This window comes from Pseudonocardia humida (assembly GCF_023898865.1).
Lineage (GTDB): Bacteria > Actinomycetota > Actinomycetes > Mycobacteriales > Pseudonocardiaceae > Pseudonocardia > Pseudonocardia humida.
The window spans coordinates 113,665-168,798 of sequence record NZ_JAGSOV010000037.1 but is presented as its reverse complement, the minus strand read 5'-3'; the positions used below and the strand labels follow the sequence as shown (position 1 = coordinate 168,798).

At 74.6% G+C, this 55,134-nt stretch carries 56 protein-coding genes (2 of these 56 cut by a window edge); 29 read left to right on the top strand and 27 right to left on the bottom strand.

Annotated elements, in window-relative coordinates; translation table 11 throughout:
- Nucleotides 1-1,136, bottom strand: the 5' portion of a protein-coding gene (locus KDL28_RS17810) for a DUF6545 domain-containing protein (RefSeq protein ID WP_252440014.1). Its footprint begins 73 nt before the window's first position; only the first 1,136 of its 1,209 coding nucleotides appear in the window; the start codon lies at nucleotides 1,134-1,136; the stop codon falls past the left edge of the window.
- Nucleotides 1,137-1,193: 57 nt separating this feature from the next.
- Nucleotides 1,194-1,571: a hypothetical protein gene (locus KDL28_RS17805; protein ID WP_252440012.1), complete on the bottom strand. Its 378-nt coding sequence runs from the start codon at nucleotides 1,569-1,571 to the stop codon at nucleotides 1,194-1,196.
- 806 nt (nucleotides 1,572-2,377) lie between these two features.
- On the opposite strand from KDL28_RS17805, the gene KDL28_RS17800 reads away from it, so the two are divergent.
- From KDL28_RS17800 to KDL28_RS17785, 4 genes are all read left to right on the top strand, one after another.
- Nucleotides 2,378-3,181, top strand: coding sequence for a hypothetical protein (locus KDL28_RS17800; RefSeq protein WP_252440010.1), 804 nt, complete (start codon nucleotides 2,378-2,380; stop codon nucleotides 3,179-3,181).
- A 185-nt stretch (nucleotides 3,182-3,366) separates the two neighbouring features.
- On the top strand, nucleotides 3,367-3,984 hold the full coding sequence (locus KDL28_RS17795) for a hypothetical protein (protein ID WP_252440008.1): 618 nt from the start codon (nucleotides 3,367-3,369) through the stop codon (nucleotides 3,982-3,984).
- Between the two features lie 70 nt (nucleotides 3,985-4,054).
- Nucleotides 4,055-5,305, top strand: a complete 1,251-nt coding sequence (locus tag KDL28_RS17790) for a histidine decarboxylase (protein WP_252440006.1) — start codon at nucleotides 4,055-4,057, stop codon at nucleotides 5,303-5,305.
- A 12-nt stretch (nucleotides 5,306-5,317) separates the two neighbouring features.
- Nucleotides 5,318-7,960: a hypothetical protein gene (locus KDL28_RS17785; RefSeq protein WP_252440004.1), complete on the top strand. Its 2,643-nt coding sequence runs from the start codon at nucleotides 5,318-5,320 to the stop codon at nucleotides 7,958-7,960.
- Between the two features lie 175 nt (nucleotides 7,961-8,135).
- Here the strand turns inward: KDL28_RS17785 and paaI are convergent, their stop codons facing one another.
- Nucleotides 8,136-8,522 carry a hydroxyphenylacetyl-CoA thioesterase PaaI gene (gene paaI, locus KDL28_RS17780; protein ID WP_252440121.1) on the bottom strand — a complete coding sequence of 129 codons (387 nt, stop codon included), beginning with the start codon at nucleotides 8,520-8,522 and terminating at the stop codon, nucleotides 8,136-8,138.
- A 168-nt stretch (nucleotides 8,523-8,690) separates the two neighbouring features.
- Between paaI and KDL28_RS17775 the strand changes: the two genes are divergently transcribed.
- A complete protein-coding gene (locus KDL28_RS17775) occupies nucleotides 8,691-9,311 on the top strand; it encodes an NYN domain-containing protein (protein ID WP_252440002.1) in 621 nt (206 codons plus the stop codon).
- Nucleotides 9,308-10,633, top strand: coding sequence for an amidohydrolase family protein (locus KDL28_RS17770; protein ID WP_252440000.1), 1,326 nt, complete (start codon nucleotides 9,308-9,310; stop codon nucleotides 10,631-10,633). Before KDL28_RS17775 ends, KDL28_RS17770 begins: the two co-directional genes overlap by 4 nt.
- Before the next feature lie 79 nt (nucleotides 10,634-10,712).
- Here the strand turns inward: KDL28_RS17770 and KDL28_RS17765 are convergent, their stop codons facing one another.
- The 3 genes from KDL28_RS17765 to KDL28_RS17755 form a co-directional block, all read right to left on the bottom strand.
- A complete protein-coding gene (locus tag KDL28_RS17765) occupies nucleotides 10,713-11,054 on the bottom strand; it encodes a hypothetical protein (protein ID WP_252439998.1) in 342 nt (113 codons plus the stop codon).
- Nucleotides 11,055-11,195: 141 nt separating this feature from the next.
- Nucleotides 11,196-13,355, bottom strand: a complete 2,160-nt coding sequence (locus KDL28_RS17760; protein ID WP_252439996.1) for a hypothetical protein — start codon at nucleotides 13,353-13,355, stop codon at nucleotides 11,196-11,198.
- 86 nt (nucleotides 13,356-13,441) lie between these two features.
- Nucleotides 13,442-14,308 (bottom strand): aldo/keto reductase, encoded by an 867-nt coding sequence (locus tag KDL28_RS17755; RefSeq protein ID WP_308216018.1) that lies wholly within the window; start codon nucleotides 14,306-14,308, stop codon nucleotides 13,442-13,444.
- Between the two features lie 159 nt (nucleotides 14,309-14,467).
- Between KDL28_RS17755 and KDL28_RS17750 the strand changes: the two genes are divergently transcribed.
- The 3 genes from KDL28_RS17750 (at nucleotide 14,468) to pcaD (ending at nucleotide 16,897) form a co-directional block, all read left to right on the top strand.
- Nucleotides 14,468-15,277, top strand: a complete 810-nt coding sequence (locus tag KDL28_RS17750; RefSeq protein ID WP_252439994.1) for a CoA transferase subunit A — start codon at nucleotides 14,468-14,470, stop codon at nucleotides 15,275-15,277.
- On the top strand, nucleotides 15,274-16,059 hold the full coding sequence (locus KDL28_RS17745; protein ID WP_252439992.1) for a CoA-transferase subunit beta: 786 nt from the start codon (nucleotides 15,274-15,276) through the stop codon (nucleotides 16,057-16,059). The genes KDL28_RS17750 and KDL28_RS17745 overlap by 4 nt, the downstream gene beginning before the upstream one ends.
- A gap of 70 nt (nucleotides 16,060-16,129) precedes the next feature.
- On the top strand, nucleotides 16,130-16,897 hold the full coding sequence (pcaD, locus tag KDL28_RS17740; RefSeq protein ID WP_252439990.1) for a 3-oxoadipate enol-lactonase: 768 nt from the start codon (nucleotides 16,130-16,132) through the stop codon (nucleotides 16,895-16,897).
- A 202-nt stretch (nucleotides 16,898-17,099) separates the two neighbouring features.
- Here pcaD and KDL28_RS17735 read toward each other — a convergent pair whose 3' ends face one another.
- The 9 genes from KDL28_RS17735 to KDL28_RS17695 form a co-directional block, all read right to left on the bottom strand.
- Nucleotides 17,100-18,374 carry an RNA polymerase sigma factor gene (locus tag KDL28_RS17735; protein WP_252439988.1) on the bottom strand — a complete coding sequence of 425 codons (1,275 nt, stop codon included), beginning with the start codon at nucleotides 18,372-18,374 and terminating at the stop codon, nucleotides 17,100-17,102.
- Nucleotides 18,371-18,727 (bottom strand): YciI family protein, encoded by a 357-nt coding sequence (locus KDL28_RS17730; RefSeq protein WP_256502000.1) that lies wholly within the window; start codon nucleotides 18,725-18,727, stop codon nucleotides 18,371-18,373. Before KDL28_RS17730 ends, KDL28_RS17735 begins: the two co-directional genes overlap by 4 nt.
- Before the next feature lie 129 nt (nucleotides 18,728-18,856).
- Nucleotides 18,857-19,585: a DoxX family protein gene (locus tag KDL28_RS17725; RefSeq protein ID WP_252439984.1), complete on the bottom strand. Its 729-nt coding sequence runs from the start codon at nucleotides 19,583-19,585 to the stop codon at nucleotides 18,857-18,859.
- 183 nt (nucleotides 19,586-19,768) lie between these two features.
- Nucleotides 19,769-20,965: a cytochrome P450 gene (locus KDL28_RS17720; RefSeq protein WP_252439982.1), complete on the bottom strand. Its 1,197-nt coding sequence runs from the start codon at nucleotides 20,963-20,965 to the stop codon at nucleotides 19,769-19,771.
- A gap of 138 nt (nucleotides 20,966-21,103) precedes the next feature.
- Nucleotides 21,104-21,895, bottom strand: coding sequence for an ABC transporter permease (locus KDL28_RS17715; protein ID WP_252439980.1), 792 nt, complete (start codon nucleotides 21,893-21,895; stop codon nucleotides 21,104-21,106).
- A complete protein-coding gene (locus KDL28_RS17710) occupies nucleotides 21,892-22,848 on the bottom strand; it encodes an ATP-binding cassette domain-containing protein (RefSeq protein WP_252439978.1) in 957 nt (318 codons plus the stop codon). Before KDL28_RS17710 ends, KDL28_RS17715 begins: the two co-directional genes overlap by 4 nt.
- Nucleotides 22,849-22,875: 27 nt before the next feature.
- Nucleotides 22,876-23,721, bottom strand: a complete 846-nt coding sequence (locus KDL28_RS17705) for a DUF4097 family beta strand repeat-containing protein (protein WP_252439976.1) — start codon at nucleotides 23,719-23,721, stop codon at nucleotides 22,876-22,878.
- 78 nt (nucleotides 23,722-23,799) lie between these two features.
- On the bottom strand, nucleotides 23,800-24,318 hold the full coding sequence (locus tag KDL28_RS17700; protein WP_252439974.1) for a hypothetical protein: 519 nt from the start codon (nucleotides 24,316-24,318) through the stop codon (nucleotides 23,800-23,802).
- Between the two features lie 80 nt (nucleotides 24,319-24,398).
- Nucleotides 24,399-25,601 carry an MFS transporter gene (locus KDL28_RS17695; protein ID WP_252439972.1) on the bottom strand — a complete coding sequence of 401 codons (1,203 nt, stop codon included), beginning with the start codon at nucleotides 25,599-25,601 and terminating at the stop codon, nucleotides 24,399-24,401.
- A 109-nt stretch (nucleotides 25,602-25,710) separates the two neighbouring features.
- Between KDL28_RS17695 and KDL28_RS17690 the strand changes: the two genes are divergently transcribed.
- A complete protein-coding gene (locus KDL28_RS17690; protein WP_252440117.1) occupies nucleotides 25,711-26,340 on the top strand; it encodes a CGNR zinc finger domain-containing protein in 630 nt (209 codons plus the stop codon).
- Between the two features lie 44 nt (nucleotides 26,341-26,384).
- Here KDL28_RS17690 and KDL28_RS17685 read toward each other — a convergent pair whose 3' ends face one another.
- Complete coding sequence (locus KDL28_RS17685; protein ID WP_252439970.1) at nucleotides 26,385-26,651, bottom strand: helix-turn-helix transcriptional regulator; 267 nt, start codon at nucleotides 26,649-26,651, stop codon at nucleotides 26,385-26,387.
- An 81-nt stretch (nucleotides 26,652-26,732) separates the two neighbouring features.
- On the opposite strand from KDL28_RS17685, the gene map reads away from it, so the two are divergent.
- A complete protein-coding gene (gene map / locus KDL28_RS17680) occupies nucleotides 26,733-27,527 on the top strand; it encodes a type I methionyl aminopeptidase (RefSeq protein WP_252440116.1) in 795 nt (264 codons plus the stop codon).
- 28 nt (nucleotides 27,528-27,555) lie between these two features.
- Here map and KDL28_RS17675 read toward each other — a convergent pair whose 3' ends face one another.
- From KDL28_RS17675 to KDL28_RS17660, 4 genes are all read right to left on the bottom strand, one after another.
- Nucleotides 27,556-27,789, bottom strand: a complete 234-nt coding sequence (locus tag KDL28_RS17675; protein ID WP_252439968.1) for a helix-turn-helix transcriptional regulator — start codon at nucleotides 27,787-27,789, stop codon at nucleotides 27,556-27,558.
- Nucleotides 27,790-27,795: 6 nt separating this feature from the next.
- Nucleotides 27,796-28,245, bottom strand: a complete 450-nt coding sequence (locus KDL28_RS17670; RefSeq protein WP_252439966.1) for a hypothetical protein — start codon at nucleotides 28,243-28,245, stop codon at nucleotides 27,796-27,798.
- Nucleotides 28,246-28,327: 82 nt separating this feature from the next.
- Nucleotides 28,328-29,335 (bottom strand): NAD(P)-dependent alcohol dehydrogenase, encoded by a 1,008-nt coding sequence (locus tag KDL28_RS17665; RefSeq protein ID WP_252439964.1) that lies wholly within the window; start codon nucleotides 29,333-29,335, stop codon nucleotides 28,328-28,330.
- Nucleotides 29,336-29,607: 272 nt separating this feature from the next.
- Entirely contained in the window at nucleotides 29,608-30,060 is a 453-nt protein-coding gene (locus KDL28_RS17660; protein WP_252439962.1) for a MarR family winged helix-turn-helix transcriptional regulator, read from the bottom strand.
- Between KDL28_RS17660 and KDL28_RS17655 the strand changes: the two genes are divergently transcribed.
- Nucleotides 30,059-31,237 carry an LLM class flavin-dependent oxidoreductase gene (locus KDL28_RS17655; protein ID WP_252439960.1) on the top strand — a complete coding sequence of 393 codons (1,179 nt, stop codon included), beginning with the start codon at nucleotides 30,059-30,061 and terminating at the stop codon, nucleotides 31,235-31,237. The two genes, KDL28_RS17660 and KDL28_RS17655, sit on opposite strands and share 2 nt — an antisense overlap.
- Nucleotides 31,234-31,863 carry an NAD(P)H-dependent oxidoreductase gene (locus KDL28_RS17650; RefSeq protein ID WP_252439958.1) on the top strand — a complete coding sequence of 210 codons (630 nt, stop codon included), beginning with the start codon at nucleotides 31,234-31,236 and terminating at the stop codon, nucleotides 31,861-31,863. Before KDL28_RS17655 ends, KDL28_RS17650 begins: the two co-directional genes overlap by 4 nt.
- Here the strand turns inward: KDL28_RS17650 and KDL28_RS17645 are convergent.
- The gene (locus KDL28_RS17645; RefSeq protein WP_252439956.1) at nucleotides 31,799-32,479 is read right to left on the bottom strand and encodes a dihydrofolate reductase family protein; all 681 of its coding nucleotides are present in this window, start codon (nucleotides 32,477-32,479) and stop codon (nucleotides 31,799-31,801) included. The two genes, KDL28_RS17650 and KDL28_RS17645, sit on opposite strands and share 65 nt — an antisense overlap.
- Before the next feature lie 163 nt (nucleotides 32,480-32,642).
- Here KDL28_RS17645 and KDL28_RS17640 point away from each other — a divergent pair, with 163 nt between their 5' ends.
- On the top strand, nucleotides 32,643-33,233 hold the full coding sequence (locus tag KDL28_RS17640; protein WP_252439954.1) for a TetR/AcrR family transcriptional regulator: 591 nt from the start codon (nucleotides 32,643-32,645) through the stop codon (nucleotides 33,231-33,233).
- A 140-nt stretch (nucleotides 33,234-33,373) separates the two neighbouring features.
- On the top strand, nucleotides 33,374-33,940 hold the full coding sequence (locus KDL28_RS17635) for a dihydrofolate reductase family protein (protein WP_252439952.1): 567 nt from the start codon (nucleotides 33,374-33,376) through the stop codon (nucleotides 33,938-33,940).
- A gap of 100 nt (nucleotides 33,941-34,040) precedes the next feature.
- On the opposite strand, the gene KDL28_RS17630 is transcribed toward KDL28_RS17635, so the two are convergent.
- A complete protein-coding gene (locus tag KDL28_RS17630) occupies nucleotides 34,041-35,045 on the bottom strand; it encodes an RNA polymerase subunit sigma-70 (protein ID WP_252439950.1) in 1,005 nt (334 codons plus the stop codon).
- Here KDL28_RS17630 and KDL28_RS17625 point away from each other — a divergent pair.
- From KDL28_RS17625 to KDL28_RS17610, 4 genes are read left to right on the top strand one after another with little or no spacing between them, the layout of a single operon-like run.
- A complete protein-coding gene (locus KDL28_RS17625) occupies nucleotides 35,044-36,312 on the top strand; it encodes a sensor histidine kinase (RefSeq protein WP_252439948.1) in 1,269 nt (422 codons plus the stop codon). The two genes, KDL28_RS17630 and KDL28_RS17625, sit on opposite strands and share 2 nt — an antisense overlap.
- Nucleotides 36,305-36,991 carry a response regulator gene (locus tag KDL28_RS17620; protein WP_252439946.1) on the top strand — a complete coding sequence of 229 codons (687 nt, stop codon included), beginning with the start codon at nucleotides 36,305-36,307 and terminating at the stop codon, nucleotides 36,989-36,991. The genes KDL28_RS17625 and KDL28_RS17620 overlap by 8 nt, the downstream gene beginning before the upstream one ends.
- Before the next feature lie 60 nt (nucleotides 36,992-37,051).
- A complete protein-coding gene (locus KDL28_RS17615) occupies nucleotides 37,052-37,834 on the top strand; it encodes a CPBP family intramembrane glutamic endopeptidase (RefSeq protein WP_252439944.1) in 783 nt (260 codons plus the stop codon).
- Nucleotides 37,831-38,172 carry a TetR-like C-terminal domain-containing protein gene (locus KDL28_RS17610; RefSeq protein WP_252439942.1) on the top strand — a complete coding sequence of 114 codons (342 nt, stop codon included), beginning with the start codon at nucleotides 37,831-37,833 and terminating at the stop codon, nucleotides 38,170-38,172. Before KDL28_RS17615 ends, KDL28_RS17610 begins: the two co-directional genes overlap by 4 nt.
- A 76-nt stretch (nucleotides 38,173-38,248) precedes the next feature.
- Here the strand turns inward: KDL28_RS17610 and KDL28_RS17605 are convergent, their stop codons facing one another.
- Nucleotides 38,249-38,914: an NmrA family NAD(P)-binding protein gene (locus tag KDL28_RS17605; protein ID WP_252439940.1), complete on the bottom strand. Its 666-nt coding sequence runs from the start codon at nucleotides 38,912-38,914 to the stop codon at nucleotides 38,249-38,251.
- Nucleotides 38,915-38,940: 26 nt separating this feature from the next.
- Nucleotides 38,941-39,654 (bottom strand): TetR/AcrR family transcriptional regulator, encoded by a 714-nt coding sequence (locus KDL28_RS17600; protein WP_252439938.1) that lies wholly within the window; start codon nucleotides 39,652-39,654, stop codon nucleotides 38,941-38,943.
- A 206-nt stretch (nucleotides 39,655-39,860) separates the two neighbouring features.
- Between KDL28_RS17600 and KDL28_RS17595 the strand changes: the two genes are divergently transcribed.
- Nucleotides 39,861-40,403: a hypothetical protein gene (locus KDL28_RS17595; RefSeq protein ID WP_252439936.1), complete on the top strand. Its 543-nt coding sequence runs from the start codon at nucleotides 39,861-39,863 to the stop codon at nucleotides 40,401-40,403.
- Between the two features lie 10 nt (nucleotides 40,404-40,413).
- On the opposite strand, the gene KDL28_RS17590 is transcribed toward KDL28_RS17595, so the two are convergent.
- Nucleotides 40,414-41,859, bottom strand: a complete 1,446-nt coding sequence (locus tag KDL28_RS17590; RefSeq protein WP_252439934.1) for an ankyrin repeat domain-containing protein — start codon at nucleotides 41,857-41,859, stop codon at nucleotides 40,414-40,416.
- 314 nt (nucleotides 41,860-42,173) lie between these two features.
- The gene (locus KDL28_RS17585) at nucleotides 42,174-43,301 is read right to left on the bottom strand and encodes a GNAT family N-acetyltransferase (RefSeq protein ID WP_252439932.1); all 1,128 of its coding nucleotides are present in this window, start codon (nucleotides 43,299-43,301) and stop codon (nucleotides 42,174-42,176) included.
- Nucleotides 43,302-44,327: 1,026 nt separating this feature from the next.
- On the opposite strand from KDL28_RS17585, the gene mftA reads away from it, so the two are divergent.
- The 6 genes from mftA to mftE all read left to right on the top strand — a co-directional run bounded on the left by mftA (nucleotide 44,328) and on the right by mftE (nucleotide 51,041).
- Entirely contained in the window at nucleotides 44,328-44,429 is a 102-nt protein-coding gene (gene mftA, locus KDL28_RS17580; protein WP_214403288.1) for a mycofactocin precursor MftA, read from the top strand.
- A 16-nt stretch (nucleotides 44,430-44,445) separates the two neighbouring features.
- On the top strand, nucleotides 44,446-44,775 hold the full coding sequence (mftB, locus tag KDL28_RS17575; protein ID WP_252439930.1) for a mycofactocin biosynthesis chaperone MftB: 330 nt from the start codon (nucleotides 44,446-44,448) through the stop codon (nucleotides 44,773-44,775).
- Entirely contained in the window at nucleotides 44,772-46,019 is a 1,248-nt protein-coding gene (gene mftC / locus KDL28_RS17570; RefSeq protein ID WP_252439928.1) for a mycofactocin radical SAM maturase, read from the top strand. Before mftB ends, mftC begins: the two co-directional genes overlap by 4 nt.
- Before the next feature lie 10 nt (nucleotides 46,020-46,029).
- The gene (locus tag KDL28_RS17565) at nucleotides 46,030-48,081 is read left to right on the top strand and encodes a mycofactocin system FadH/OYE family oxidoreductase 1 (RefSeq protein WP_252439926.1); all 2,052 of its coding nucleotides are present in this window, start codon (nucleotides 46,030-46,032) and stop codon (nucleotides 48,079-48,081) included.
- Nucleotides 48,078-50,126, top strand: a complete 2,049-nt coding sequence (locus KDL28_RS17560) for a mycofactocin system FadH/OYE family oxidoreductase 2 (protein ID WP_252439924.1) — start codon at nucleotides 48,078-48,080, stop codon at nucleotides 50,124-50,126. Before KDL28_RS17565 ends, KDL28_RS17560 begins: the two co-directional genes overlap by 4 nt.
- Nucleotides 50,127-50,342: 216 nt before the next feature.
- Complete coding sequence (gene mftE / locus KDL28_RS17555; RefSeq protein ID WP_252439922.1) at nucleotides 50,343-51,041, top strand: mycofactocin biosynthesis peptidyl-dipeptidase MftE; 699 nt, start codon at nucleotides 50,343-50,345, stop codon at nucleotides 51,039-51,041.
- Between the two features lie 16 nt (nucleotides 51,042-51,057).
- On the opposite strand, the gene KDL28_RS17550 is transcribed toward mftE, so the two are convergent.
- On the bottom strand, nucleotides 51,058-52,236 hold the full coding sequence (locus tag KDL28_RS17550) for an alkaline phosphatase family protein (protein ID WP_252439920.1): 1,179 nt from the start codon (nucleotides 52,234-52,236) through the stop codon (nucleotides 51,058-51,060).
- A 182-nt stretch (nucleotides 52,237-52,418) separates the two neighbouring features.
- Here KDL28_RS17550 and mftF point away from each other — a divergent pair, with 182 nt between their 5' ends.
- The 3 genes from mftF to KDL28_RS17535 form a co-directional block, all read left to right on the top strand.
- Nucleotides 52,419-53,915 (top strand): mycofactocin biosynthesis glycosyltransferase MftF, encoded by a 1,497-nt coding sequence (mftF, locus tag KDL28_RS17545; RefSeq protein WP_252439918.1) that lies wholly within the window; start codon nucleotides 52,419-52,421, stop codon nucleotides 53,913-53,915.
- A gap of 302 nt (nucleotides 53,916-54,217) precedes the next feature.
- A complete protein-coding gene (locus KDL28_RS17540) occupies nucleotides 54,218-54,736 on the top strand; it encodes a (2Fe-2S)-binding protein (protein ID WP_252439917.1) in 519 nt (172 codons plus the stop codon).
- A gap of 3 nt (nucleotides 54,737-54,739) precedes the next feature.
- Nucleotides 54,740-55,134, top strand: the start of a protein-coding gene (locus KDL28_RS17535; protein ID WP_252439915.1) for a xanthine dehydrogenase family protein molybdopterin-binding subunit. The gene runs 2,098 nt beyond the window's last position; only the first 395 of its 2,493 coding nucleotides appear in the window; it begins with the start codon at nucleotides 54,740-54,742; the stop codon falls past the right edge of the window.

Genomic DNA, 55,134 nt, shown 5'->3' with positions numbered 1-55,134 from the left:
CGCCAGGCGCGCGCCACCGCGACCAGGAAATCGGCTTCCTCGGACAGCGATCCCGGCGGCTCGGGTACGCGTTCCGGGAAGTGCGCCGCACCCGGGCCCGGCGGGCGGGCGCCGCGGGCCCTCGCCTCGATCGCGTAGCGCAGCCAGCAGGCCTCGGCCAGCACGGCCACCGCCTGCTCGCCGAGGGAGCCGCGCCGCGAGCGCGCGAAGCCGTCCGCGCACTCCATCGCGAACCCGCCCTCGACCACCCCGAACAGGGTCCAGGACGCGTCGCGGATGGCGATGACCCTGCGGTAGAGCTGCCCGGCCGGCTTGCGCACCGCCCACCGGTGCTCGACCGTCGTCACCCCCCACTCCGGCACCGCCGCCCCCAGCTCGCGGGCGAGCCCGTCGAGCCGGCGCAGCGCGAGGTGGGCCCCGACCCAGCCGCGGATCGCCTGCACCACCGCCAGCACGCGCCCGGCGAGCACACCCGCCGCGATGACGGCCAGGCCCGTCGGCGCCAGCGGGGCGCCCGCCGCGCCGAGCCGCTCGACGCCGGGCAGCCCGACCGCGGCCACCACCAGCTGGGCCGCCATGGTGGCCCCGGCGAAGGCCACCAGGACCAGGCCGGCGAACGTGCAGGCCACGGCGACCCGCCCGCGCAGGCGGTCGAGGCCGGGCCCGAAGGCGCGCAGCACCGGCAGCAGCACCGCCGCCGCGGCGACCGGACCGGCCGCGGTGACCGCCCACAGCCCGAGGACCGCGGGGTCGTGGACGTGCTCGGGGAACTGGGCGTGCGTCGGGGGAGCGCCGGGCAGCCCGGACACCGCGAACAGGGCGCACTGCAGGACGCCGATCGGCACGCCGATCACGGCCGCGGACACCCGCGGCCGCAGTGGTGTCGGCGAGACCTGCCGGGCCATGCCGAACGCGGCCGCGGCGGCCAGTGTCACGTAGAGGCACTGCGCGAGCGTGGCGGGGCCGGCCAACCCGGCCGGGCCGAGCAGGTCCTCCACCTCGTCCAGCTCCAGCAGCAGCACCACGGCGCAGCTGCAGAGCGCGGTGGCCAGTGCGCGCTGCGACGGCGAGCCCCAGACCAGGCGGGGCAGCCCGGCGGCGAGCAGCAGCGCGGCGGCGACGACCGTCGGCCACATCACCGCTCGGCCCGCCGGGGTTCCGGTCCGTCCGACGTCATCAGGTGTCCCGGCCGGTCAGGCGTAGGCGTCGGCGAGGCGGGCCGCCCCGCGGCTGAGCGCGGAGTGCGCGGCCCAGGTGCGCGGGGCCGTCTCGTGCCAGCTGCCGAGCAGGATGGCCGCGGCCGCGTCGGCCTCGTCCTCGCAGTGCTCGGAGTAGCCGGCCTCGGCGATGCCGAGCCAGGCCCGGCGCCGGTCGGTGGGGGGGCCCGCCACCGCCAGCGGCGCGACGGAGCCGTGCCCGAGCAGGAGGTGCGCCAACTCGTGGACGGCGTTGTGCGTGCGGTGCAGGCGGCTGCGGGACTGGGCGTAGTAGACGTGGTCCCGGTCGGCCATGGTCAGGCAGTAGCCGCAGACGGTGGCCGCACCGGACCGCACCGAAATGGGGGTGAGCACGATTTCACGCCCACCACGCAATTGCACCAGTTCGCCCAGAAACCTCTCGAGATCAAAGGGTGACCGGGCCCGCACACCCAGGCCGGCCAGTGTCTGAGCGCTCCGGTCGAGGAGATCGGGCCAGGAGGGGGGCGTCGGGCGGGCGCGCTGCGCCAGTATCCGCCGAGTACTCCGGGCGAATGCGCCCGGTCCGCCCCGTGTGATCATCTTGCCCTCCGGAAACGTTGATCACGCCGTTGTTCCCGCGGCCACCCCCGCCCACGCAATGATAAGGGACAACTATCCATGCGCCAGTCCCGAATAACTCGGCATTCGGTCTAGTAGATCAACATACTGTGCGCCTGCATTCGCAGATGCAGGCAACGACGATCATGGCGGGAGAATCCGCCGGTGGGTGCCCGGAGCAGCCACCCATGCGCGGTCGTGGGCCCGAGCGGCGGACCCGCCGTCCCCTGGCCGGAGCCGCCATTGTCCCATGCACTTGCACCGTGACTCTGCATTTCAGTTCATGGCCCTCCGGCTGCCATGGTCCATCGGTTGACGACCTGGTGAACGAGCGTTGACGCGCTCGAGTCCGCACACTGTGCATGCTACCTGCGGCTACCTCGTTGAACTGCGGGGATGCAGAGCGGCACGGCGACAGTACGCACTGCTAACCGACACATACCGCCCCCACCTCCTCACGTACGGTTGACACACTCGGTTCATCTCAGTTTATGATCCTCCTGCCAACTTCGCTGAGGATTGGCACACGGTCCGTCGCGCTCCGCGCGGCGACCCCGCCCTGTCGGAACGGAGCGCACGCGATGATCGACCCCGCCCCGCTCGCCCACGAGCCGTCCGACAGCGAACTCGCCCGCCGCGTCGCCCTGCTGGAGCTGCCGCCCGAGCACCCGCAGCGCATCTGGGAACCGTTCACCCGCTACCTCGACCGCCCCACCTCGCTCACCACCGCGCTGCTGCAGCGCTGGCTCGGCGGCCGGCCGGTCACCGTCACCGACCTGCTCACCCGCCGCCACGGCGACCGGCAGTACCGCGTCGTGTCGCTGGTCACCACGTTCGACGGCGAGCAGGTGCCCCTCTGCCACGCGACGGCGGTGGTCGACCTGCGGTTGCTGCCCGGATGGGCCCGCGACGTGCTGACCCGCACCGAACAACCCCTCCCCCGCACGCTGCACCGCGCCGGCGCGATCCGCGACCGCACCACGTCCACCGTCCTGGACCCCGACCCGGACGCCCCCGGCGACGCGGGCCTGCGCACGCGCGGGGCGTTCCGGCTGCCCGCCGCGGGCGGGCGGTCCGTCGCCACCGTCGAGGAGTGGTTCACCGGGTACGTCCTGGAGCTGGCGGCCCCGGTCCGCACCCTGGACCGCCCGCGCGACCAGCGGGCGGCCGACCTGGACACCGCGCTGGTCCGGCTGCTGCACCAGCGCCGCGTGCTGACGGCGACCGACCCGCGCCGGCCGGTCGACGCCGAACCGGACACCGAGCAGCGGCTGCCCCGCCAACTGGTGCACCTCTTCCGGCGCGGTCGCGGGGAGTCGCGCACGGCACCGCTGGTCGAACCCCCGCGGACGAGCACCCAGAACGCCGACCGGCAAGGAGCGTGACGTGCTGACCCCGAGCAGCCGGCGCAGACCCCACGCTCCCGCGCCCCGCCACCCCCGACCCCGTCCGTCCGCCCGGCGCCGCCGCCCCTAGCGCGCCCCTCCCCGGACGGGCCGAACGGTCCGCCGTCCCCCCCCGCACCCGCCGGTGCCCCTGCCCCACGCCCGACTCGGTGGATGGAGCCGACGTGATCACGCTGCCCAGCCTTGACCTCCCCCGACCCAACCCCTGCGTCCTGCGCCACCTCGCCCGCACCCCGCTGCGCGACCCGCAGACCGCCTGCGGCCGCCCCTTGTACGTGCAGCGCCTCGGTACCGTCGTGCTCCCGCACCAGCGGGTCGCCGCCACCCTCGACGAGAGCGCGGGATGGGTCTGCACGGTCACCGGGGGCACGTTGGACGTCCGCACGCCGGTGGGGGCGTTCGTCATCGGCGACGTCGAGATCGCGGCCGCGCTGGAGGTCCGCGACGTGTGCCACCCGCTGGCCGACCTCTCGCCCACCGAGTTCTGCCAGGCCTGGCTGGTCCGCGTCTGGGACCGCTTCCCCGGCGGGCGCAGGCTGCAGGCCGCGCAGGCGCTGCTGGAGTTCGTCGAGCTCGACTCGCTGACCGTGGCCACCGCCCCGGCGTGGCAGCCCGACCTGGCCCGGCGCGCCGGGCTGGCGCACGCCCGCGGCGTCGCCCGGCACTGCGCGGAGCTGAGCACCGCCGGGCTGCTCAGCCCCCGCTTCGTGGTCCCGGCGACCAGACCCGACGACGAGCAACGCCGGTACCGGCTCCAGCTGCCGCCGGCGGTGGCGGCATGAGCGAGCTCGCGAGCGAATCGATGGCACAGCGTCCCGGCGAAGCGTCGGCCGAGCCCTGCGAGGCAGTGCGATGAGTCGAGATCGCGCCGAGCAGCTCAAGCCGACCTTGAAGGCGGTGGCGGCGCGGATGCTGCCGCCGGTCACCCCGATCGGGTTCCCGGCCGCCACCGACATCGACTTCTCGCTCATCGCGCCGCTGTCGCCGGGCACGCTGAACAACATCGGCGATCCGACGGTGCCCGGGCTGGAGCACCGCAACGTCAAGGACCTCGAGCGCGAGGTCGTCGGGATCCTCGCCGAGTGGTTCCAGGCCCCCCGCCAGGACCGCTGGGGCTGCGTGACCACCGGCGGCACCGAGGGCAACCTCTACGGGCTCTACCTGGCCCGCACCGCGCTGCCCAACGGGGTCGTCTACTTCGCCGAGACGGCGCACTACAGCGTGGCCAAGGCCGCGCACCTGCTGGGCCTGCCCGCGGTTCGGGTGCCCACCCGCAACGGCGGCGAGCTGGACTACCAGGAGCTGGCCGAGCGGGTGAACACCCACCGCCACCGCCCGGCCATCGTGGTGGCCACGGTGGGCACCACGATGACCGAGGCCGTCGACAACGTGGCCGCGATCAAGGTCTCGCTCGACCGGGTCGGCATCCCCGACGACCGCCGCTACGTCCACGTCGACGCCGCGCTGACCGGCATCCCGCTGGTCCTGCTGCACGGCACCCACCCCAGCGTCAACCTCAGCGAGGTCGGCCACGTCGACAGCCTGACCATCAGCGGGCACAAGTTCCTGGCCACGCCGGAGCCGTGCGGCGTGCTGATCACCCGGCGCCGCCACCGCGACCGGGTGGCCCGCAACGTCAGCTACATCGGCGGGGTCGACGCGACCATCGCCGGCTCCCGCTCGGGGCACACGGTGCTGCAGCTGTGGTGGGCGCTGCGCTCCCTGGACCGGCCCGACCACCAGCGCCGCGCCGAGCGGGCGCGGGCGGTGGCCGCGCACACCGTGCGCAGGCTGACCGAGGCCGGCTGGGCGGCGTGGCGGCACAAGCACGCCTTCACCGTGGTCATGAAGGCGCCGAGCCCGGCCATGATCCAGCGCTGGGCGCTGGCCACCCACGGCGAGTGGAGCCACATCGTCTGCGTCCCGGGGGTGACCACCGAGGTCATCGACCGGTTCGTCGACGAGCTGGTGGCCGAGCAGCGCAACGAGTACCAGCCCGCCGCCCCGGCGCGCGCCGCGCGCCGGCGCTGGTGGCAGCGCCAGCGCGTCGAGCACGTCGGCTGGCCGGCCGCGCCGCACACCGGTCTCCCACCGGTCGGCTGAACGGGGACGACGATGATCAGCGAGCAGTTCATCTGGCTCGGCGTGGCGGTCAACTTCCTGGCCGGCATCGGCTACGTCATGGCCACCGTGCGCGGGCAGGCCCGGCCGAACCGGGTGTCCTGGGGGCTGTGGGCCGTCACCGCATGGCTGGCCTTCTTCGGGCAGCTCTCCGAGGGCGTCGGGATGCCGGCGCTGCTCACCCTGACCGTGGCCCTGATCCCGAGCCTGATCTTCCTGGCCTCCTTCGTCGGCGGCGCCTACTGGGAGTTCAGCAGGCTCGACATCACCTGCGGGGTGTTCTCGCTGGTCACCCTGGTGGCCTGGCAGCTCACCGCGTCCGGGCTGGTGGCGATCGTGCTGAGCATCGCCGTCGACGCGCTGGCCGGCGTCCCCACCATCGTCAAGGCCTACCGGGAGCCGGAGTCGGAGTCGCACGGCGCCTACACCGCGGGCATGTTCAGCGCGGCCTGCACGCTGCTCACGCTCACCGAGTTCACCATCGCCACCGCGGCCTTCGCGATCTACTTCTTCACCCTGTGCGCCACGGTCAGCTTCCTGCTGCTGGTGACGCCGAGGCTGCGCACCCGGGCGCTGAGCAACTCGCTGCGCTTCCCCACGACCTACCCGCTGCCCCGCCAGGCCACCGACGAGCGGCTGCGCGACCCGTTCGGACCGCCGGTGTACCGGCGCTCCGACCGGTTCGTCTCCGCGGCGCACCGGCCCGACCTGGAGGGAGTGCGCACCTACCGCGGCATCCCGCACATCGACCTCGAGGTGCGGGTGCGGATCGGGCAGCTCGCGCACGGCGTGGACGCCCGCGTCCCGGTCGTCGTGCCGACGGGGGCGGTCGACCTGGGACGGACCGTGTCCCACTACTCCAGCCCGGGAACCGTCGAGGGCACGGTGCTGTCCTCCGGCCCGGGGCCGGAGCCCCGGGTCTCGGTGCCGGCCCAGCGCACCGGCGGGCACCCGTCGGTGGCGGTGCCGGCCGAGCCGGTCGCGGCGATGTCGAGGCCCACCGGCGCCGGCACCGGCTCCCGCGCTTCGGCCCGCCCGCCCACCCCGCACCCGGCCGGCCCGCGGACCCCGGTCGGCGGCCCGACCCCGCAGGCCACCGGCCGCCCGGGCGCCGACGCCGCCCCGGCCGACCCGACCAGCCCGCGGGTCACCGTGCCCGGCGCCCGCCCGGCGCCGGCCACGGAGCGGATCCGGCCCGGCTCGGTGCCCGCCGGGCCCACCGACCGAGTGGTGCCGCCGACCCCGCCCACCGACCGGATCGTCCCGCCGGCCCCGCCCACCGACCGGGTCGTGCCGCCACCCGCCGACCGCCTGCTCCCACCGGGCCACCCGGCCGCCAGGCCGTCGCCGGAGCCCGGCCGTCCCGCCCCGCACTTCGGCAGGCCCGGCCCGACCCCGGGCCTGCCGCCCGCCGCGGCCGCCCGCCGCGAACGGGCCCGCTACGACCACGGCTTGTTCGACCCCCGCTACGAGCACGGCCACCGGCCGTCCCCGCCGCCGTTCGACCCGCCCGCACCGCCGACCCGGCGCCGTGGCTCCGTCCGCCGAGCGCTGCCCGTCGCCGCGGGCACCGTCGCCGCGCTCGGCGCGCTGGCCGTGGCGGGCGTGCTGCTGGTCGACGTGCGCCCGATGCCCTCACCGGGCGGGCAGGCCGCCGCGGTCGGCGTCCCGCCGAGCCGGCCGGAGGTCGTCCAGGTCCCGGCCGCCCCGGTGGGACCGATCGCCACGAGCATCGCGGTGCCGACCGTGCGCGCGGTGGTCCCGGTCGGCGCCACACCGGGGGACGTCGCCGTCGCCCCCGACGGCCGGACCGCGCTGATCGCGCACCGCGCCGCCGGGTTCGTCTCGGTGCTCGACACCAGCCTCGACAAGGTCACCGCGACGATCGCGGTGCCGGCCGGGCCGCCGCGGTTCGTGGCGTTCTCGCCCGACAGCAGCCGCGCCTACATCACGGTCTTCGACGACGCGCGCACCGTCAGCCTGGTCGCGGTGCTCGACACCACCACCGACACCCTGCTGACCACGATCCCGGTCGGGCAGCGGCCGTTCGCCGCCGCCGTGACGCCCGACGGCAGCCGGCTGTGGGTGCCCAGCCACGACGACGCCCGCATCGACGTCGTCGACACCGCCACCAACGCGGTCACGACGTCGATCCCGGTGCCCGCCAGCCCGCACGGGGTGGCGTTCTCCGCCGACGGCAGCCGGGCCTACGTGGCGAGCCACGAGTCGAACGTGGTCAGCGTGCTCGACACGGCGAGCGCGACACCGGTGGCCACGATCCCGGTCGGCACCAGCCCGCAGAGCGCCGCGGTGGGCGACGGGCAGACCGCGGTGGCCAACTACGACGCCGGCAGCGTGACGATCATCGACGCGGCGGGCGCCGCCGTGGCCGAGGTCCCCGTGGGGCGCACCCCGCAGGACGTCGGCTACGCGCCGGACGGGCGCTACCTCTACACCGCCAACGTCGAGGACGACACCGTGTCGGTCGTCGACACCGCGGCGCGCGCCGTCACCGCGACGATCCCGGTCTGCGCCGGGCCGACCAGCGTCGCGCCCCACCCGACCGGGCGCGTCGCCTACGTGACCTGCGTCGACAGCGGCGAAGTCCTGATCATGGACACCACCGCCGACCAGTGACCGCGCCGCCACCCGGGCGGCGCGGCGTGAGACAGGAAGGGACGGGGAGAGATGAGCACGACGAGGAGAGCCGCCACGGCGGCGGGGTGCACCGGCAACGGCCGCCCGGCCCAGCCGCGACCGAGCCGGCCGACCGGCCGCTGACCGCGAGCGCCACCGCCCCCGGCCGAGCACCTCAGGCCGGGGGCGGCGGCAGTCCGGGCACCTGGCGGGTCCGGCCGCGGAACTCGGCCACCGGAGCCTCCCCCATCCGCACGGTGACGTCGTAGAGCCCGGACCGGCCGACCAGCGCCCGCTCGACCGCCTCGGCCACCAGCTCGGCGCCGTGCGGCACCGGGCGCAGGAACGCGATGTCCGCGCCCGCGGCCACCGCGGACACGCCGTGGCTGTTCGACGCGTAGGCCAGCGCCGCGTCGGCCAGCAGGAACAGGTAGCCGCCGTGGCAGATGCCGTGCCCGTTGACGTGCCGGTCCCGCACCGTCATCGCCACCCGGGCGCGCCCCGGGCCGACATCCAGCAGCCGCACCCCGGCGCCCTCTGCGGCCCGGTCGGCCCGCTCCATCGCCGCCGCCGCACCGCGCGCGACCTCCGCCGCGTCCGCCGCCCCGTCGACCGCGCCACCACCCGCATCGTCCACGACCGGACCCTAAGCCGATCTCCTCCGATCGCCCCCTCGCCCACCCGGATAGGGTCGGCGGATGCTGCCCGCCTGCGTCCCGGACCGGCCGTCGTGATCGCCCCGACCGGCCCGGCGCCGCGCACGCTGCTGGTGTGGGACGCCCCGAACATGGACATGAGCCTCGGGTCGCTGCTGGGCGCCCGGCCGACGTCGGCGTTCCGGCCCCGGTTCGACGCCGTGGGCCGCTGGCTGCTCGACGTGGCCGGCCCGGAGTCGGTCGCCGAGGCCACGGTGTTCACCAACGTCGTGCCGGGCAGCACCGAGGTCGTGCGGCCGTGGGTCGAGGCGCTGCGCAACGTCGGTTTCGCGGTCTTCGCCAAGCCGAAGGTCACCGAGGACTCCGACGTCGACGACGACATGCTGGCGCACATCCGGCTGCGCGCCGCCGAGGGCCACCTCGAGCACGTCGTGGTCGCCTCCGGCGACGGCCGCGCGTTCCGCGAGCCGCTGGAGGAGCTGCACCGCTCGGGCATCCCGATCACCGTGATCGGGTTCCGCGAGCACGCCAGCTTCGCGCTGAACTCGGAGGTCATCGAGTTCGTCGACCTGGAGGACATCGAGGGCGTCTTCCGCGAGCCGCTGCCGCGCATCACGCTCGACTCGCTGCCCGACACCGGCGCCTGGCTGCCGCCGTTCCGCTCGCTGCGCTCGCTGCTCGAGTCCCGCCGGTGACCGGCGGCGGCGCGGTCCGGCTGCTCGCCCCGGTCCTGCTCCCCTGCGACCCGGGCTGCTCGGTCGTGCGGGACGCGGTCGTGGACATCACCGCCGAGGGCCGGATCTCGTTCGCCGGCCCGCGGGCCAGCGCCCCGGCCTCCGACGCCGCCGTGCGCGCGCTACCCGGCGCGCTGCTGCCCGGGCTGGTCAACACCCACGCGCACACCCCCATGGCGGTGCTGCGCGGGCTCGGCGGCGACCTGCCGCTGCTGCGCTGGCTGCACGAGGTCATGTGGCCCGCCGAGGGCCGGTTGACCGGCGAGCACGTGCGCGCGGGGATGGCCGCGGGCTGCGTGGAGATGCTGCGCAACGGCTGCACCACCAGCGTCGAGATGTACTTCTTCACCCGCGAGGTGGTCGACGCCGTCACGGCGGTCGGGTCGCGGGTGCTGCTGACCCCCGGGGTGATCGCGGCCCCGGGCTGGGACCGGTTGGGCAGCTGGGAGGCCATGCGCGACGCCATCTCGCGCCGGATCGACCGCGACGGCCTGCGCTCGGGCCCGGGCGAGCGCATCGAGCTGGGCTACGGCCCGCACTCGGCGTACACGCTGCCCCCGAAGGCGCTGGCCTCGGTGGCCGAGCACGCCCGCGAGCGGGGCGCCCTGCTGCACATCCACGTCGCCGAGACGACGGAGGAGGACGCGGAGCAGCGCGCCGCCCACGGCTCGGTGCCGGCGATGCTCGACGACCTCGGCGTGCTGGGCGGGCGGGTGCTGGCCGCGCACGGCGTGCACCTGTCCGACGACGACATCGCGCTGCTGGCCGCGAAGGGCGCCGCGGTCGCGCACTGCCCCGGCTCCAACGCCAAGCTGGCCGCCGGGGTGGCCAGGGTGACCGCGCTGCGCCGGGCCGGCGTGCGGGTCGGCCTGGGCACCGACGGCCCGGCGTCCGGCGACGACCTCGACGTGTGGGCCGAGAGCCGCCTCGCCGGCCTGCTGGCCCGGGTGACCAGCGGCGACGCCGCCGCACTGACCGCGGCCGAGCTGCTGCTGATGGCCACCAGGGAGGGCGCGGCGGCGATCGGGCGCGACGACATCGGCGCGCTGGAGACCGGCCGCTGGGCCGACGTCGTGCACATCGGGCTGGACGAGTCGACCTTCGTCGACCCCGACGACGACGCCCAGCTGGTGTCGAACCTGGTGTGGGCGGGCGGCTCGAAGCTGGTCCGGGACGTGTGGGTGGCCGGGGAGCAGGTCCTCGCCGATGGCGAGCCCACCCGGGTCGACCGGGCCGCGACCACCGCCGCCCTGCGCGCCGCCACCGCCGCCATCCGACCCTGAACCCCCGCCCACCCCCGTCGAGAACGAAGCTGTTGTCGTTTGGACCGGTCCAAAATGACGACGAGTTCGTTCTCGACGGTCAGTGGGGGAGCCAGGCGGGGGCGCGGCGCAGGGCGTGCCTGCCGTGGGCCGGGCGCTCCGGGAGCGGCTCGACGCGCGCGTGGGCGCCGGGGCGGCGCCGGGCCGGCACGACCACCGGCAGCGGCGCGGTCAGCGGGTCGCGGCGGAAGCGCTCGACCGGGTCGGGCGGCGCCGGGCGCCGCCCGTTCCGCCGCGCCAGCGCGGCGAAGATCGGGGTGAGCAGCGCGTCCTCGTCGAGCGCGTGCCTGCCGGATCCCCCGTCCTCCGGCGCTCCCCCTTCGAGCACGCGCAACTGCGTGCGGCGGGAACGGCGGTACGGGTCGCTGGTCGGTCGGGGCATGTGCGGGCACCTCCACTGGTCCGGGGAACGACGCGCCACTGACACCCACAACGGGGACACCCGGGCGGGGAAACGGCCCGGCGGCCCCCGAACACGCTCCCCGCGGCCCTTTCACCCCTCGGAGTGGATCGCGCTGCCCGGTCAGGTCCTCTTCAGCACCCGGGCGGCACCCGCCGCAGCCGTCGTGGCCAGGATCCAACCCGAAGCGACGAGCGCCGTGCTGATCCACTGCGAGGGGCCGTCGAGGCGCCAGTACCCGTCCTGGCCGAGGTTGACGATCGGCAGCAGGGTGTCCGCGGCGAAGATCCACGCGTTGAACACCGGGTGCTGGCCGTCGTCGACCGGTGTCGGCGGGTTGAACGCGAACCAGGTGCCGCCCAGGGCCGCGAACAGCACCAACCAGCCCACTGCCAGCCACGGGCGGTACCCGAAGCCCACCGTCCAGCGCTGCAGCCAGCCCCACACCCGCTCGACCGGGGCCGCCTCCGCGTAGCGCCTGCGCTGGCGCTCCATCAGCACCGCCTGGGCCAGCTCCTCGTTGCCCGAGCGCTGGTACGCGGCGGCCAGCTGGTCGTACGGGCCGGGCGTGTAGTCCGGCATGACCTCCCGGATCCAGGCCAACCTCGTCCGGACGTCCACCGCTCGGGTGTCGTACAGCGCGCCGTAGTCGAAACCGTCGATGTCGACGCCACCGTCGGCCGCCCAGAGGGCCGCCGAGTCGGCGAACGTGGTCACCGACGCGCGGGCGAGCCGCACCGGGCCGACCGGAGGCGCGGCCGGGCGCACGATCAGCTCCGCCGCCGTCAGCGCGTAGGCGTTGAGCGAGTACACCGCCCGGCCCACCTCCGGCGGGCCGCCGAGCGTCGCGTCGGTGAACTGGACCGCCTTGCCCACGTCCGCGCGCCGGATCCGGACGCCGCCGTCGGCGCTGAACCCGCCCGCGCAGACCAGGTCCTTGCCGATCGTGGCGGCCCGCGCGTCCAGCGACGGGCGCAGCGACCCGTCCGGGCGCCGCCGCGGCCCGGTCAGCCGGGCCCCGGTGCAGTCGAGCGTGGCGCCGATCTCGGCGTTCTGCAGCCGGACCGTGCCGTCGCAGACCATCCGGCGCAGGTAGAACTCGCCGCCGATGTGCAACCGGTCGGCCAGCAGCGCGTACCCGCCCGGCGCGCTGAGGGTGATCCCCGACAGGCTCGCGCTGCCCCGCACCGTGGCGTCCACCAGGCGCAGCTGGCCGCCGCAGACCAGCGCGCCGCGGCCGCTGTCGCGGGCCTCCAGGTCGCCGCCGACGTCGATGCCGTCGCCGAGCAGCGCGATGCCGCGGGCGCCGGCCCCGTGCGGGCCGAGCAGCCGGGCCCCCGACAGCCGGAGGTAGCCGCCGACCACGGCGTTGGGCAGCCGGACCGTGCCGTCGGTGGACAGCCCGTCGTCGAGCTCGAGGTTGCCCTCCACGCGGACCCGGTCGGCCACCAGGCACGCCCCGGCGTCGACGATCCCCCCGGGCACCACCGGCATCCGGGTCTCGTCGGGCACCGGTTCGGGGTCGGGAGGGCCGGGGGTGGGCACGCGCTCGACGCGCGCGCCGGAGAGCACCACGTCGCCGCCGACCCGGGCGCCGGTCAGCAGGATCCGCCCGGTGGCCCGGAACTCCAGGTCGGGTCCCCCGCCGTGGCGCCCGGCCAGGAAGCTGCCGTCGATGCTCACCCCGGTCATGTCGAGCGCGTCGCCGGTGGGGCTGACCAGGTCGGCACCGGCCAGGTCGACGTTGCCGGTGATCCGGGCGCCGGGCAGGCGGAGCTCGCCGTCGCTGCGCAGGCGGCGCGCGTAGAAGGTGCCGCCGACGACGATCCGGTCGGCGAGCAGCGCCCGCCCGTCGCTGCCGCGCAGCCGCCCCGCCGACAGCCGCAGCGAGCCGCCGATCTGCGCGTCGGACAGGGTGACCGGGCCGGTGGCGGTGAACCCGTCGGCGAGGAGCAGGTCGGCGGCCACGCGCAGGTTGCCCGCGCGCAGCCCCGGCAACCGGCAGCCGGTCAGCGCGAGCCCGGCGAACTCGGCCATCCGCAGGTCGGGGGCATGGGCGAAAGCGCACTCGCGCAGCTCGACCGGGACCCCGACCCGGGCACCGGTGAGCCGCAGGACCCCGGAGAGCCGGGCGCGGCGCAACCGCAGGGCGGGCGCCCCGGGCGGCGGTTCGGCGGTCAGCACCGCGGCCAGCACACCGGCCGGCACGGTGCCCCCGGCCATGTCGAGCTCCCGACCGGTGGCCAGCGCGTCGCGCAGGTCCGCCTCCGGATCCCCCACCACCGCGGCGCCCTCCCGACGATCGACATCCCCCGTGCGTGTCTACCACGGGGTCGGTCGGTCACCGCCCGTACGCGCGGGTGGCCCGATCAGGCGGCGGCGTCCAGCTTCTCGACCATCTCCAGGTCGAGGGCGAGCTCGGCGGCGCGCACGTTCTCCTCCAGGTGCGCGGCGTCGGCGGTCCCGGGGATCGGCAGCATCACCGACGAGCGCTGCAGCAGCCAGGCCAGCGCCACCTGCGACGGCGTGGCCCCGGTGCGCGCCACGATGTCGGCCACCGGCCCGCCCGGCTCGGCCAGCCTGCCCGCGGCGACCGGCGCCCACGGCAGGAACGCGATGCCCTGCTCGGTGCAGTAGCGCAGCACGTCGTCGGAGGTGCGGTCGGTCAGGTTGTAGCGGTTCTGCACCGAGACCACGTCGACGAGCGTGGACGCCCGCTCGATCTCGGAGACCCCGACCTCGGACAGCCCGACCGCGGCGACCTTGCCCTCGGCCACCAGGTCGGCGAGCAGCCCGAACTGCTCGTCGGCCGGCACGGTCGGATCGACGCGGTGCAGCTGGAACAGGTCGATGCGCTCGACGCCGAGCCGGCGCAGGCTGAGCTCGCACTGCTGGCGCAGGTACTCGGGGCGCCCGCACGGGTGCCACTGGTTCGGCCCCGTCCGCAGCAGCCCGGCCTTCGTCGCCACGGTGAGCCCGTCGTAGGGGTGCAGGGCCTCGCGGAGCAGGTCCTCCGCCACCTCGGGGCCGTAGGAGTCGGCCGTGTCGAACAGGTCGACGCCGAGCTCGGCCGCGCGGCGCAGCACGCCGACCGCGGCCCGCGGGTCCGCGGGCGGGCCCCAGATGCCGGGCCCGGTCAGCCGCATGGTGCCGAACCCCAGCCGGTTCACCTGCGCGGCGCCGAGCCGGAACCGGCCGGCCGCGTCCGCGGGACGTTCGTTCGCACGGTTGGACACGACGCCAGCGTGGCACCGGCGGCGACGGGGCGGCGTCCTATCGTGACCTGGGCCTCCTGTGACATGCCCCGACCCCGCGGGGCAACCCGGTCGGGGCGTGCGCGGCGGCGCCGTGGCGCGCCGATTGCCGGTCCCCGCCGGGGGCACTAGCGTTCTTCCGTGGCCAAGATCGCGTCGTTGGCGGAGGCGGTGTCCGAGCTGGTGCGCGACGGCGACACCGTCGCCCTGGAAGGCTTCACCCACCTCATCCCGTTCGCCGCCGGGCACGAGATCATCCGCCAGGGCCGGCGCGGGCTGACCCTCGTCCGGATGACCCCCGACCTCATCTACGACCAGATGATCGGCGCGGGCTGCGCGAGCAGGCTGGTGTTCTCCTGGGGCGGCAACCCGGGGGTCGGCTCGCTGCACCGCATGCGCGACGCGCTGGCCAGCGGCTGGCCCGCCCCGCTGGAGATCGAGGAGCACAGCCACGCCGGCATGGCCAACCGCTACGTCGCGGGCGCCTCCGGGCTGCCGTTCGCCGTGCTGCGCGGCTACGCCGGCACCGACCTGCCGCTGCACACCGACACCATCTCCTCGGTCGAGTGCCCGTTCACCGGGGAGCGGCTGGCCGCGGTGAAGGCGCTCAACCCCGACGTCGGGGTCATCCACGCCCAGCGCGCCGACCGCGCGGGCAACGTGCAGATCTGGGGCATCGTCGGGGTGCAGAAGGAGGCGGTGCTGGCCTCGACCCGGTCGCTGGCGACCGTCGAGGAGGTCGTCGACGAGCTGGAGCCGGTGCCCGGTGCCGTGGTGCTGCCGCATTGGGTGGTCGACGTGGTCGCCGAGGTCCCCCGGGGCGCCGCGCCGTCCTACGCCGACGGCTTCTACGACCGGGACAACGCCGCCTACCGGGCCTGGGACCGGATCAGTCGCGACCGCGACGAGTTCGGCCGCTGGCTCACGTCGCTGCGGGAGGACGCCGCATGACCAGGACCGAACCCGCCGCCGGCAGCACCACCTGGACCGCCGACGAGATGATGAGCATCGCCGCGGCCCGCTCGCTGCGCGACCGCCAGGCCTGCTTCGTCGGCATCGGCCTGCCGTCCACCGCGGCCAACCTGGCCCGCCGGCTGCACGCGCCGAACCTGGTGCTCATCTACGAGTCGGGCACCCTGGACACCCGCCCCGACGAGCTGCCGCTGTCCATCGGCGACGGCGTGCTGGCCGCGTCGGCGTTGTCGGTGGTCAGCGTGCCCGAGATCTTCAACTACTGGCTGCAGCCCGGCCGGATCGACGTCGGCTTCCTGTCCGGGGCCCAGCTCGACCGGTTCGGCAACATCAACACCACGGTGATCGGCGAGTACGACGAGCCCTCCGTGCGCCTGCCCGGGTCGGGCGGGGCCCCGGAGATCGCCGCGTCCTGCCGCGAGGTGATCGTGGTGATGCGGCACAAGGCAAGGGCCTTCGTCGAGCGCGTCGACTTCGTGACCTCGGTCGGCCACGGCAGCGGCCCGACCGAACGCTCGGTCCTGGGCCTGCGCGGCGCCGGACCGGTGCGCGTGATCACCGACCTGGGCGTGCTGGAGCCCGACCCGGAGACCGCCGAGCTCGTGCTCACCGCGACCCACCACGGCATCGAGGTGGAGCGGGTGCGCGCGGAGACCGGATGGGAGCTGGAGGTCTCCGCCGACCTCATGATCACTGCCCCGCCCACCGAGACCGAGCTGCGCACCCTGCGCTCGATGCGCACCGTGGGTGACCCGCGATGAGCGAGCTCGCGAGCGAATCATCGACACAGCGCCTCCGCTCGTCGTCAGCCGAGCTCTGCGAGGCTGTGCGATGAACCCTGTCCGGCTGCACCACGTCGACGAAGGTCCCCGCGACGCCCCGGCGATCGTGCTGTCCGGCTCGCTGGGCTCGACGCTGCAGATGTGGCGCCCGCAGGTCGCCGCGCTGACCGAGCGGTTCCGCGTGGTCCGCGTCGACCACCGCGGCCACGGCGGCTCCCCCGTCCCCGCGGGCCCGTACACGATCGGCGAGCTCGCGGGCGACGTGCTGGCCCTGCTCGACGAGCTCGGCCTCGACCGCGTGGCGTGGTGCGGCCTCTCGATGGGCGGCATGATCGGCATGTACCTGGGCTCCGAGGCCCCGCACCGGCTCAGCAGCCTCACCCTGTGCTGCACCAGCTCGTACTTCCCGGACAAGACGGTCTGGCGCGACCGGATCGCCGCCGTGCGCGACGCCGGCACCGCCCCGATCGCGGCGGGCGTCGCCTCCCGCTGGTTCACCCCGGAGTGGGCCGAGCGGAACCCCGACGCCGTGGCCGAGGCGACCGACATGATCGCCGGCACGCCCGACGACGGCTATCTGGCCTGTTGCCAGGCCATCGAGGCCTGGGACCACCGCGACCGGCTGCCCTCGATCACCCTGCCGACCCTCGTCATCGCCGGCGACGCCGACCCGTCGACCCCGGTCGACCCGCACGCCCGCACCATCGCCGACGCCATCCCCGGCGCCCGGCTGGAGGTCCTGCACGCCGCCCACCTGGCGACCATCGAACGCGCCGCCGAAGCCACCCCCCTCATCGCCGCCCACGCCGCCCTCTGACCCCTCCTCCCCAGCGCCCCACCCGCCCTCACCCCGCCGACGCCGGCGCCCCGCCCGCTCCCGAATGTCAGGAAGGCCACCATCAGGACACCTGGCGTCCTGATGGTGGCTTTCCTGACACGGGGGCGGGGCAGGGCGGGGCAGGGCGGGGCGGGGCGGGGACGAGTGGTGAAGGGGTGGGTAGCCGGGGGGGGCGTCGGCGTCAGGCGGGGAGGCGGTCGGCCTTGGCGGTGAGGTAGCGCTGCTCGGGCAGGCTCGTGGTGCGGCGGGCGGCCCGGCGGTACGCCTCGCGCGCCGCGGTCGCGTCGCCGGCCAGCTCCAGCAGGTGCCCGCGCACGGCGTCCAGGCGGTGGTTGCCGGCCATCCGGCGGTCGCCGTCGAGCCCGGCGAGCAGGTCGAGTCCCGCGGCGGGGCCGGCGACCATGGCCAGCGCGACCGCCCGGTTCAGGGTGACCACGGGGTTGGGTGCCACCCGCTCCAGCACCCGGTAGAGCTGGTCGATCTGGGCCCAGTCGGTGTCCGCGGCGGTGCGGGCCTCCGCGTGCACGGCGGCGATCGCGGCCTGCAGCTGGTAGGGACCCAGCGGCGCGGACGCCATCGCCGTGGTGACCAGCTGCGTGCCCTCGGCGATGGCCGCCGCGTCCCACCGGTCGCGGTCCTGTTCGGCCAGCGGGACCAGGGCGCCGCCGGGGCCGGTGCGGGCGCCCCGTCGGGCGTCGGTGAGCAGCATCAGCGCGAGCAGCCCGGCCACCTCGCCTGCCAGCTCGTCGTCCGCCGGGAGCAGCCGGTGCACGGTGCGGGTGAGCCGGATGGCCTCGGCGGTCAGCTCCGCGCGATGCAGGTCGGCGCCCGAGGTCGCGGTGTAGCCCTCGTTGAAGATCAGGTAGAGCACGTGCAGCACGGCGTCGATCCGGTCGCCGAAGCCGGTCCCGGCCGGGGCGCCCAGGTCGCGTCCGGTGACCGCGATCCGCTGCTTGGCCCGGCTGATCCGCTGGGCCATCGTCGACCCCGGCACCAGGAACGCGCCGGCGATCTCGGCGGTGGTCAGGCCGCCGACGGCGCGCAGCGTCAGCGCGATCTGCGACGGCGCCGACAGCTCCGGGTGGCAGCACAGCACCAGCATCAGCAGGGTGTCGTCGGCGTCGGGGGGCGGGTCGTCGGGTGCGGGAGCCGGGACCGCGGGGTTCAGCGCGGCGCTCATGGCGGCGTCGGTGTCCTCGCGCCTGCGGCGGGCGCTCTCGCTGCGCACCTCGTCGGTGAGCCTGCGGGCGGCCACCGTGATCAGCCAGCCGCGCGGGTTGGCCGGGACGCCCTCGTCCGGCCACTGCACGACGGCGGCCAGCAGCGCCTCCTGCACCGCGTCCTCGCAGAGGTCGAACTGCCGGTACCGGCGCACGAGGACGCCCAGCACCTGGGGTGCGAGCTCGCGCAGCAGCTGCTCGACGCGCCGGTCGGCGCCGGTACCGGCGGTGCTCACATCTCCGCCCCGGCGTCGGGGGTCATCACCGGCCGGACCTCCATGGCCCACCGCTTGGCGTCGGGCCAGCGGGCGGCGATCTCCACGGCCCGCTCGACGCTCTCGCAGTCGACGGTGAGGTAGCCGGCCAGCTCCTCCTTGGCCTCGGCGAACGGGCCGTCGGTGACGGCCGGCACGCCCTCCCGCACCCGCACGGTCCGGGCCTGCTCCCCGGGGGCGAGCGCCTCCCCGCCGACCAGCTCGCCGGACTCGGTGAGCTCGGCCATGATCGCGTCGACGTCGGCGAAGATCTGCGCCCGTTCGGACTCGGGCATCGCCTCGATGGCGGCCGGGTTGTTGTAGATCAGCAGCATGAACTTCACGGGTGGCTCCTTCGGTCAGCGGCCCCGCGTCGGGTGCCGGCACGGACCGGTCGGAGCGGCCACCCGGTTCTCGACGTCCGGCGCCGCGGGACGGGCAGCAGCTCAGGGCCGGGTGGCCGATCAGCCGGTCGTGTCGTCCGACCGGTCCAGCTGGCGCGGGTCGGACCGGCGCGGCGCGTCGGCGCGGGACTGCAGCGGGGTGATCGGGCGGGGGATCCGCCGGGGCCGGCCGGTCTGCTCGGGCAGCGCCGAGGTGGGCGGGAGCTCGCCGAACATCGGGGCGTCGGGCTGCACCGCGAAGTTGGCCCCGGTGACGACCGGGAAGGCCGAGGTGACCGGCTCGGCGTCGGCGGTGTCGAGCTTCTCGTGGCGACCCCCGGCCGAGGCGGTCACCGGCTCGGCGCCCGGCGGCGCGATCGCCGGGCCGCGCCGCAGCCGGACCACGATCAGCCGGTCGACGCTGAACCGCCCGGCCCCGCAGGCCGCCAGCACCAGCTCGGCGGCGGCGATCACGCCGACCAGCTCCCACCCGCCGTCGGCGGCGAAGATGCCGTTGGAGACGTGCACGAACGCCGCCGCCCCGATCATCACCACCAGGTGCAGCCCGACCACCAGCGGTGTCAGCGCCCCGAGCACCAGCAGCACGCCGCCGACGAACTCGACGAACGCCACGAACGACGACGAGGCGATCGCGGCCGGGATGCCGAGCGCCTCGAACTGGTCGCGGGTCTCGGCGACCCCGTAGATCACGACCTTCTGCCAGCCGTGCGCGAACAGCACCACGCCCAGGACGACCCGCGCGACGAGCAGCGCGACATCGCGGACGGCTTCGGGCAGGGCGCCGTTCATCGAGCAGGCCTCCGTGGGTCACTCTCGGCAGTCGCGTGTGCGCGGACGCCCGATAGTTGACCGGGCGGTCCCGACAATCAAGCGACGACCGCCGAGAGCCGGCCGACCGGTCGCCCCGAGCGGCGAGCAGTGGTCATCGCGCGGCGAACCGACCGCCGGGCGGCCGGCGCCACCGGGTCGCGGTCAGGCGTCCCAGGTCACCGGGAGGTTCTTCACCCCGTGGATGTCCGCGCTCTCCGGTCGCAGGCCGACCTCCTCGGCCGGGACGGCCAGGCGCAGCGTGGGGAAGCGGGTGATCAGGGCGGGGAACGCGACCCGCATCTCGACGCGGGCCAGCTGCTGGCCCAGGCACAGGTGGATGCCGTGGCCGAAGGCCAGGTGCCCGCCGGGTTCGCGGTGCAGGTCGAGCGCGTGGGGGTCGGTGAAGCGCTCGGGGTCGCGGTTGGCGGTGTTCAGCGACAGGATCAGCCGGTCGCCCGCCTTGATGGTGCGCCCGCCCAGCTCGACGTCCTCCAGCGCCGCCCGGAAGAACGTCTTGGCCACGCTCAGGTACCGCAGCAGCTCCTCCACGGCGCGGTCGGTGAGGCCGGGGTCGGCGCGCCACGCGGCCAGCTGCGCCGGGTTGCGCAGCAGCGCGAAGGTGCCCAGCGCCAGCATGTTCGCGGTGGTGTCGAGCCCGGCCGCCAGCAGGATCAGGCTCATCCCGCGCAGCTCCTCGTCGGTGAGGTCGCTGTCGGTGAGCTCGCTGAGCACGTCGTCGGTGGGGTCGGCGCGCTTGGCGACCACCAGCTGCGCGAGGTACTGCTGGACCGCGGCGTAGGCCGCCATCAGGTCCTCGTCGCTCGTCTCGCCGTTCATGAACTTGTCGATGTTCTCCTGGAAGGAGCCGCGGTCCCGGTAGGGCACCCCCAGCAGCTCGCAGATCATGATGGTGGGGATGGGCTTGGCGAACGCGGTCACCAGGTCCGCAGGCGGCCCGGCCTGCTCCATGGCGTCCAGGTGCTCGGTGGTGACCTGCTCGACGCGCTCGGTCAGCAGCCGCATCCGCCGCGCGGTGAACTTGCCGGCCAGCGGCTTGCGGTAGCGGCTGTGCAGCGGCTCGTCCATGAGCAGGAACTCGCCGGGCGGCGCCGTCGGCATCTCGATGCCGCTGTAGTCGATGGTCGGGTGGAGCATGAGCTCCTTGCGCGAGCTGAACCGCGGGTCCGCCAGGATCGCCCGCATCAGGTCGTACCCGGTGACCAGCCAGCCGGGCTCGCCCGCGGGGAAGGTGTAGGGGCTGATCGGGCTGTGCTCGCGGGCCTCGACCAGCTCGGCGGGCGGGTCGAACGGGCGACCGGCCTGGCGCGCGGTCGGCATGGTCGTGACGGGGTGGGCCATGGTCGTTCCTCTCATCGGTGCGGGCGGACGACCGTCTTCGCGGCCCCGCCCAAGATCTTTATACGCATGTGTGTACGTAGTTGATAGGCCCGGTCGGCCCCCTCGGTCTCCGCTCGATGGGGGCGGGTGGACCGCTGCTCAGCGCGTGGACTCGCGGTTGAACAGCGTCTTCGACCAGAGGTATGCACCGCCCGCGATGACGGCGCACCAACCGAGGCTGATGACCAGGCTGCTGCCCAGCGGGGTGCCCATCAGCAAGCCGCGGATGGTCTCGATGAGCGGGGTGAACGGCTGGTACTCGGCGAACCAGCGCAGCACGGTGGGCATCGAGTCGGTCGGGACGAAACCGCTGCTCAGGAACGGGAGCAGGACCAGCGGCAGGCCGACGTTGCTCGACGATTCGATGGTCTTGCTGGCCAGGCCGAACGCGACCGACAGCCAGATGAAGGCGAAGGCCATCAGCACCAGGACGCCGGTGAGGGCGAGCCAGCCGCCGAGGTCGGCCGACGGCCGGAAGCCGATGAGCAGCGCGACGCCGATGACCGCCGCGATGGCGAGCACCGTCTGGACCAGACTGCCGACGACGTGCCCGGTCAGGACCGAGACGCGGGCGATGGCCATCGTGCGGAACCGGTCGACGATGCCCTCGGTCATGTCCGTGGCGACCGCGATGGTGGTGCCCTGGATCGCCGAGGTGATCGTCATCAGGATGATCGCCGGGGTGACGTAGTTGACGTACTCCGCCCGGCCGCCGGAGGCGCCACCGAGCCCGGCGCCCAGCGTGCCGCCGAAGACGTAGACGAACAGCAGCAGGAAGACGACCGGCATGCCGATGAGCAGCACCGTCAGCGACGGGTAGCGCACCAGCCGCATGAGGTTGCGGCGCACCATCGTGGCCGAGTCGGCCAGTGCGTAGGAGGCGGTACTCATCGCGGGGTCACCTTCTCGTTGTCGGGCCTGCCGGTGAGGGCGAGGAAGACGTCGTCGAGGTCGGGGGTGTGCATGCTCAGCGAGTCGACCTCGACGGCGTTCTCGTCGAGCCGGTCGAGCAGCGCCTTCAGCGACCGGACGTCGCCGTCGTGCGGCACCCGCAGGGCGAGTGCGTCGCCGTCGCGGGACGCCTGGCCCACGACGCGCGCGGCCGATTCGAGCCCGCCCGCGTCGGCGAAGCGCAGCAGGACGTGGCCGCCGGGGATGCGCCGCTTGAGCTCGTCCGCGGTGCCCTCGGCGACGATCCTGCCGTGGTCGAGCACCGCGATCCGGTCGGCGAGCTCGTCGGCCTCCTCCAGGTACTGGGTGGTGAGGAAGACGGTGACGCCGCCGGCCACCAGGTCCCGCACGATCTGCCACATGGCGCGGCGGCTGCGCGGGTCCAGCCCGGTGGTCGGCTCGTCGAGGAAGATCACCTGGGGGGTGCCGACCAGGGTCATCGCGAGGTCGAGCCGGCGCCGCATGCCCCCGGAGTAGGTCGCGGCCTGCTTCCCCGCCGCGTCGACGAGGTCGAACTGCTCGAGCAGTTCGGCGACCCGGCGCCTGCCCGCGGCCCGACCCAGGTGGTTCAGGTCCGCCATCAGCCGGAGGTTCTCCTGGCCGGTCAGCAGGTCGTCGACCGCGGAGAACTGGCCGGTGACGCCGATCGCGGCGCGGACCGCGTCGGGCTCGGCGGCCAGGTCGTGGCCGGCGATCCGCGCGCTGCCGCCGTCCGCGCGGATCAGCGTGGACAGGATCTTGACCATGGTGGTCTTGCCCGCGCCGTTGGCGCCCAGCAGCGAGAAGACGGTGCCGCGCGGGACGTCCAGGTCGATCCCGTCGAGCACGACGTGGTCGCCGAACGACCTGCGCAGTCCGGTGGCCGTGATGGCCGATCGGCGTGACGTGGTCATGGGAGGTCCTCCTCTCGAGAGGTCGGGTCAGGAGCGGCGGACGGTGATGTCGCCGAAGGAGGTGTGGGCGTGGACCTCGACGGTCTGCTCGGACTCCGCCGGTCCCTGGCCGAGGCCGTCGAGCTCGTTGCGCACTCGCCCGTGCCCGGTCTTCAGGTCGAGCCACGCGGCGGTGCCTTCGGCGACCCCGAAGTCGAGGTCACCCGCCGCGGTGGTCAGCGTGATCGAGTCGCGCACGACCGTGCCGACGCGGATGCTGCCGTTGGAGCACTTGAGGTCGGCCTTGGCCTCGGCCCGCTCGACCGAGATGTCGCCGTTGGCCGCGCGCACCCGCAGGTCGCCGGTGACCGTGCCGATGTCGGTGTCGCCGTTGGAGTTCTTGACGACCGCGGTGCCGTCGACGTCGCCGATCCGCACCCTCCCGCTGCCGGTGGTGATGTCGGCGTCGCCTTCGACCGCGTCGACGGTGATGCGCCCGAGGGTGCTCAGCCGGAGTGGGCCGGTCCGTTCGAGGTGGAAGTGCCCCACCGACGACGTGAACCGGCACTCTCCGAGCGCGCCGGTCACGTGGAGGTCACCGGCGGTCAGGTGGCCCTGCAGCTGCGAGCCGGCGGGGAGCTCGACCACCACGTCGACCGACCTGGTCTTCTTGGAGAAGTCCATGCCGCGGGAGCGCGGCCCGCGGACGGTCAACCGGCCGTCGGCGTACTCGACGCGGGTCTGCTGCGCGGTCCGCACGTCGGACTCGTCGGACTCGTCGCTCGGCCGGACCTCGACGACGGTGTCGGTCCGGTCGCCGGCGACGATCTGCAGCTCGCCCGCGTAGAGCTCGATCGTGGCGGAGATCGGTTGCGGAGTGGCGAAAACAGGCATGGCTGTCCCCTCTGGGTGGGTCGGAAGAACATCCCCGCTGGTGGGGGCGTTGTGGAGGTACCTGGATCAGTGCGCCGGCTAGCGCGCCCAGCCGGTGAAGTGCTGCGCGCTGCGGCTGCCGCGCGGCTCGGGGCCGGGATCGCGGTCCGGGCCCCGCAGCGCGGTCGCGCCCGCCCGGACCAGCCACGCGTTGAGCGAGCGGCCCTCCTTGCCCGCGGCCTCCTCGAACGCCGCCTTGAGCTGCTCGGGCAGGCGCAGGTTGACCCGCACCGCCGGGCCGTCCTCCAGGCCGGCGACGGCGTCGTCGGCCGGGGTCGCGCCGGGGTCCGGGGTGACCGCGGGCGGCGGCTCCACCGGCGGGGGCGTTACGACGAACTGCGGGTCGCGCCCGCGCAGGTGGACCTGGACCGAACCGGGGGCCAGGTCGCGGGTGATCTCGTCGGCGGCGGCCGACAGCGCCTCCAGCAGAGCGAGCCGGATCGCCGACTCCATCGACGCGGTCAACCGCTCGACCACCGCACCGGCGTCCTCGCCGCTGGTCTCGACGGCGGTCAGCAGCTCTCGACCGAGCGAGGCGACGTACGAGGTCAGATCCATGGCACCACTTTGGCACAGCATGGCACCACCGGCAAGTCACATTGGCTCAACATGGCACCAACTTGGCTCAGCGGTGGTACTCAGCCCACCGCGTGGTGGATGCGCACAGGTTCGCCGACGGCCTTCCGGCGACCGGTCGAGGACAGGGCGGGCTCGGCGAGGAGCACGACGAGGGCCGCGAGGCTGAGCAGCGCGCCGGCGAGGGCGGTGGTCCCCACCCCGGCCGGCAGCAGCAGCCCACCGAGCAGCGCGCCGCCGGTGATGCCGACGTTGAACGCCGTCGACGCGCCCGCCGAGGCCATGGCGGTGCTGCCCGGGGCGACGACCAGCGCCCGGGCCCCCAGCACCGCGGCCAGCGCCGAGAGTGCCAGCCCCGCGGCCGCGACCGCGACGACCGCGACGACCGGCACCGCCCCCAGCGCGTACTGCGCGCCGAGCGCGACCGCCTGCAGCCCCACCACGGCGGTCATCGTCAGCCACGGGTTCCGGTCGACCAGGAGGCCGACGGCCAGCACGCCGAGCACACCGGCGATGCCGCGCGCGAGCAGCAGCGGCCCGGTCGCGGCCAGGGGGAAGCCTGCCACCTCGACCAGGAACGGGCTGACGTAGGTGAAGGCGCTGAACGCACCGCTGACGGCGAGCGCGGTGGCGGCCAGCAGGGCCAGGTAGCGGCCCCGGTCCGGCGCCGACCCGCGGTCGGACTCGTGGCCGCCCGCGGGTGCCTCGGGCAGCAGCACGGCGACGACCAGCAGCGGGATCAGTCCGAGCGCGGCGACGGCCAGGAACGCGCTCCGCCAGCCGGCCAGCTGCCCGAGCCAGGTGCCTACCGGTACGCCGGCGACCGCGGCGAGCGAGCTCCCGGCGTACAGGATCGACAGCGCCCGGCCGCGGGTCGCCGCCGGGAACAGGGCGGCCGCCGCCGGGGTGACGACCGACCAGAACAGGGCCTGGCTGAGCGCGACCCCCAGCCGGGAGGCGAGCAGCACCGGGTAGTCGTCGGCGAGTGCACTCACCGAGGTGCCGACCACCGAGACCCCGAGCAGGGCGGCCAGCAGGGGACGGCGGCGGACGCGCCGGGTGAAGCGGGTGAGGGGGATCGTGGCGAGCACCACGACCATGCCGTAGCCGGTGACCAGCAGGCCGACCGCCGCCTGCGTCACGCCCAGGTCGTCGGCGATCAGTGGCAGCAGGCCGATCGGCAGGGTCTCGGTGGTCACGAACACGAACGTGGACAGCGAGAGCGCCAGCAGCGTGATCACCGAGCGGGCCGGACCGAGCGCCATGATTCCCCCATGAGCGGTTTACGGTGGTAGCTCTGACGCTAGCGAGCACCGCAGCGGTTGGCAACCGCCATAAGCCGGTTATGGTGGTAGCATCGAAGGGGTGGGACCGATGAACATCGTGGGCGGCCACGTGGCGCTCGACCTGGTCAACACCGTCGAGCCGCGCGTACCCGGCGGCACCGACGGCGTCGACCACCTCGACACCCCGGACGACCTGGCCCGGTGGGCGTCGCGGGTCGCGATGCTCGACGGCGACGAGGCCGAGCGCGTGCGGCGGGCCTGGGCCGACGCGGACGGGGGCGCCAGCGCTCTCGCGGCGGCCCTGGAGATCCGCGAGGCGGCCTACACCGTGCTGCTCACGCAGCTCGGCGCGGTCGAGGACGTCGGCACCGCGCTCGACGTGCTGGTCCGGCACTGGCGACGGGCGATGGGGCGCTCGACGCTCTCGCTCGAGCCCGTCGAGGACACCGGCGACCGGCTGCGGGTGGGCGTCGACCCGGAGCTGCTCGTCCCGGACCGCCTCGCCCACGCCACGGTGACGCTCCTGCGCACCCTCGACCCGCGCCAGCTCAAGGCCTGCCCGCTCACCGAGGGCGGCTGCGGCTGGCTGTTCCTCGACCGCAGCCGCAACGGCTCGCGGCGCTGGTGTTCGATGGAGGACTGCGGCGCCCGGGCCAAGGCCCGCCGGCTCACCGACCGGCGCCGCGGAGCCCGCGCGGCTCGCCCGGCGTCATCCTGACCGCGCAGCTGCCCTGCGCCGCGACCGACACCCGGGGGAGCGGTTCACGACGCCGCTTCGAGCCGCGAGCCGTTGCGCCAGGCGGCGGCGAGCTCGTCCAGCGGGAGGTCCAGAACCTCGCTGAGGCAGGCGATCGTGCCGAACGCGGGGCTGGGGAGCCGACCGGTCTCGATCTTGCGGAGCGTCTCCGGCGACATGCCGGCCGCGCGCGCCACGTCGCCGAGATCGCGCTCGGCCCGCGCGTCCCGCAGCAGCCTCCCGAGGCGCCTGCCTGCCTCGATCTGCTCGGGCGTGAGCGGGTTGCGGACCACGGCACCAGCGTACGGTTGGTATTTTAATACCGCAAGCGCTACGCTGGTATTATTATACCGACGCACGACGTGAGGGTACCCGTGATCGAGTTGAAGTCGCCGGCCGAGATCGAGCGGATGCGCACCACCGGGCGGTTCGTCGCCCAGGTCCTGACCGAGCTCGCCGAGCTGGCCGACGTGGGCGTCAACCTCCTCGACCTGGAGCACCACGTCCGCGACCGGATCCGCGAGCGCGGCGCGCAGTCGTGCTACTGGGACTACGCCCCGTCCTTCGGCAACGGCCCGTTCCGCAACGTCACCTGCCTGTCGGTCAACGACGCGGTGCTGCACGGACTGCCCCACGACTACGCGCTGCGCGACGGCGACGTCCTCAGCATGGACCTCGCGGTCGGCATCGACGGCTGGGTCGCCGACGCCGCCCGCACCGTCATCGTGGGCACGCCGGCCGACGACGACCTGCGCCTCCTGCGCGCGACCGAGGAGGCACTCGCCGCCGGCATCGAGGCCGCGCGGCCGGGCAACCGGCTCGGCGACATCTCCGCGGCGATCGAGGCGGTCGCCACCGGCCACGGCTACCCGATCAACACCGACTTCGGCGGCCACGGGCTCGGGCGGACGATGCACGAGGACCCCCACGTCCCCAACAAGGGCCGCGCCGGGCGCGGCCTCCAACTCCGGGCCGGCATGACCCTGGCCCTCGAACCCTGGCTCGCCCGCACCACCGACCGGATCGTCTTCGACCCCGACGGCTGGACCATCCGCTCGGCGGACGGCTCGCGCACCGCCCACTCCGAGCACACCATCGCGATCACCGAGGACGGCCCCCAGGTCCTCACCCGACGCCTGCCGCGCCACGCCGACTCAACCTCGGCGTGAGCTCGGCCGAGGGCCCGGCGTGTCGCCCTCAGCCGTGCGGTGCGTCGCTGTCGGGGTACTGGAACACCTCGTCCAGCGGCACGCCGAACACCCTGGCGATCTGGAAGGCGACCTCGAGCGAAGGCGAGTAGCGGCCCTGCTCGATGGCGATGACGGTCTGGCGGGTCATCCCGATGCGGTCGGCCAGTTCGGCCTGGGTCATCTCGCCGTGGGCGAACCGCAGCGACCGGATCGAGTTGGTGACCTTGGTGGGTCTGGCCATGACCGCTCAGATGCCCCGGCGGTAGGCGACGATCTTGGCGATCGCCGACACGAGCGCGGCGAGGACGAAGGACAGGTACAGCGCCTGGGCGATCCAGAAGTGCTCGACCCGCGCCATCGCCAGGCCCAGCGGGACGACGGCGCCGATGCTCATGACGAAGAAGCCGACGCTGTCGCCGAAGCGGTTGATCTGCTGGTCGCGCTCGTCCTTGCGACCCGCCTCGTCCGGTCTGGCGATGGCGACGACGATGTTGAGCACGATGCCCGCCGCGATGGCCACTCCCACGGCGGTCAGCATCGGGCCCACGTAGGAGACGCTCGCGACGTCGGTCCCGGACAGCCGGGCGAGGACGACCGCGAAGTAGACCACCGGTACGCCGACCGCGACCCCGGCGTAGATCCACGCCCGCTTCTCCTCGGACGACATCCGCCCCCCGATGTCCAGGTTCTTTGACATCGCGAAGGTAAGGTGACGTCGACATCGTGTCAAGAACTCTGTACATGAGCCCGCGTCACCGCGGGGTTGCGGTGGCCTGCGGCTACTCGTCGACCGTGAGCACGACGACGCCCCGCTTGCGGCCGCTGCCGACGTGGCGATGAGCGTCGGCCGCCTGCGCGAGCGGCCACCGCCGGTCCACCACGGGCCTGATCTCCTCGGCGTCGGCGAGGGCGAGGAGCAGGGCCGTGTCGTGCGCCTTGTCGCGGGCGGACCGGAGGCCGGTGAACGCCAGCACGGCCGTGTGGCTCCCGAACCGGCGGGTCCACAGCGCCTGCAGCATCACCGGCAGTCCGGGCACGGTCGTGAGGTAGGTGCCACCGGGCCGCAGCGCGGGGCGGCATCGCCGGAACGAGCTCTTCCCCACGGCGTCGAAGACCACGTCGTACGCCTCGCGCCGTCCGGTGAAGTCCGTCCGGGTGTAGTCGATGGCCTCCGTGGCGCCCAGCGACCGCACGAGGTCGAGGTTGGCCGTGCTGCACACCCCCGTGACGTCGGCCCCGAGGTGCTTCGCGAGCTGCACGGCGGCCGTTCCGACCGCCCCCGAGGCGCCGTTGACGAGGACCCGCTGCCCGGGACCGACCTTCGCGTGATCGCGCAGGAACGGCAGCGCGGTGAGGCCACCCTCGACGACGGCGACGGCGTCGACGAAGGCCAGCGAGCCCGGGATCGGCACCACGGCCTCCGCCGGCAGGCGGGTGTACTCGGCGTGGCCGCCCATGGCGACACCCGCGACAGCGACCACCCGATCCCCCGGACCGAACCCGGTGACGCCCTCGCCGACGGCCGCCACCTCGCCGGCGACCTCGACTCCCAGCACGGGCCGGCGCGGGCGGATCAACCCGGTGGCGACGCGGGCGAAGAAGGGGTCGGCCGCGCGGAAGGCGCAGTCCGACGAGCTGACGGTGATCGCGTGGTTGCGGATGAGGACCTCGCCGCCGGCCGGGACCGGCCGCGGCAACCGCTCGAACCTGAGCACCTCGGGCGGGCCGTACCGGTGGTGGACGATCGCGGCCATGGTGGCCGGGGGACCGGCCGGCTTCTCGGACATGGCGTGCCTCTCCTGTGTTCGGACGCGTGGGAGCCGGTGGTCGCGCGGCGGTCCAGGCAGCGCGGCGGGCGTGCTCTCGACGTCGACGTCCTCGATGTCAAGAAAGCTTGACAGGACGAATGTATGCTTCGGCCGACATGGAGTCAATAAAGTTTGACTTCAGGGGTCCGAGCGGCAACCCGCGACGACGCGGACGGCGAGGCAGCCGCGTGCTACGGGACGGGTCGTCGGGCTGCTGGTCCGACCGAGGCGGCAGCGGGTGGGCCTGCGACTCAGGGAGCGTCGCGGGTGGGGTCGAGGAGGGCCCAGATGTCGGCGAGGCCGCGGAGGTGGTCGTCGTCGAGCCTGCCGAAGAAGAGCGCGCGCAGATCGCTGTGGTGCCGGCGGCGCGCCCGACGCGTCAGCGCCCGTCCGCTCCGGGTCAGGACCGCCTCGAAGCTGCGGCCGTCGACGGCCGACGGCCGCCGTTCGATCAGCCCGCGGTTCTGCAGGCGGTCGGCGAGGCGGGTGAACCCGCCGGTGGACATCAGCCGGCGCTGGGCGAGGTCGGACATGCGCATGCCCTTCGGGCCGGCCTCGTAGAGCAGGCTCAGCACGCTGTACTCGGCCATGCTCACGTCCAGCGGAGCGAGCCCCGCCGCGAGCGCGCGCCAGAGCCGCTCGTGGGTGTAGAGGAACCCCTCCCACGCCTGCTGCTCGAGGTCGCGCAGCTCGTCGGTCGCCATGGCCCGCACCGTATCCCGCTCCCGCGCGGGCGACCACCGGAATATCTGCCTGCGCAGACAAGTTAATCCGGACGTGGCGGCCACCGGGGTCGCCGAGGACGGACAGGGGACCGAGATGGCATTCGAGATCGGCATCATGACCTTCGGAGAGGTGACCGAGAACCCCGTCACCGGCGAGCTCTCCTCCCCGCGCCGGCGCGTCCGGGAGACGATCGAGCAGGCGGAACTCGCCGACGAGGTGGGCCTGGACGTGTTCGGGGTCGGCGAGCACCACCGCAGCGACTTCGTCGGATCCGCACCCACCATCCTGCTCGCGGCCGCGGCGGAGCGGACCAGGAACATCCGGCTGACCAGCTCGGTCACCGTGCTCGGCTCGGAGGACCCGGTCCGGGTCTGGGAGCAGTTCGCGACCATCGACCTGCTGTCGGCGGGCCGGGCGGAGATCATCGCGGGACGCGGCTCCTACACCGAGTCCTTCCCGCTGTTCGGCTACGACCTGCGTGACTACGCCGAGCTGTTCCGGGAGAAGCTCGACCTGCTGCTCGAGATCCGGGAGCAGAACCCGCTCACCTGGCGGGGACGCTTCCGCGCGCCGCTGGTCGAGGCCGACATCGCACCCCGCGCCGACGGCGCCACCATCCCGATCTGGGTGGGCGTCGGCGGATCGCCCGCCTCCGCGGTCAGCACCGGCCGGCTCGGCCTGCCCATGGCCCTCGCCCTGCTGCTCGGGCCGATGACCCACCACCGGCAGACCGTCGACCTCTACCGGGAAGCCGCCGCGGCCGCCGGGCACGACCCGGCGGCGCTGCCGATCAGCATCAACGCGCACGGCTACGTCGGGCGCACCAGCCGGCAGGCCAGGGACGTCATGTACCCGTACTTCGCGAAGGGCATGCTGGACAACAACCACCAGCGGGGCGCCGGGTTCCGGCTGTCCCGGCCCGCCTTCGACGCGCAGTCGACCCCGGGGGCGGGCCTGCTCGTCGGCAGCCCGCCGGAGATGATCGACAAGCTGCTCGCCTACCACGAGCTCTACGGCCTGGACCGCGCCCTCATCCAGATGGGCTTCGGCGGGATGCCGCAGAAGGACCACCTGGACGCGATCGAGCGGCTCGGCACCGAGGTGGCGCCGGTCGTGCGCCGCGAGATCGCCGCGCGGTCGGGGAGGGCGGCATGACCGCCACCCTGCCGGTCGCCGGCGCGGAACCGGACGCGGGGCCCGGCGGCGCCGTACTGCGCGTCGTCGTCGTCAACGGCAGCCCGAACGAGCCGTCCAAGACGATGGGCCTGGTCGCCGCCGTCCTGGACACGCTCGGCGGGATGGTTCCCGTCCAGGCCTCCCGCGTCGACGTCTACCGCCTCGGCCCCGGGTTCACCGGGGCCGTCGAGCGCGACGACATCACGCCCGGGACCGCGCCCGAGGTCGAGGAGGCGCTCCGGCTCGCCGAGCAGGCCGACCTGCTGATCGCGGCGACCCCGGTGTTCCGCGGCTCGTACCCGGGCATGTTCAAGCACTTCTTCGACCTCGTCGACCAGTACGCGCTGGCCGACAAGCTCGTCCTGCTGGTGGCGACCGGCGGGAGCGAGCGCCACACGCTGGCCCTGGACCACGCCCTGCGGCCGCTGTTCGCGTTCTTCCAGGCGCTGACCGTGCCCGTCGCGTTCTTCGCGGCCGCGGGCGACTTCGACGGCACGATCCTGCTCAACCCGCGCGTCTACGGGCGGATCGAGGTGGGGCTCACCGACGTGCTGGACCTGCTGCGGACCCGCGCGACCGGTGGGCGGGCGACCCCGCCCGCGTGACGGTCCCCCCGCCTCTCACGTCGTGCCGGTGGCGCGCGTAGGTGACGAAGGCCGCGCCGCTGTCGAGCACGGTGTGGCCGGTGAGCTCCCAGCTGCGCGGATCGAAGGCGGCCTCCTGCGAGAAGAGCGGGATGCCGGCGCCGATGGTCAGCGGGGCCATCTTGAGGATGAGCTGGTCGATCTCGCGGTACAGGGCACCGGCCAGTTCGGCGCCGCCGATCAGCCAGATGTCCTTGCCGTCCTCCTGCTTGAGCTGCCGCACCGTGGCTGCGGGATCGTCGGCGACGAGTTCGACGGCCGGGTCCGGGCTCTCGGTGAGCGTCCGGGAGAAGACCAGGTGACGCAGGTGCGGGAAGGCATCGGTGATGCCGGCCGCCAGGCCGATCCCGTAGGAGCGGCGTCCTTCCAGGACGGTGTCGAAGCGGGTGCCTTCCGCGGTGACCGACAGCGCCGCTCGGGCGGGAGCGGGCAGGGTCTCGGGGTACTCCGCCGCCAGGTGCCGGACGTAGTCCGCGGGGATCGGCCAGAAGCCGTCCGGACCGGTGGGGTCGGCGCCGTCCGGCCCCGCGATGAATCCGTCCAGCGTGGTGGCGACGTAGTACACGAGCTTTCGCACGCGAAGCTCTCCTTCCCGGGACGGCCCGATCCGATCGGCGGACCCCGACGACCGAGTCCTCCCGAATCAGACGGGAACGCCTGATGTACTCTGACTGCAGTGGTATGACCAACCGTAGTACTGCATCTGAAGTGGTGTCAACGCGTCGGCGGGAAGGCTCCTCATGCGGCAGAACCCGGCCCGGCGCACGGCGCTCCTGGACGCCGCCATCGAGGTACTGGCCAGGGAGGGCTCGCGCGGACTGACGTTGCGCGCGATCGACAAGGAGGCGGGCGTGCCGGTCGGCACCGCCTCGAACTACTTCGTCAACCGGGACGAGCTGCTGGGCCAGGTGATGCGACGCACCCGGGAGCGCCTCGCCCCGGACCCCGCGGCGCTGGCCGCGACGATGGAGCGGGCCCCGTCACGCGAGCTGGCCACCGAGCTGATGCGTCAGCTGCTGGCCCGGATGCGCGCCGACCGCGCCAGCAACCTGGCCATGCTGGAGCTGCGACAGGAAGCCACCCGACGCCCCGACCTGCACGCCGAGCTCAGCGGCTTCCTGTCGGCCGAGCACCAGGAGGTCATCGACCACCACCTGGACGCCGGGCTGCCCGGGGACCGCACCGGCGTCGCACTCATGTACTTCGCCATGCTCGGCATGATCGTGGACGATCTCACCATCCCCGCCGTCCTCGAGCCCTACTCCACCGACGAGCTGATCGAGCAGATGGTCGCCCGCCTCCTGACCCCGCACCCGCCGCAGGGCTCCTGACGTGGCCGCTGCTCGCCGAGCGGGATGCCCAGCCGAGTGCGCCGGAACGCGAGGACCACCTGTGGACGCAGATCGCGCGATTAGGCCTTCGCGCCGCGCCCGTCTGTACGTGTGAGATCGACTCACAGGAGGCTGGCACGATGCGGAAACTGATCTTCGGCATGAACCTGACCCTGGACGGCTACATCGCCACGACCGGCGACGACATCGGCTGGAGCGGGCCGCCGAGCGACGAGCTGTTCCAGTGGTGGCTCGACCAGGAGCGGGCGAGCGGCCTGACGCTGTACGGGCGCAAGCTGTGGGAGGCGATGAGCTCCTACTGGCCCACCGGCGACCAGCAGCCCGACGCCACCCCGGCGCGGATCGAGTTCGCGCGGAACTGGCGGGACACGCCGAAGGTCGTGTTCTCCTCGACGATCGACAAGGTCGACTGGAACACCCGCCTGGTCACCGGCGACGCGGTCGCCGAGATCACCCGGCTCAAGGCCGAGGACGGCGCCCCGATGAGCATCGGCGGCGCAACGCTCGCCGGGGCTGCCATGCGGGCCGGGCTGATCGACGAGTACGCCCTGGCCACCTACCCGGTCCTGGGGGGCGGCGGCACGCCGTTCTTCACGGCGCTGGACAGCTGGGTGAACCTGAACCTGGTGGAGACGCGGACGTTCCCCGGCGGCGTGGTGCTGACCCGGTACGAGACGAGGCGATGAGCACGGGCCACCTGCCCGGCCCGTGAGGCCCGGGTCGAGATCCTTCCTGACGCGCCCCGCCGGCGAACGCCGGCGGGGCGGTCGGCGATGGGGACTTGGATCAGAGTGTCGGGGGCAGGCCCAGCCATGGTTTGTCGGCGGCGTTGAATCCGGTGAGCTCGGCGATCCTCCCGTCGACGATGTGCAGGACATCGATGGCGAACAGCCGGTACACGGGCTGGTCGGGCGTGCGCAGGTACTCCACGACCGCAGGCATGCGGTTGACGGTCGTGACGATGCAGCGCCAGTCGTCGTATCCGGGCCCGCCGAACCCATTCGAGACCCAGGAGTCCAACGCGGACTCGGCGGTGACCCAGACGCCGGGGTCCGGCGGCATCGCGAAGCGCAGGTCCTCGCGCATGAGGGACAGGAGCCCATCGAGGTCGTTGCGCTCGTGGGCGTCCACCCACGCCTTCACCGTGGCGCGTTCGTCGTCCGACAGCTCGTGCGTAGCGGGGGTGCGCCAGTCGAGTCGGCGGTCGGGCAACTGCTCGCGCATCGTCACGCGCGCCCGCTGCAGGGCGCTGGTCACGGATGCGACGCTGAGCTCGAGCGCGTCCGCGGTCGTCGCCGCCGGCCAGCCGAGGACGTCGCGAAGGATCAGTGCCGCCCGCTGGCGCGGCGGCAGGTGCTGGACGGCGACGATGAACGCCAGCTCGATCGTCTCCCGCGCCACCGCCGATTCATGCGGGTCCTCGGGGAGCATCCGGTCCGGGTAGGGCTGCAGGTACCGCACCTCCGAGCCGGCGCCCGGCAGCTCGGCGGGCACGGGCGTGCGACGGTTGCGCTTCTCCAGGAAGTCGAGGCAGGCGTTCGTCGCGATCCGGTACAGCCAGGTCCGCAACGCAGCGCGCCCATCGAACGACTCCCGCTTGTTCCACGCTCGCAGGAACGTCTCCTGTGTCAGGTCCTGGGAGTCGTCGTAGTTCGCGAGCATCCGGTAGCAGTGCACCTGCAACGCACGCCGATGGCGCTCGGTCAGGAGCGCGAACCGCGCGGTATCGTCAGCGCGGGCCGTCGCGATGAACGTGGCCTCGTCGGCGCCCAGCAGGCTGGGGTCGGTCATGGTCGTCAATCCTTCCACCGGTGCGAGGGGCTACCGGAACCGACGACGTGGCGGACGATTTCTGATCGGTGGAGCCGATCTGGGTGTCGCTCCGGGTGACTGCTCCCACCGGTTCGTCGAGCGCACCAGGAATACTGCCGGTGTGCGGGATCGAGTCCGATCGATCGGACGGTGGGTGACCACCCGGCACCCGACGGCCTGGGACACGGCGATCGGCATCGCCTGCTTCTTCGCCACCATCGCCGGGCCGGGGGTGATCAGCGACAGCCGCCCGGTCGCCGTGGTGTGTGCCGCGGTGTCCGCTCTTCCGCTGGCCGCGCGCCGGCGGGCCCCCTTCACGGTGGCGCTGGTGTGCGGCGTCGGCTCGATCGGGCTGATGGCGGCGGCCGCGAACGTGGACTGGCCCTACGGTCAGATCGTCGCGACCTACACGGTCGCCGCGCACAGCCCGGATGCGGCCCGCTTCGTCGTGGGGGTCCTCACCGCCGCGGGTGTCCTCTACACGCAGCAGACCCTGGACAAGGCGCCAGGGTCGCTGCTCACTTCGGGCGGGGTGTTCCTGACGGCGTTCGCGCTCGGCGTCGGCGCCCAGGCGCGCCGCGACCGGATCGCGCTGCTGGAGGAGCGCGCGTTGCGCCACACCGAGGAACGCGAAGCGGCCGCCGCCCGTGAACGAGAGGCCATCGCCCGCGACATGCACGACATCCTGGCTCACTCGATCAGCCTCATCGCCGTGCAGGCGGAGGCCGGTCCGCTGCTCGTGCGCCAGGATCCGGATCGGGCCGGCCGGGCTTTCGACGCGATCTCCGAGACCGCGCACGACACGCTCGCCCAGTTGCGCCGCACGCTCGGCGTCCTGCGCGCCGGGCTCGGCGACCACGCCCCGCCGCCGGATCTGGCGGCCATCCCCGCGCTGGTCGAACGGGCCCGCGGCGCGGGTCTGACCGTCACGGTCGTCGAGCACGGCGAGCCGCGGACGGTCGTGCCCGAGGTCGCCGTCGCGACGTACCGGGTGGTGCAGGAGTCCTTGACCAACGCGGTGCGGCACGCCGCCGTGCGGATCGGGCTCGACTGGTCGCCGGCGCGGCTGCGGCTGGAGATCGCCGACGACGGCCGGGGCGACGGCGGAGGAACGGGCGGCCACGGCCTGATCGGCATGCGTGAGCTGGTCACGGCGTGCGCCGGCCGGTTCAGCGCGGGAAGTCCGCCGACCGCCCCCGGATTCGTCGTCACCGCCACCTTCCCCCTCGATGCCGCCGATGGGTGAGCAGCTCCGCGTGCTCGTCGCCGACGACCAGGCGCTGGTACGCGACGGGTTCTGCGTGATCCTGGACGCGCAGCCCGACATGACGGTCGTCGGGGAGGCCGGCGACGGGGAGGAGGCGATCCGGGCCGCTCTCGCGCTGCGTCCGCAGGTGGTGTTGATGGACGTGCGCATGCCGAACAGGAGCGGGATCGAAGCCACCGCCGAGATCTGCGCCGCCACCGACGCCCGAGTGCTGATGCTGACCACGTTCGACCTGGACGAGTACGTCTACGACGCGCTCCACGCCGGGGCCAGCGGCTTCCTGCTCAAGAACATGCGCCGGGCCGAGCTGGTCAACGCCGTCCGGACGGTCGCCGCGGGTGAGGCGCTGCTGGCTCCCAGCGTCACCCGCCGGCTGATCGCGGACATGGTGGGACGCGACACCCCGGCTCCGGGACCCGCCGGGCACCTGGTGACCGCGCTGGCGTCACTGACCGCACGCGAGACGGACACGTTGCGGCTGATCACGCAGGGGCTCTCGAACGCGGAGATCGCGACCCGGCTGCACGTCACCGAGAACACCGTCAAGACCCACATCAGCAAGGTGCTGACCAAGCTCGAGCTGCGCGATCGGGTGCAGGCGGTCGTCTTCGCGTACGAGTCGGGGCTGGTCGTGCCGGGACGTCATCCTCACGAGTGAGCCGGAGGACCATCCCCGACGGTGATCCGCGATGAGCGGCCCCGCCGAGAGGCTCACGCCATGTCGCCCCGCGTGTTCCTGGCACTCACCTACGGACTCAGCTGGGCCCTGTGGGCCGTCGCCCTCGCTCTCGGCGGCGACATCTCCGATCCGTTCGTCTACGGCCTCCACACCGTCGCGTTCTGCGGTCCGACGCTGGTCGCCTGGTCGCTCGCGCTCACCGGCCGGCCCGGCACGCGGCAGGCCCGGCTGTCCACCGCCACGCGCTGGCTGCCCGCGGCGGTGCTGATCGGGCTCGCTCCCGCGGTCGGCGCCGCGGTGCTGGCCCCGCTGTTCGGTGGCACCGGACTGGACCCGGGCCTGTTCGCCGACGCGGCGGCCCGGACCGGCGGGTGGCTGCCCTACGTCGGGCTCGCGCTGCTCACCGGCCCCCTGGCCGAGGAGTTCGGATGGCGCGGGTACCTCCAGCCGCTGCTGCGCCGCACGACGTCCGCCCGCCGCACGCCGTTCGTCCTCGGCCTGTTCTGGGCGCTCTGGCACGTGCCCCTGTTCTTCGTGGTCGGCATCCTGCAGCACGCGATGGGGCTGTTCACCGTGCAGGCGCTCGGCTTCTTCGTCGTGCTGGTGCTGCAGTCGGTGGGTCTGCTGTACGTGAGCGAACGGCTGCGCGGCGGCGTGCCCGCGGCCGTGCTCCTGCACCTCGTCCTCAACATGGCGATCGTGCTGGTGCCGCTGGACTCGATCGCGGTGGCGCTCGCGTACGTCGCCCTCCACGCACTGATCGCGCTGGCGCTGCTGCGCTTCGTCTCGCCACCCGGCAGCGCCACCGGGACGGCGAGGTGACCAGCTGGCGGGAGGACCGGCTGAAGTGCCGCGTCAGCGCCGATCCCCGGTTCCGTGCCCTGGTCGCGCGTGTGCTGGGGACGAGCCGGAGCCACCCGTCGATCATGGACACCTACTGGCGGTCGCACGTGCAGCCGCGGCGGGAGGCCACCCGCGCCCTGCTCGGACGCGCCCGCGACTCCGGCGCGCTCCCCGCGGACACCGACCTCGACGTGCTCATGGACACGATGGCCGGGGCCGCGCTCTACCGGCTCATGCAGCCCGACGACCTCGACGCCGGCGGGATGCGCCGCTACCTCGAGACGCTCTACCGACAGATCGGCCTGCTCACCCGGTAGCGGTGCCGCGGCGCTCGACCCGCCGCGGCGACCCGACCGCCGCCGCTGTGGGTTCTCATCTCGCGTGGCATGGACGCTATTGCGCGGTGGCGGGGTAGTCGCGCAGGAACTCGGCGATCGTGGTGGGCTCGCGGCCCAACAGCCTCTCGAGGTCACCGGGCTGGTCGTCCCATTCGCCGCCGTTGATGGCGTGTACCCAGCTCAGCACGAACTCGGCGACGGGTCCCGGCAGACCGCCGGCGACGATGTGCTCGAGGTACTCCTCGTCCGACAGCGGCACGTAGTGGACGGCGGTGCCGCGAATCTCCGAGAGGATCTCGGCGACATCGGAGAACGAGACCGCCGGAGCTCCGTGCAGGGCGTAGGTCTTGCCCTCGTGACCGGGGTCGGTCAGGACCACGGCCTGGGCCTCGGCGAGGTCCTCACGCGACGCCGAAGCGACCTTGCCGTCTCCGGCCGGGACGCGAACGCCGGACTCGAACGCGTTGTCTCCGATGTAGCCCTGCAAGCTCTCGATGTACGGCGGATGGCCGAGGATCGTGGACCGAAGGTCCGATGCCTCCAGCGCCTTGATGGTGAAGGTGTCGGGCTCGGTGACCTGCGGCAGCTCGAACTCAGAGCCAGCCTTGCGGATGATCGGCGTGTAGACGAGGTGCTTGACGCCGGCCTCCTCCGCTGCGGCGATCACGTTGGCGTGCTGGGTGCTGCGGTCGGTGAAGGCATGGGTGGGAACCAGCAGCACCTTCTCGACGCCCGCGAAGGCGCGCGTCAGCGAGTCGTAGTCGAAGTAGTCACCGCGTCGTCACCGGCGACGGCGGCGGTCACGTGGTCGCGGATCGCCGCGTCCAGCGCGGCGGTCGCGGTCGGGTCGAGCGGGTCGGGTCGGGCGAGGGCCTGCTGCATGACGTCGGCGAGCAGGGCGGGTGCCTCGTCGTCGGGCAGCCGCAGCGGCCCGGTGATCAGCGGCGCGGTTAGGAAATGGCCGTGGAAGACCGAGCTGAGCACGGCGACCACCTCGGGCAGGGTGCGGTCGGCGCGGACCAGGCCGGCCGCCTGCAACCGGACGATCAGGGAGAGGGTGCCGTCGCGGGGCATCCGGTCGCGCTCCGCGCCGTCGCGCACCAGGGGGGCCAGCAGCCTGCCCAGCACCTCGCGGTCGTTCAGCAGCAGGGCGGTCATCAGCCGGTGCCGCTGGTAGGCGCGCACCTGCGCGGCGAACAGGGCACGCAGGTCGACCACCCCCTCGACGCCGTTGATCTCGTCGAGGACGTGGCGGTGCATGGCGGCGCGCTGGTGGCGCAGCACGGCGACGAACAGCGCTTCGCGGGCGCCCCAGCGCTGGTAGAGCGTGCTCTTCGACACCCCGGCTGCCCTCGCCACGTCGTCGAGGGTGGTGCGGTCGTAGCCGCGTTCCAGCAGCAGCTCGGCGGCGGCGGCGAGGATCGCCGCCCCGTCGACGTCCGCCCGGCCCCTCGGTGACACGCGCGCCTCCCCGTACACCGTGACTAGAAAGAGTTATCTGGTCACGGCGTACACACTACCCCCTCGCCGATGGTTGGGGAACGGGGTCGGAGTCGGATTCCCGTCGGCGGCGACCCTCGTCCGGGTGTCGCCGGCGACCGTCTGGAGTCGGCGGATACGCCGGTCGGGGGTCGACGTAGGCTTCTCGCGCGGTAGAGGAGGGCCGGATGGACGAGCGCGAGCTGGCCGGACTGCGCGACCGGGTGCACTCCCTGCGCCGGGACGCGTGGGCGATGGTCGAGGACGACGAGCTGTACGACCCCGAGGGCGCCCTGCCGATGGCGGAGCGGGCCGGGGCCGCGCTGCGCACGATGGAACGGGCCCTGGCCGCGCTGCCCGAGCCGCACGGGGTGCCGCGCGAGGCCGCCCGCTGGCTGCGCTGGGAGCGCGCCGAGACCAGCTACCACGTCGCCGATCTCATCGAGCGGTGGTCGCCCGACGTCCCGCACGCCCACGAGCGCGCGCTGGCCGCCGCCACGGCGGCGTTCGAGGTGTTCCGCGGCTGGGACCTCCGCGCCGCGACGCACGCCCTGCGGCTGATGAGCGTGATGGCGGCGCGGGTGGGCCGGGCCCGGGAGGCGGTCGGCTGGGTCCTGGAGTTCCGCGGCACCGTCCCCGCCGACGTCGCCCCGCGCTGGTTCCTCCCGACGTGCGAGCGGATGCTGCGCGACCTCCGGGACGAGCACCTGGTGGACAGCCCGGCGGTGTGAGCGCCGCGGGTCAGCGACCGCGCAGGAGGGCCGCGGTGGCGTCCTGGTGGTTGTGCTCGGCCCAGTCCAGCGGGGTGGCGTCGAACCGGGTGTCGCGGCGGGCAGGGTCGGCGCCCAGCTCCAGCAGCAGGTCGACCATCGCCGCGTCCCCGGCGTGAGCGGCCTGGTGCAGCGGGGTGGCGTCGCCCGCCGGGTGCAGGTCGAAGCCGAGCTCCGCGAGCAGCCGCACGGCCTCGCGCCTGCCGACCTCGGCGGCGGTCCGCACGGCGTCCGGGCGACGGGCCCTGGCCGCCGCCAGAAGCGGCGCGTCGGCGGCCAGCGCGGTCGCCCGGTTTCCGGCCAGGAGCGCCGTGAGCAGGTCGTCGACGGGATCGGTGGGCGGCACGGTCGCGCCCGCCGCCCGCAGCAACTCCGCGACGCGCAGGTTGCCGCGCGCGATCGCCAGCCGGTACGGGGTCGCGCCGTGCCTGATCGGGTGGCGGGTGCCCAGGCCGTCCGGGTGGGCGCCGGCGTCCAGCGCCAGCCGGGCCCACTCCGGCCGGTCGTGCTCGGCGGCGACCGACAGCTGGTCCTCCAGCAGCGCCCGCGGCGCGCCCTGCGCGCGCAGCAGGGCGTGCCAGGGACCGCCGCCCTCGCGGCCGAGCCCGAACTCGATCAGCAGCCGCAGGTGGGCGTCGTCCGGGCCGAACTGGCGGTTGTAGAGGGCCTGGGCGTCGTTCGGGTCGGCGCCCGCCTCCAGCAGCAGCCGGGCCAGCGCCGCGGCGTGCCGGTGCGGAGGTTGGTTGGCGCCGTCCTCGCCGCCGCCGAACGCCCCGGTGAGCGCGGTGAACGCGCAGATGCCGCCCCACAGGTAGCCCGAGTCCGGGTCGGCGCCGTGGCGCAGCAGCAGCCGGGCGACCCCGAGCGGGTCGGCGCCGGGCGCGTCGATCCGGGAGTAGGCCAGGTACAGCAGCGGCACCCAGTCGAACGGCCCGCCGGACCGCGTGGCCGCGGCGGGGTCGGCGGCCAGCAGCCGTTCGGTGGCGGGCAGGTCGCCGGTGGCGGCCGCGGCGTGGATCGACGCGCCGCCCAGCGCCGGGTCGGCGGCCAGCATCGCGGTGGCGCGGGCGTGGTCGAGCAGGCTGTCGCCGCCGTAGCGCAGGCAGCCCAGCCGCAGCAGCTCGGTGGCCGGGTCGGGCGCGGTGCCGTCGGGGGCGGGGACCTTGTGCGGCGAGCGGGTGCGCGCGGCCACCGCGTCGAGGTGGCGGCGCAGGTCGGGCCAGCTGGTGAAGCCGTAGGCGCGGGCCAGCGCGAGCTGGGCGTCGGCCAGCCGCGGGGCGGCAGGCGCGCGCGGGTGGTGCTCGGCGAGCAGCGTGACGGCCTGCTCGTCGCCGGCCCGCACCTTGCGCAGCAGCGCGCGGGCCTGCCCGCGGAGGTGCTCGAGGCTCGGGTCCTCGGGGAAGTGCAGCATCGGCATGGCGGGCCTCCGGTCCGTGAGCCCGGGCGTCCGCATGCGCGGGCCGGACGGGAGAACCGGTGCGGCCGTGCTGACCTGCGACAGGTGGGCTGCGCCCTTCCCGCGGACCGGGGGCGACCTGCGCGCCGGCGCCGACGCTACCGCCCGGCCGCGCCGCTGACCAGCCACCCGGGTCGAGGGAGTGGGACGCGTCCCGCTCGGCCCGCCTCACCGCCGCGCAGAGTTCCCTCCCACCGCCGCCCCGGAGTTCAGGAAAGCCACGATGCTGCCCTGTGCGGGCAGCATCGTGGCTTTCCTGAACCGTGGTGAGGGGGTCAGAGGGCGGGGAGGACGCGGGTGGCCTCCCAGGACCGGGTGACCTCGGTGAAGCCGCGGCGGGCGTACCACTGCCGGGGCCAGCCGTCGGCCTCGGCCTGCAGGACCAGCAGGTCGCAGCCGGCCGCGGCGGCCAGGGCCCGGGCCGTGCGCAGCAGCGCGTCGCCGTGCCCGCGGCGGCGGTGGGCCGGGTCGGTGGCCACGGCGTCGATGAGCGCGGTCCCGCCGTCGATCTTGAGCACGCACGCCGCCACCGGCACGAACCGCGCGAACACCGCCAGGTAGCGCAGGTCGACCACGGGTTCCTCGGCCGAGTACCGGGCGGCCAGCTGGGCGATCTCGGGGGCGGTGATGCCCGGGTGGGTGCGCCGCCAGTTCGCCGCCCAGAACGAGGTCAACCGCACCCGGGCCACCTGCTCGGCCCACCCCGCACCGGGGACGGGCTCGATCGGCTCCCCGACCGGCGCGGCCATCCCGATCAGCTGCTCCACCGCCCACCCGCGCCGGGCCAGCCCGGCCGCGGTGGTGGCCAGGTGGTCGCCGGCGAGCCGTGCGCGCCGGTGCCGCAGTCCGGCTCCGCCGAGCACCCGGTCGGTCTCGGCGATCACCTGCGCGGTGTCGACCTCGCCGTCGATCAGCAGCGCGTTGTGCTGGTAGGAGGCCGGGTAGGCGTCGGTGAGCACCGCGGTGCCGCCGACGACGGGCAGCTCCTGGGTGGCCGCGCGACGCAGCAGCGACGGCTCCAGCGTGCTCAACCGCCCGGCAGGCGACTGGCGGGGCAGCCGCGGCGGCTCGAAGCGCCCGTCGGGACCGGGCCGGTAGGGGAGCACGGCCGTCACCGCACCCAACGGGATCGATCCGTAGGCGTGCGGGAAGAGCATCGACGCGGGATCGGTCGGCAACCCCGGCTCGTAGCGGACCTCGACACCGAGCCGGTCGGGGTCGAGCACCAGCAACCACAAGTCGGGCCGGCCGGGGAACATCCGGCTCGCCGGCAGGTGGACCTGCTCGGGCGTCGACAGGTGCACGAACCCGACCTGGGCGAGCGACGGCGGAGCCAGCACACCCGCGGCGACGGCGGCCCGCCACTGCTCGATCGTCACCAGGTGCAGCAGCGGTTCGGACACCCGCAGATCATCCCCACCCCACCCCGATCGATGAGCCCTCGGCCCCCGCCCCGCTCCTCGACGGCCACCCGCCCCGACCCGCGCACGAGAGCGACTTTCGTCCGACCGGGTGGGACGAGAGCAACTCTCGTCCCGCCTGGCGGGGCGCTTCCGCATCGATCCACATTGGATCGCCGAGCGCCGCCCCGCCCCGAGCGGCCCGGCCCTCTCGCGCACCGCGCACCGGAGCGAGTGGCGCACTCGCCCAACCACACGGGCCCACCGCACCATTCGCTCGCTCCGGTCAGGACGAGAGTGGCTCTCGACCCGCCAGACGCAACGAGAGTCGCTCTCGTCCGGCGCAGCGGGACGAAAGCCACTCTCGTCCCCCTGGCTGGGCGAAAGTGACTCTCGTCCAGCCAGGCCGGGCGAAAGCCACTCCCGCTCGACCGATGCGGCGCGCAGCGCCGTGAGGCGAGCCAGGCGATGCGGCGCGCAGCGCCACTCCTCTCCGGACCCCTGCTCGATCTGAGGTCGCCCGCCGCGTAGGTGCCGCCGGAGGCGCTCTCCACCCCGCCAGTGATCCACGCCGCTCGTCCGAGGCTGGGCACGCCGCCCGGCAACGTTCCTGCCCAGTGAGGGCGTCCGCGCCCGTGCGCTCCAAGGAGAAGAGCGCGTCGAAGAGAGGGTGAAGAGCGCCTCCGGCGGGCCTCGGCTCGAGCAGGGGGCACTTCTCCGGGGGACCGGCGGGGGCAGAGATGGCTGGTGTCCGGCGGGGTCTCAGGGCACCGCGCGCACCGTGTGGCCACCGCGCACATGTCGTGACGTGTGCGCGGCGGCGGCTAGGTGTGCGCGGTGGACGAGAGTCGTTTCGTCCCGCTGCGCGGGACGGGAGTGCGTCCGCCTCGCGGGTCGGCCGTCCACGACCGGCCGCCGCCCCTCCGGTCGGGCGGGTTCGGACGAGCGCGGCGGCGGGGGAGTCTTGTATCTGGCACCCGGTGCCATTTAGCGTCGGGGGGTTCGCGCAGCCGACGTGAGGAGTCGCTTATGGCCGCCACCCCGCAGAACCAGTCCGCGCCCGCGGAGCCGGTCGTCGAGGAGACCCTGGTCGAGGAGGTCTCGATCGACGGCATGTGCGGCGTCTACTGACCCGGCGCGGAACCCGTTGACTGATTCGACCGACGCCGGTCCCGTCCCCGCGGCGGGACCGGCGTTCGAACCCGCCACCGCGTTCGACCCGGACCGCGCCTTCCGGTGCAGCCCGCAGGTCTCGCTGCGCCCCGAGCCGTTCGGTGCGCTCGTCTACCACTTCGGCACCCGCAAGCTGTCGTTCCTGAAGACGCCGCAGCTGCTGGCCGTGGTCTCCGGGTTGGAGCGGCACCCCACGGTGCACGCCGCCATCGACGCCGCGGGCGTGGAGCCCGCGCAACGCCCCGCCTACCTGAAGGCACTGGCCGGCCTGGCCGCGAACGGGACCATCGAGGAGCGTCCGTGAAGCTTGTCGAGCACTTCCAGTACGGCCTGAACTCCCCCATCTGCCTGACCTGGGAGCTCACCTACGCCTGCAACCTGGCCTGCGTGCACTGCCTGTCGTCGTCGGGCCGGCGCGACCCTCGTGAGCTCTCCACGGCCGAGGCGAAGCACGTGGTGGACGAGCTGCAGAGGATGCAGGTCTTCTACATCAACATCGGCGGTGGTGAGCCGACAGTGCGGCCGGACTTCTGGGAGCTGCTCGACTACTCGATCGACCACCAGGTCGGGGTCAAGTTCTCCACCAACGGCATCAAGCTCGACAAGCAGCGCGCGGCGCAGTTGGCCCGCACCGACTACGTCGACGTGCAGATCTCCCTCGACGGCGCCACCGCCGAGATCAACGACCACGTCCGCGGCCCCGGCTCCTACGCCACCGCGATGCGCGCGCTGGAGAACCTGGCCGAGGCCGGCTTCGGCCAGCCCAAGATCAGCGTGGTGATGACCCGGCAGAACGTCGACCAGCTCGACGAGTTCGCCGCCATCGCCGCCAAGTTCGACGCCCAGCTGCGGATCACCCGGCTGCGCCCGTCCGGTCGCGGCGCCGACGTGTGGGACGAGCTGCACCCCACCGCCGCCCAGCAGCGCCAGCTCTACGACTGGCTGGTCAGCCACGGCGACCAGGTGCTGACCGGCGACTCCTTCTTCCACCTCTCCGCCTACGGCGAGGCCCTGCCCGGGCTGAACCTGTGCGGGGCGGGCCGGGTGGTGTGCCTGATCGACCCGGTCGGCGACGTCTACGCCTGCCCGTTCGCGATCCACGAGAACTTCCTGGCCGGCAACGTCCGCGACGAGGGCGGCTTCCAGCGGGTGTGGCAGCACTCGGAGCTGTTCACCGAGCTGCGCCGGCCGCAGACCGGCGGGGCGTGCCGCTCGTGCGGGTTCTACGACTCCTGCCAGGGCGGGTGCATGGCGGCCAAGTTCTTCACCGGCCTCCCGCTCGACGGCCCCGACCCGGAGTGCGTGCGCGGGTTCGGCGAGCAGGCGTTGGCCGCGCGCGACGGTTCGACCGCGATCCCGAAGTCCGACGTCGACCACTCCCGGTCGGCGCCGCGCAACTCGCGCGGCCGCGGTCCGGTCCCGCTCACCCTGACCACCCGTCCGGACAGCGCTCCCCTCGACGGTGCCCGTCCCGACCGCGCCTGCGACGCGAGCCCGCTGGCCGTCGGCGCCGACTCGCCGCTGACCCCCGCCTCCGCCCGAGCCTGACCGAACAGTCGTGGGTCGCGGTCCTCATCCACGACCGCTGACCAGCGAGGTCGTCCTGCGGGGGCGGACGGCGCCCAGTCGCGTGCTGTTCGGCCCGCACGAGACGAACCTCGGGCGCGGGCGGCGGTTCTCCGACCGGCACGTCGCCTACTACGGGCGCCGGGCCGCCGGGGGCGCGGGCGTGCTCGTCACCGAGGTCGCGTCGGTGCACGAGTCCGACTGGCCCTACGAGCGCGCCCCGCTGGCCGCGGAGGGCTGGGGCGACGTGCTCGGGGCCTGCCGGCCGCACGGGGCGCTGGTGCTGGCCGGGCTCGGGCACGCCGGCGGGCAGGGTTGCTCGGCGCACCGGCGCGAGGCGCTGTGGGCGCCCTCGCCGGTGCAGGACGTCGTCACGCGCGAGGTGCCGATGGCCGTCGAGCAGCCCGAGATCGACGCGCTGGTGGCCGGGTTCGGCGCGGCCGCCGCGCTGGCCGCGGCCGCCGACCTGGACGGCGTGGAGGTCGACGCGGGCGAGTTCTCGATCCTGCGCCAGTTCCTGTCCGGGCTGACCAACCGCCGCACCGACGGCTACGGCACCGACCGCACCCGGCTGCTGCGCGAGGTGCTGGCCGCCGTGCGCGCGGGCCTGGGCGAGGACCGGATCATCGGGCTGCGGCTGAGCTGCGACGAGCTGGCCCCGTGGGGCGGGATCACCCCGCCGGACGGCGTCGTGATCGCCGCCGCCGTGTCCGGTGCCGTCGACTACCTGGTGCCGGTGCGCGGCGGGGCGATGGCCGCGTCCCGCCCCGACCTGCACGTCGAGCCCGGGTTCGGCACGCGCCTGTGCGCCGCGGTGCGGCGGGCGGCCGGGGTGGCGACGGTGCTGCAGGGCAGCGTGGTCGAACCCGTCGCCGCGGGGGCCGCACTCGACGCCGGGGTGGCCGACCTGGTCGAGATGACCCGCGCCCAGATCGCCGACCCCGACCTCGTCGCGCACGTGCGCGCCGGCCACCCCGAGCGGGTGCGCCCCTGCACGCTGTCCAACCGGCGCACCGCCGTGCGCGACCCGCGCAACCCGCTCGTCACCGACGACGCCGAACCGAGCGCGGGCCACGAGCTGGACGACGACTGGCCGCCCCCGACCGATCCCCGGCCACGTGCGGCGCTGGTCGTGGGCGGGGGGCCCGCGGGCCTGGAGGCGGCCCGCACCCTCGCCCTGCGCGGGCACTGGGTGCGGCTGGTCGAGCGGGCGCCGGTGCTGGGCGGGGCGCTGCGGTGGGCGGCCGTGGTGCACGGGCGCGGCCGGATGGGCGTGCTGGTGCCGTGGTGGGCCGCCGAGCTGCACCGGCTCGGCGTGCGGGTGGAGCTGGGCGCGGAGATCACGGCGGACGACCTGGACGCGGCCGAGCGGGCCGGGATCGCCGTCGTGCTGGCCACCGGGTCGCGGCCGGCGCCGCCGGCGTTCCGGTCGGACCGGCCGGTCGTCGCGGCGGGGGAGTTCGAGGCCGCCGTGCTGGCCGCGGGCTCGACGCCGGCCGCGCTCGCCGCGCTCGCCGGGGACGCGCCCGAGTTCAGGAAAGCCACGTTCCCGAACCCTGCGGGCAGCATCGTGGCTTTCCTGGAGCCGGGGGTGGGGCGGGGCGGCGTCGAGGGGGGCGGCGCGGTGCTGGTGCTCGACCCGGTCGGCGACGGCACCGGCGTCGGGATCGCCGAGCAGGTCGCGGCGGCCGGGCCGCCGACCGTGCTGGTCACCCCCGACCAGGTCGCCGGCACGCAGCTCGCCCGCACCGGCGACCTCGCCCCCGCCAACGCCCGGCTCGCCCGGGCCGGCGTCGTCCGCGAGCTGCGGTCGACGCTGCGCGAGGTCGCCGACGGCCGGGCGGTGCTGGAGCACGTCTGGACCGACGAGCGCCGCACCCTCGACTGCGCCCTGGTCATCGACTGCGGGCACCGCCTCCCCGCCGACGCCCTGTGGCGCGCCCGCCCGCGGCTGGCCCGCGCCGGCGACTGCGTGGCGCCCCGCACGCTGCACGAGGCCGTCCTCGAGGGCCGCCGCGCGGCGGCCCTCGCCGTGCGGGCGTGAGGCTCGCCGAACCGCTGCGGGTCGGCCCGCTGCGGCTGCGCAACCGGGTGGTGTTCGCCGCGCACCTGACCAACGCCGCCGTCGACGGCGTGGTCACCGACCAGCACGTCGCCTACTACGCGGCCCGGGCCGCGGGCGGGGCCGGACTGGTGATCACCGAGGAGCACTCGGTGCACCCGGGCGACCACCCCTACGAGAAGCTGATCCGGGGCTGGGACCCCGCGGTCGTGCCCGGCTACCGGCGCCTCACCGCCGCCGTCCACGCGCACGGCGCGCCGGTGCTCGCCCAGCTCAACCACAACGGCGGGCAGTCCAGCGGGATGTACTCCCGGGAACCTGTGTGGGCGCCGTCGCCGGTGCCCGACCCGATGTTCCGCGAGGTGCCACAGGAGATCACCACCGCCGGGATCGCCGAGCTGGTCGCGGGCTACGCGACCGTCGCGCGGCACTGCGTCGCGGGCGGGTTCGACGGCGTCGAGCTGCAGTGCTCGCACGCCTCGATCCTGCGCCAGTTCCTCTCCCCGCTGACCAACCACCGAACCGACAGCCACGGCGGCGCCCTGGAGGACCGCGTCCGGGTGGTCCGCGAGGCGCTGGTCGCGGTGCGCGCGGAGGTCGGGCCCGACCGGGTGGTCGGCGTGCGGCTGTGCGGCGACGAGGGCCTGCCCGGCGGCACGCCGCTCGCGGAGATGGTGCGCACCGCGCAACTGCTCGAACCGCACGTCGACTACGTCAACACCTCGATCGGCGTGGCCACCGCGACCCTGCACCTCATCGAGGCGTCGATGCACGTCGAGCCCGGGTACGCGCTGTTCATCCCGTCCGCGGTGCGCCGCGCGGTGTCGGTGCCGGTGGTCGGGGTGGGGCGGTTCACCACGCCGGCGCACGCCGAGCGCGCCCTCGCCGAGGGCCACTGCGACCTGGTCGGCGTCGTCCGCGGCCAGATCGCCGACCCCACCTTCGCCTCCGCCCTCCCGCCCCCCGCCCCCGCCCCCGCCCCGCCCGGATGTCAGCAAAGCCACCATCAGGACACCAGGCGTCCTGATGGTGGCTTTCCTGACACGGGGGCAGCGGGGGCGGGGCGAGCTGTCGCGGCCGAACAGCTCAGCGGGCAGGCGTGCATCGGGTGCAACCAGGAGTGCGTCGGGCGGGTCGGGCTCAACCGCGGCCTGCAGTGCGCGGTGAACCCGCGCGCCGGACGGGAGGCCGTTGCGGTGCCGGCGCCGACCCGGTCGAAGCGGGTGCTGGTGGTCGGCGGCGGGCCCGGCGGGCTGCGGGCCGCGGCCACCGCGGCCGAAGGCGGGCACCGGGTGCTGCTGTGCGAGGGCTCGTCCGCGATGGGCGGGCAGGTCGCGCTGGCCGCCGTCGCGCCGGGGCGGGCCGAGCTGGGGCACCTCGTCCGCGACCTGCTGGCCCGCTGCCGGGCCCTCGGCGTCGAGGTCCGGACCGGCTGCCCGGTCGACGAGGCCGTCGTGCGGCGGGAGGCGCCGGACGCCGTCGTGCTGGCCACCGGGGCCACCCCGGGTCGCCCGGAGTGGGCGCGGGGCGCGAATCGGGTGGTCGACGTCCGGGACGTGCTCGCCGGGCGGGTGGCGCCCACCGGCTCGGTGCTCGTGCACGACGAGCTCGGCGGCCACGCCGCGACCTCGGTCGCCGAGCTGCTCGCCGACCGTGGATGCGCGGTCACGATCAGCACCCCGGCCATGGTCGTGGCCCAGGACCTGGGCACGACCCTGGACATGGAGCTGTTCCACCGCCGCGCGCACCGGGCCGGCATCGCCCTGGTCACCGACCGCGTGGTGCTCGCCGCGACCGCGCGCCCCGGCGGGGTCGCCGTCCGGGTGCTGGAGCACACGACCGGCGCGGTCGCCGAGGTCGCGCCCGACTGGGTCGTCACCGCCGTGCCGGCCGAGCCCCGCGACGAGCTGTGGCCCCCGCTGCGCGACCGGCCCGGCCCCGCCGTGCACCGCGTAGGCGACTGCCTGGCCCCCCGGCTCGCCGCGGACGCCGTCCGCGACGGGCACCGCGTCGGGCTCGCCGTGTGAGCGCCCGCAGTCGGGGTCGGGAGCGGCCGATCGGGGTCACCCGTCGGGAACGGCGCACACCCGATCTGCCACTCGGTGACCGCTCGCTGCTCCGGTGCGGCGATCGGGCGTCGTCGGCGTTGGTGACGGCGTCCGCGCTCGCTACGGTTCGATCGTGCCCCGCCGCTGTACCCACACCCGAACCGCCGCACCGCGCCCCGCTCCGGCGGGGGCTCGATGACCGGCAGGCTGGGCGAGCGCACCTGGGTCGAGCTGGACGGCCCGGCACCGCGCACCGTCCTGGTCCCGGTCGGCTCGCTCGAGCAGCACGGCCCGCACCTGCCGCTGGACACCGACGCCCGCATCGCGTCGGCGGTGGCGCGCCGCGCCGCCGAGGGCGACCCGTCGGTGCTGCTGGCCCCGCCGCTGGCCTACGGCGCCTCCGGGGAGCACGAGGGCTTTCCGGGCACGCTGTCCATCGGCCACGACGCGCTGCGCGCGGTGCTGGTGGAGCTGGGCCGCTCGGCCGCGGCGTGGGCGTCGCGGCTGGTGTTCGTCAACGGCCACGGCGGCAACCTGCCCACCGTGCCCGCGGCCGTGGGCACCCTGCGCCACGAGGGCCGCGACGTGGCCTGGTTCGGCTGCGGCGTGCCCGGCGGCGACGCGCACGCCGGCCACACCGAGACCTCGATCCTGCTCGAGCTCGACCCGTCCGTCGTGCGCACCGGCGCGGCGCAGCCCGGCAACACCGCCCCGCTGCGCGAGCTGCTCCCCGCGCTGCGCAGAGGCGGGGTGACCGCGGTCAGCCGCAACGGCGTGCTCGGCGACCCGACCGGGGCCAGCGCCGTCCAGGGCCGCAGCCTGCTCGACGAGATGGCCGCCGCCCTGCGCGCCGGGCTGGCCGGCTGGGAACCGGACGAGAACGGCCGCCTCTGACCGGCCGTCCTGGCCGCTAGGAGGGGCCGCTGAGCAGCAGCGGGACCAGCTGCTCGGCCGGGGTCAGCGAGCCGTGCTGACCGGGCATGCCGGAGATCACCGGCTCGGCCTCCGACCGGGTGACCGCCGCCGTGCCGCGGGTGGCGACGACGATGTCGCCGATGCGCTCGGTGGTGCGCTCGGCGACCGGGCCGAACCAGTTGCGGGCCACGGCCTCCGCGCGCGGCAGCACCCACGCCGAGTCGCCGAGCACCTCGCGCCAGATGGCGAGCACGTCGGCCTCGGCCCCCGCGCGCGTGTAGACGTGGCGGGCCCGCGGGTCGCCGCCGAGCAGCAGCACGCCGCGGCGCAGGTCGGTGTGCCGGTCGAAGTCGAAGCGCCGGTCGACCTCGACCATCCCGTGGTCGCCGGTGATCGCCAGCAGCGCCCCGGAGGGCAGGTCCTCGGCGATCCGCGCGGCCAGCCGGTCGACCTGGGCCAGCTGCATCCGCCACGGCAGGCTGCCCGGCCCGTAGAGGTGGCCGAGCCCGTCGAGCTCGGAGTGGTAGCCGTAGCAGAGCTGGCGGCCGGGCCGCTCGACCGCGGTGACCACCTCGGCGGCCAGGTCGCCAAGCGCGAACGTGCCGCGGAACCGGCCCCCGCGCAGGGCGGCCCTGGTCAGGCCCGAGCCGCGGAACTGGCGCTGCGACACCACCGTGACCGCCACCCCGGCCGCCGTCGCCCGCTCGAACGCCGTGGGCAGCGACTGCACCTCCTCGGGCGGGTGCTCCTCGCGCCGGTCGACGTTGTCGGCGGTGCCGTGCGTGGTCCAGCGCAGGCTGTCGAGCAGCTCGTCACCGGTGCGGAAGCTGATCCCGACCACGCCGTGCGCGCCCGGCGGGGTGCCGGTGCCCAGCGAGACCAGGCTGATCGAGGTGCTGGACGGGAAGCCCGCGGTGAGCGGCCCGGCGTCGGGGAGCCCGGCCAGGAACGGCGCGTCCTCGGCGAAGCGGCGCAGCAGGTCGGCGCCGAGCCCGTCGATCAGCAGCAGCGCGAGCGCCCGGACGGGCGGCAGGACCACCTCCGACGGCCCCCCGGCCCCGGGTTCGGTCGGCACGCCGAGCGCGGCGAGGGCCGCGGGCAGCACCTCGGCCAGGGACTTCCGCCCGTAGCGCGGCAGCAGGGGCTCCTCGTGCAGGCCGGCGGCGGGACTCACCCCCGCAGCCTGGCAGATCGCCCCCCTCCACCGCGCGTCCGAGCCCTTTCCCGCCCGCCCGCCCCGGTTCAGGAAAGCCACGATGCTGCCCGCAGAGGGCGGCATCGTGGCTTTCCTGAACTTCGGGGGAGGGGGTCGGGCGGGGAGGAGGGGGTGGGCGGGAGCGGGCATAGGGTCGGGGCGTGAGTGCGGGGCCGGGGGAGGTGCGGGTGCCGCGCGGGGTGACGGTGCGGTTGGACCGGCAGGCCCTGCGCCTCGACGACGGCGCGGTGCTGGTCGGCGGGGCGCCGCCGCGGATGATGCACCTCGCCCCGGCCGCCGCCGAACTGGTCCGCGCCGACGGCACGGCCACCGTGGACGGTCCGACCTCGGCCGCGCTCGTCCGCACGCTCCTCGACGCCGGCATCGCGCACCCGGTGGAGGTGCCAGCCGGGGCGGCTCCGACGGCCGACGAGGTCACGGTCGTCGTGCCGGTGCGGGACCGCGTCGACGGCCTGCGCCGGTTGCTCGCCGGGCTCCCGGGCCTGCGCACGGTCGTCGTCGACGACGGGTCGACCGATGCGGGGGCGATCGCCGCCGTGGCGGGGGAGGCGGGGGCGCGGGTGCTGCGCCACGAGCGCAGCCGGGGTCCGGCGGCGGCTCGCAACACCGGTCTGGCCGCGGCGGGCACCGCGCTGGTGGCCTTCCTGGACTCCGACGTGGTGCCGGAGCCGGGGTGGCTCGATCCGCTGCTGGCCGCGTTCGCCGATCCGGCGGTCGGACTGGCGGCGCCGCGGATCGTCGCGCTCGCGCCGGTGCGCGGCTGGTTGGGGCGCTACGAGGCGCTCCGCTCGTCGCTGGACCTGGGGCGCGACCCGGCGCTGGTGGTGCCGCGCAGCCGGGTGGCGTACGTGCCGAGCGCGGCGGTGGTGGTCCGCCGCGCCGCCGCGGGCGCGGGGTTCGACGACCGGATGCACGTGGCCGAGGACGTCGACCTCGTGCTGCGCCTGCACGCGGCGGGCTGGCGGCTGCGCTACGAGCCGGCGGCGCGGGTCGGGCACGACCACCGCACCCGCCCGGTGCAGTGGTGGTTGCGCAAGGCCTACTACGGCACCGGGGCCGCGCCGCTCGCGCTGCGCCACCGCGGCTCGGTGCCGCCGATGGTGCTCAGCCCGTCGGGTGCGGCGATCGCCGGGCTGGTGGTGCTGGCCCGGCCGTGGTCGCTGCTGGGGGCGGCGGTGGTGGCGGTGGGCTCGACCGAGCGGCTGGCTCGGCGGCTGGGTCGGCTGCGGGAGCCGCGGCGCACGGCGGCCCGGCTGGTGGGGCTGGGGGCGCTGGGCACGATCGCGCAGACGGCGGACGCGGTGACGCGCCACTACTGGCCGGTGTCGGTGGTGGCGGCGCTGCTCTCGCGCCGGGTCCGCCGGCGCGTGCTGGCGATCGCGCTCGTGGAGGGGGTCGTCGACTGGTGGCGCCACCGCGACCCGGAGGGTCGGGCGGGGCTCGACCCGGCGCGCTTCGTGCTGGCCCGTCGGCTGGACGACCTCGGCTACGGGGCGGGTCTGTGGTGGGGTGCGTGGCGGCATCGCACGGTGCAGCCGCTGCGTCCGGTCGGCGCGGGGGCGTCCGGCCGTTCGGAGCGCCCCGCACGGCCGGGTGCTGATCAGTCCCCGATGGACTCCACCCGACCGCAGGGTTAGTCCGAATAGTTGATCGCAAGCGGGGTAGCGTCCCGCTTCTGCGGGCGTGCACGAGTATCGGATCCGCAGCCGCGGACTTGCCCGTGCGCCTCTCGGGGCCGCTCGGGAGTCGGGGCTCCCCGAACGAGGCACCATCGGTAGTCGATCACTTGCACCCGTGGATCATCGGCGGTGTGATGTGGTCGCCGCCACAACGGGGTGGCGGCGCCGGACGCTGCGGTCGCTTCCCGACGTGCCGCGGTTCGGTCGGTCCCCGGGAGAGTTCCAGCGCGGCGCCGTCGTCGCGGTGTGAGGAGAAACTGATGGCACAGGTCCGGGTCACCGTCGACGGCGTGAACTACGCCGACGACGTCGAGCCCCGCACATTGCTGGTCCACTACCTGAGGGAGCGCCTCGGCAAGACCGGAACCCTGGTCGGCTGCGACACGAGCAACTGCGGTGCCTGCACCGTCCACCTCAACGGGCAGAGCGTGAAGTCCTGCTCGGTGCTGGCCGTGCAGGCCGACGGGGGCGAGGTCCTCACCATCGAGGGCCTGGCCAGGGACGGCAAGCTGCACCCGATGCAGGAGGCGTTCAACGAGCACCACGCCCTGCAGTGCGGCTACTGCACCCCCGGAATGATCATGCAGGCGGTCGACCTGCTGGGCGACAACCCCGACCCGGACGAGCGCGAGGTCCGCGAGGGCATCGAGGGAAACCTCTGCCGCTGCACCGGCTACCAGAACATCGTGCGGGCCGTGCAGTCGGCCGCGCAGAAGATGAAGCCCGGGGCCGCCGCGGACACGCCGGCCCCGGCCTCCGTCGCCGGAGGGGGCAACTAACCCATGACGACGACCGCCGAACCCACCACCACCCCCTCTCCCGAGGTCGGCAAGGCCCGCGTCCGCAAGGAGGACGCCCGCCTGATCACCGGCCGCACCCGCTACACCGACGCCATCACCCCGCAGGGCACCCTGCACATCCACGTCGTCCGCTCGCCGCTGGCGCACGCCAAGGTCCTGGGCGTCGACAAGTCCGAGGCCGCGGCCTCGCCCGGGGTCATCGGCGTCTACACCGCCGCCGACCTGGGCGTCGAGTCGGTCGGGCTGCCCTGCGCCTGGCCGATCACCCCGGACATGAAGGCCCCGCAGCGCCCGCTGCTGGCCTCCTCCACCGTGCACTTCGCGGGTGAGGGGGTGGCCGTCGTGGTCGCCCGCTCGGCCGCCGAGGCCCGCGACGC

Excerpts from the sequence above, each read along its gene's own strand:
- KDL28_RS17800 (WP_252440010.1), top strand. The coding sequence starts at position 2,378 with ATGATCGACCCCGCCCCGCTCGCCCACGAGCCGTCCGACAGCGAACTC.
- KDL28_RS17790 (WP_252440006.1), top strand. The coding sequence starts at position 4,055 with ATGAGTCGAGATCGCGCCGAGCAGCTCAAGCCGACCTTGAAGGCGGTG.
- KDL28_RS17785 (WP_252440004.1), top strand. The coding sequence starts at position 5,318 with ATGATCAGCGAGCAGTTCATCTGGCTCGGCGTGGCGGTCAACTTCCTG.
- paaI (WP_252440121.1), bottom strand. The coding sequence starts at position 8,522 with ATGGAGCGGGCCGACCGGGCCGCAGAGGGCGCCGGGGTGCGGCTGCTG.
- KDL28_RS17765 (WP_252439998.1), bottom strand. The coding sequence starts at position 11,054 with ATGCCCCGACCGACCAGCGACCCGTACCGCCGTTCCCGCCGCACGCAG.
- KDL28_RS17745 (WP_252439992.1), top strand. The coding sequence starts at position 15,274 with ATGACCAGGACCGAACCCGCCGCCGGCAGCACCACCTGGACCGCCGAC.
- pcaD (WP_252439990.1), top strand. The coding sequence starts at position 16,130 with ATGAACCCTGTCCGGCTGCACCACGTCGACGAAGGTCCCCGCGACGCC.
- KDL28_RS17730 (WP_256502000.1), bottom strand. The coding sequence starts at position 18,727 with ATGCTGCTGATCTACAACAACCCGGCCGCCATCGAGGCGATGCCCGAG.
- KDL28_RS17725 (WP_252439984.1), bottom strand. The coding sequence starts at position 19,585 with ATGAACGGCGCCCTGCCCGAAGCCGTCCGCGATGTCGCGCTGCTCGTC.
- KDL28_RS17720 (WP_252439982.1), bottom strand. The coding sequence starts at position 20,965 with ATGGCCCACCCCGTCACGACCATGCCGACCGCGCGCCAGGCCGGTCGC.
- KDL28_RS17715 (WP_252439980.1), bottom strand. The coding sequence starts at position 21,895 with ATGAGTACCGCCTCCTACGCACTGGCCGACTCGGCCACGATGGTGCGC.
- KDL28_RS17710 (WP_252439978.1), bottom strand. The coding sequence starts at position 22,848 with ATGACCACGTCACGCCGATCGGCCATCACGGCCACCGGACTGCGCAGG.
- KDL28_RS17705 (WP_252439976.1), bottom strand. The coding sequence starts at position 23,721 with ATGCCTGTTTTCGCCACTCCGCAACCGATCTCCGCCACGATCGAGCTC.
- KDL28_RS17700 (WP_252439974.1), bottom strand. The coding sequence starts at position 24,318 with ATGGATCTGACCTCGTACGTCGCCTCGCTCGGTCGAGAGCTGCTGACC.
- KDL28_RS17695 (WP_252439972.1), bottom strand. The coding sequence starts at position 25,601 with ATGGCGCTCGGTCCGGCCCGCTCGGTGATCACGCTGCTGGCGCTCTCG.
- KDL28_RS17690 (WP_252440117.1), top strand. The coding sequence starts at position 25,711 with ATGAACATCGTGGGCGGCCACGTGGCGCTCGACCTGGTCAACACCGTC.
- KDL28_RS17675 (WP_252439968.1), bottom strand. The coding sequence starts at position 27,789 with ATGGCCAGACCCACCAAGGTCACCAACTCGATCCGGTCGCTGCGGTTC.
- KDL28_RS17670 (WP_252439966.1), bottom strand. The coding sequence starts at position 28,245 with ATGTCAAAGAACCTGGACATCGGGGGGCGGATGTCGTCCGAGGAGAAG.
- KDL28_RS17665 (WP_252439964.1), bottom strand. The coding sequence starts at position 29,335 with ATGTCCGAGAAGCCGGCCGGTCCCCCGGCCACCATGGCCGCGATCGTC.
- KDL28_RS17655 (WP_252439960.1), top strand. The coding sequence starts at position 30,059 with ATGGCCCGCACCGTATCCCGCTCCCGCGCGGGCGACCACCGGAATATC.
- KDL28_RS17660 (WP_252439962.1), bottom strand. The coding sequence starts at position 30,060 with ATGGCGACCGACGAGCTGCGCGACCTCGAGCAGCAGGCGTGGGAGGGG.
- KDL28_RS17650 (WP_252439958.1), top strand. The coding sequence starts at position 31,234 with ATGACCGCCACCCTGCCGGTCGCCGGCGCGGAACCGGACGCGGGGCCC.
- KDL28_RS17640 (WP_252439954.1), top strand. The coding sequence starts at position 32,643 with ATGCGGCAGAACCCGGCCCGGCGCACGGCGCTCCTGGACGCCGCCATC.
- KDL28_RS17635 (WP_252439952.1), top strand. The coding sequence starts at position 33,374 with ATGCGGAAACTGATCTTCGGCATGAACCTGACCCTGGACGGCTACATC.
- KDL28_RS17625 (WP_252439948.1), top strand. The coding sequence starts at position 35,044 with ATGGTCGTCAATCCTTCCACCGGTGCGAGGGGCTACCGGAACCGACGA.
- KDL28_RS17630 (WP_252439950.1), bottom strand. The coding sequence starts at position 35,045 with ATGACCGACCCCAGCCTGCTGGGCGCCGACGAGGCCACGTTCATCGCG.
- KDL28_RS17620 (WP_252439946.1), top strand. The coding sequence starts at position 36,305 with ATGGGTGAGCAGCTCCGCGTGCTCGTCGCCGACGACCAGGCGCTGGTA.
- KDL28_RS17615 (WP_252439944.1), top strand. The coding sequence starts at position 37,052 with ATGTCGCCCCGCGTGTTCCTGGCACTCACCTACGGACTCAGCTGGGCC.
- KDL28_RS17595 (WP_252439936.1), top strand. The coding sequence starts at position 39,861 with ATGGACGAGCGCGAGCTGGCCGGACTGCGCGACCGGGTGCACTCCCTG.
- KDL28_RS17590 (WP_252439934.1), bottom strand. The coding sequence starts at position 41,859 with ATGCCGATGCTGCACTTCCCCGAGGACCCGAGCCTCGAGCACCTCCGC.
- mftA (WP_214403288.1), top strand. The coding sequence starts at position 44,328 with ATGGCCGCCACCCCGCAGAACCAGTCCGCGCCCGCGGAGCCGGTCGTC.
- mftE (WP_252439922.1), top strand. The coding sequence starts at position 50,343 with ATGACCGGCAGGCTGGGCGAGCGCACCTGGGTCGAGCTGGACGGCCCG.
- KDL28_RS17540 (WP_252439917.1), top strand. The coding sequence starts at position 54,218 with ATGGCACAGGTCCGGGTCACCGTCGACGGCGTGAACTACGCCGACGAC.